The organism is Rhodococcus sp. WY5 (assembly GCF_018588185.1).
GTDB classification, from domain to species: Bacteria; Actinomycetota; Actinomycetes; order Mycobacteriales; family Mycobacteriaceae; genus Rhodococcus_F; species Rhodococcus_F qingshengii.
Genome location: NZ_JAAMPR010000001.1, coordinates 5,406,857 through 5,464,527 on the forward strand (window position 1 = coordinate 5,406,857; position 57,671 = coordinate 5,464,527).

Annotated in this window: 16 protein-coding genes (2 of these 16 running past the window's edge); 10 read left to right on the top strand and 6 right to left on the bottom strand. The window is 60.4% G+C overall.

Going from position 1 to position 57,671, the window contains the following annotated elements; translation table 11 throughout:
• Both rplC and rpsJ read right to left on the bottom strand, forming a co-directional pair.
• Positions 1-108 carry the 5' end (the start) of a 50S ribosomal protein L3 gene (rplC, locus tag G4D79_RS25040; RefSeq protein WP_003940826.1) on the bottom strand. It extends 549 nt beyond the left edge of the window, so 108 of the gene's 657 nt are visible here — the first part of the coding sequence; the start codon lies at positions 106-108; its stop codon lies off the left edge, out of view.
• Between the two features lie 17 nt (positions 109-125).
• A complete protein-coding gene (gene rpsJ / locus G4D79_RS25045) occupies positions 126-431 on the bottom strand; it encodes a 30S ribosomal protein S10 (RefSeq protein ID WP_003938093.1) in 306 nt (101 codons plus the stop codon).
• A 552-nt stretch (positions 432-983) separates the two neighbouring features.
• On the opposite strand from rpsJ, the gene G4D79_RS25050 reads away from it, so the two are divergent.
• The 5 genes from G4D79_RS25050 (at position 984) to G4D79_RS25070 (ending at position 6,022) form a co-directional block, all read left to right on the top strand.
• Positions 984-1,460 (top strand): hotdog fold domain-containing protein, encoded by a 477-nt coding sequence (locus G4D79_RS25050; protein WP_003940943.1) that lies wholly within the window; start codon positions 984-986, stop codon positions 1,458-1,460.
• A gap of 85 nt (positions 1,461-1,545) precedes the next feature.
• Entirely contained in the window at positions 1,546-2,070 is a 525-nt protein-coding gene (locus tag G4D79_RS25055) for a chorismate mutase family protein (protein WP_042922406.1), read from the top strand.
• Entirely contained in the window at positions 2,067-4,151 is a 2,085-nt protein-coding gene (pabB, locus tag G4D79_RS25060) for an aminodeoxychorismate synthase component I (RefSeq protein WP_214514504.1), read from the top strand. The genes G4D79_RS25055 and pabB overlap by 4 nt, the downstream gene beginning before the upstream one ends.
• Before the next feature lie 8 nt (positions 4,152-4,159).
• On the top strand, positions 4,160-5,038 hold the full coding sequence (locus G4D79_RS25065) for a prephenate dehydrogenase dimerization domain-containing protein (RefSeq protein ID WP_214514505.1): 879 nt from the start codon (positions 4,160-4,162) through the stop codon (positions 5,036-5,038).
• A gap of 6 nt (positions 5,039-5,044) precedes the next feature.
• Positions 5,045-6,022, top strand: a complete 978-nt coding sequence (locus G4D79_RS25070; RefSeq protein ID WP_209908057.1) for a diiron oxygenase — start codon at positions 5,045-5,047, stop codon at positions 6,020-6,022.
• 121 nt (positions 6,023-6,143) lie between these two features.
• Here the strand turns inward: G4D79_RS25070 and G4D79_RS25075 are convergent, their stop codons facing one another.
• Positions 6,144-7,001 carry a glycosyltransferase family 2 protein gene (locus G4D79_RS25075; protein WP_064073940.1) on the bottom strand — a complete coding sequence of 286 codons (858 nt, stop codon included), beginning with the start codon at positions 6,999-7,001 and terminating at the stop codon, positions 6,144-6,146.
• A 404-nt stretch (positions 7,002-7,405) separates the two neighbouring features.
• Between G4D79_RS25075 and G4D79_RS25080 the strand changes: the two genes are divergently transcribed.
• The 5 genes from G4D79_RS25080 (at position 7,406) to G4D79_RS25100 (ending at position 12,239) form a co-directional block, all read left to right on the top strand.
• Positions 7,406-8,377: a daunorubicin resistance protein DrrA family ABC transporter ATP-binding protein gene (locus tag G4D79_RS25080; RefSeq protein ID WP_020969036.1), complete on the top strand. Its 972-nt coding sequence runs from the start codon at positions 7,406-7,408 to the stop codon at positions 8,375-8,377.
• Positions 8,374-9,237, top strand: coding sequence for an ABC transporter permease (locus G4D79_RS25085; protein ID WP_054781949.1), 864 nt, complete (start codon positions 8,374-8,376; stop codon positions 9,235-9,237). The genes G4D79_RS25080 and G4D79_RS25085 overlap by 4 nt, the downstream gene beginning before the upstream one ends.
• The gene (locus G4D79_RS25090; RefSeq protein ID WP_058039006.1) at positions 9,234-10,094 is read left to right on the top strand and encodes an ABC transporter permease; all 861 of its coding nucleotides are present in this window, start codon (positions 9,234-9,236) and stop codon (positions 10,092-10,094) included. Before G4D79_RS25085 ends, G4D79_RS25090 begins: the two co-directional genes overlap by 4 nt.
• Before the next feature lie 118 nt (positions 10,095-10,212).
• The gene (locus tag G4D79_RS25095; RefSeq protein WP_058039005.1) at positions 10,213-11,250 is read left to right on the top strand and encodes an alpha/beta hydrolase family protein; all 1,038 of its coding nucleotides are present in this window, start codon (positions 10,213-10,215) and stop codon (positions 11,248-11,250) included.
• Positions 11,251-11,429: 179 nt separating this feature from the next.
• Positions 11,430-12,239 carry a triacylglycerol lipase gene (locus tag G4D79_RS25100; protein ID WP_256082506.1) on the top strand — a complete coding sequence of 270 codons (810 nt, stop codon included), beginning with the start codon at positions 11,430-11,432 and terminating at the stop codon, positions 12,237-12,239.
• 173 nt (positions 12,240-12,412) lie between these two features.
• On the opposite strand, the gene G4D79_RS25105 is transcribed toward G4D79_RS25100, so the two are convergent.
• The 3 genes from G4D79_RS25105 to G4D79_RS25115 form a co-directional block, all read right to left on the bottom strand.
• A complete protein-coding gene (locus tag G4D79_RS25105; RefSeq protein WP_214514506.1) occupies positions 12,413-27,808 on the bottom strand; it encodes a non-ribosomal peptide synthase/polyketide synthase in 15,396 nt (5,131 codons plus the stop codon).
• 273 nt (positions 27,809-28,081) lie between these two features.
• Entirely contained in the window at positions 28,082-41,932 is a 13,851-nt protein-coding gene (locus tag G4D79_RS25110) for a non-ribosomal peptide synthetase (RefSeq protein ID WP_214514507.1), read from the bottom strand.
• A 93-nt stretch (positions 41,933-42,025) separates the two neighbouring features.
• Positions 42,026-57,671, bottom strand: partial view of a non-ribosomal peptide synthase/polyketide synthase gene (locus G4D79_RS25115; RefSeq protein WP_214514508.1) — the 3' portion only. Its footprint extends 13,100 nt past the window's final position; the window shows 15,646 of its 28,746 coding nt (coding positions 13,101-28,746); its start codon lies off the right edge, out of view — the gene reads right to left on this strand; it ends in the stop codon at positions 42,026-42,028.

Here is a 57,671-nt window from a genome sequence, read left to right on the forward strand (position 1 = left end):
CGGCCCAGCCTTCACGACGGTGACCGGGACAACCCGGTTGTTCTCGTCGAAGACCTGGGTCATGCCGAGCTTGGTGCCCAGGATTCCCTTGATCTTGGTATCAGTCATTGTTTTTGTCTCCGCCGTCACTGAATGTTCACGTCGACACTGGCCGGAAGGTCGATGCGCATGAGCGCGTCAACCGTCTTCGGCGTCGGGTCGAGAATGTCGATCAGCCGCTTGTGAGTACGCATCTCGAAGTGCTCGCGCGAGTCCTTGTACTTGTGCGGCGAGCGGATGACGCAATATACGTTCTTCTCGGTCGGCAACGGCACAGGTCCAACGACGCGGGCACCCGTACGGGTTACCGTCTCGACGATCTTGCGCGCTGACGCGTCGATCGCCTCGTGGTCGTAGGCCTTGAGCCTGATGCGGATCTTTTGTCCCGCCACGCTTAGTGTCCTTTTCTTGCCGCGTTTCGTAGCCCGCCTGGTCAGGCTCGAGCTACCTCGTCTGCACAGTCCTTGCCTGGACGATGACACGACGAACACTGAAGCGATCGGGACCAAGTCCAAGTTCTCGGGAGTACCGAGATTCGGATCGAGATCAGGATCTGCTGCCGCTGTTCGTTTGTCATTGTTCTCCGGTACACGCGGTCGGGCGTGTCGCCTTCTCACTCATCCTGCGCCGGACAATCTTTCGATTATCTGGCGCGTGATGCGTACCGGACGTGTTCGATGTCGAACACAAAGTAGGTACTGCTTCCGTCCTGCATTACTTCTCGTCTTGCATGGTCACAGTCGTTGACCCGATTACCCTGACGGGATCTGCGATCGATCGTCTGTGACGTCTTACCCTTACCCGATCACGGCCGCAATCGACCGCGTCCCGGACAAGGCAACCCGACCAGTATGCCGTACCTGGCCCAAATCCTCAACTCCCCCGAACTGCCTTTTCCGAGTGAGCTGCGCGACAACAACCTTACTCAGAAGTAAGATACGCCTATGACTACCTCCAGCCCTACCTATCGCGGATGGCAGAAATTGCCGGACAACGCCCTCGGACATGCAGTTTTCTCGGCGGCGATGTCCATTCGCGTGCCCTATTTCGCCTCTGTTCTCCCCCGGGTGACCAAGTTGGAACCAGGGCTCTGCGAGGTCCGCTCCCCCAAATGGTGGGGCGTCCACAATCATCTCGGCACTTTCCACGCGATCGCTGCCTGCAACCTCGCGGAGGTCGCGATGGGCATGCTGAGCGAAGCGACGGTTCCGAACTCCCACCGCTGGATCCCCAAGTCGATGAAGGTCGACTACCTCGCCAAGGCCGAGACCGGCCTGCGGGCGGTCGCCCGACTCGAGACTTTGCCGGACTTCGCGGCGATCGAGAGTGGCACGGAACTTCTCGTTCCCATCTCGATCTTCGACCGGGGCGGCAAGGAAGTAGTCCACGCCGAAATCACCACCTGGGTCTCCCCCAAGTAGGCACTCACGAACCCGCCTGCATCGCAACCTGATTCGCCCGCCAAACAGGTTTCGCAGAATTAGGCACCACCGCAGGTTTCGGCGAATGACGATCGTGGAACACCTCCCCGAACGGCGATGGTCGGTCGGGGTGCCGGTGTCCGGAGGTGGGTTGCGTTCCGGGCACCACATTGTCGACCTCGCGTCACGCCGAGCACCGGGAGGCCTCGTGGAAGAGTTCTTGACCACAACGAGTTCCGAAGCAGGCACGCAGACCTCGTCGTATCCGGACGAGGCCGAGGGATTGGACAGCTTCCGGCGCGACCTCGACGCCATCGACGCTCTACTTCTCGAGACGGTGCGGCAGCGGCTGGAACTCTGCCTGCGCATCGGCGAGTGGAAGCGCTCCCGCGAGGTTCCGATGATGCAACCCGGCCGCGTGCGCGTCGTGCAGGAGCGGGCGCGTGAATTCGCTCGTAGACACGACCTCTCTCCTGACTTCTTCAACGCCCTGTACGAGCTGATGATTGCCGAGACCTGTCGACTCGAAGACCTGGTGATCAACGCACCTGTTGAGGAGGAGGACACTGTTCGGGAATCCGTCGGACCGAGATCAGGATCATCGACATGAGTTCCCGCACCCTTCTGGTGGACAATTACGACTCGTTCACCTACAACCTGTTCACCCTGTTGACCGAGGTCAACGGGGTTGTGCCGATCGTGGTCCGCAACGACGCGGATTGGGATTCCCTCGATCTCGCGTCGTACGACAACGTGGTCATCTCCCCAGGTCCCGGCCGGCCGGATCGCGACCGTGATTTCGGAATCAGCCGCCGTTTCATCGAAGAAGCGCCTCTCCCACTTCTCGGTGTCTGTCTCGGCCACCAGGGCCTGTGCGAGTTGTTCGGCGCGGACGTGGTGGTTGCGCCCGTACCGATGCACGGCCGAATTTCGCTGATCGATCACGACGGCTCGGGCATTTTTGCCGGACTTCCGTCGCCGTTCCGAGCTGTTCGCTACCACTCGTTGACCGTCGAGAATCTGCCGAACGCCTTCGTTCGTACCGCGTGGACGTCCGACGGTCTGCTCATGGGTGTCCGGCACCGGACCAAGCCGATGTGGGGAGTTCAGTTCCATCCGGAGTCCATCAGCACCGAGTTCGGCATAGATTTGCTCGCGAACTTCCGCGATCTGTCCGTCGGACGCACTCTGGATTCGGTGATCCGACCCGAACCTGTTCCGCAAACACCCGACCTGCGGCCGGCGATCAACTACGACGTCGACGACGTGATTCTCGATTTTGCAGTGGACCCGTCGGCGGCCTATGCAGCACTGTTCGCCGACGGCCCGAACGCGTTCTGGCTGGACCGCGCGGCAACCGCAGAGCCGAGTGCGCGCTTTTCGATTCTCGGCGATTCGTCGGGGCCGCTGGCCGAGTTCATCACGTACGACGTGCAAGCCGAGGTACTGACTGTCAGCCGAAAAGGCTTGTCCGACGAGCACATTCGAGTTCCGTTCTTCGATTACTTGGACGCACAACTCGCGACGCGCTTCGTGCCCTCACATCCGGAACTCGACTTCAACCTCGGCTACGTGGGCTACCTCGGCTACGAACTGAAAGCACAGACCGGAGGAAGGGCAGTCCATCCGGCACCCACTCCTGATGCCGCTCTGGTGTTTGCCGATCGCGCCGTCGTCATCGATCACACCGCGGGCCGCACTCACGTTTTGAGGTTGCGCGAGAAAGTCCGGGACGCCGGCTATGACGATTGGCTCGAATCGACCGTCGACACCCTGGCGCGGATCGGCGCGGACCTTCCGGAACGCACCCCGGTTCCGCTGATCAGCGACACCGTCTGGACGCAGGCTCGCCTTCGGCATGATCGCGATCAGTACCTGTCGTTGATCGGAACGGCCCTCTCGGAGATCCGGGCGGGTGAGTCCTACGAGGTGTGTCTGACCAACATGGCGAGCGTCGACGAGACGATCGATGCACAGCAGGCGTTCGAGTATCTGCGCTCGATCAATCCGACGCCGTACAGCGCACTTCTCGACTTCACCGGCATCTCGGTGGTCTCGGCCTCGCCTGAGCGGTTCCTTCGTGTCGACTCGGCCGGCAACGTCGAGTCCAAGCCGATCAAAGGGACCCGCCCGCGCGGCGTCACCCGAGCGCGTGATGCTGCCCTACGGCAGGACCTGCTCGACAGCGAGAAGGACCGCGCCGAGAACCTGATGATCGTGGACCTCACCCGCAACGACCTCACCAAGGTCTGCGTTCCGGGAAGTGTCCACGTTCCGAGGCTGTTCGCGATCGAGTCGTACTCGTCCGTTCACCAAATGGTGTCGACGGTGCGCGGACATCTGAGTCCGGGGTCGTCGGCGGTGGACTGTGTGCGTGCCGCGTTCCCCGGTGGATCGATGACCGGCGCCCCGAAGGTACGGACGATGGAGATCATCGACCGCCTCGAATCAGGCCCACGTGGGGTCTACTCGGGATCGATCGGGTACTTCGCGCTCGGTGGCGCCGCGGACCTCTCGATCGTGATCCGGTCGCTGGTCTGCACCGCGAGCGGCGTGACCTTCGGAATCGGCGGTGCCATCACAGCGTTGTCCGATCCGGAAGAAGAATTCGACGAGACCACGGTCAAGGCGTCCACGCTGCTCCGTGCGCTCGACGCGGTGTCCTCGCGGGTCCTCGAGTACGGCGGGTAGATCCAGCCATGACGGCGTCATCAGGCACAGCGACGGTTGTCGGCGGGCTGGGTGCCGTCGGATCCATGTTCGTCGAACTGCTTCGCGCCGGGGGGTCGACCGTCACCGTCGTCGACCCAGCAGGCAGCGATCCCGACGGAGATGTAGTCGTCGGAGACATCACGAAACCCAGTGAGCAAGTCCTCGCGCACGTGGAGTCCTCGCGCATCATCGTGCTCGCGGTTCCCGAACAGGTCGCTCTAGCCGCACTACCGAGCCTTCGGACATCCGGCGCTCTCGTTGTGGACACGCTGTCGGTCAAATCGCGGATGGACGCAGCAATCGCCGACGCCGGCCGAGAAGGGGAATTCCTCGGACTCAACCCCATGTTCCGTCCGTCGCTCGGGCCACGCGGTCGGGCCGTCATCGCAGTGCCGTACGTCGGCGGTCCGCAGTCCGACAGATTCCTCGACATCGTGCGCTCGTGGGGAGCGTCGGTCGCGGTGATGGACGCCGATCGTCACGACCGGTTGGCTGCGGCCACCCAGGTTCTGACACACGCGTCGGTGCTGGCTTTCGGCGTTGCCCTGGCCGAACTCGGAGTTTCCGCGGACGAACTCATCGCGGTCGCCCCTCCCCCGCATCGGACCTTGCTCGCGCTCCTGGCGCGGATAGCCGGCGGCGAACCGGAGGTGTACTGGGACGTACAAGCGGGCAATCCGCATGCAGGTGCGACACGAAAAGCACTGTTTGATGCCACCTCACAGGTGGACACGGCGGCCGAGACGCTCGGCGACTTCACGACGCTGATGAAAACCGCCGAGGCAGCGCTCGACGATCACTCCGGCGAATTGAACGCGGAGTGCCAGAGCTTGTTCGATCGCATTGCCGAAGGGCACAGAGAGTAGGGAACGATGAGACCCGGAGTGAGTCCGCCCAGCCTCCCGGAGTACGACGCCTCGGATCCGGTCGAGAGTGCAATCGTCCGCCGCCTTGCGAGCAACTGGGCGCGCCGGGCAACCGTGAAGAAGGCGGAGCCGGAACTGGACGATCTCTTCGATTCGTCGTTGTCCGACTACCCCGAAGCACTTCTCCCGTTCGCGGAGCATCCGACCTACCTGGCATTGAGCCCCGAGCAGAAGCAACGCCTGCAAGCCTGGGCATGGATCGCGTTCAACAAGAACGTCATGGACATCGAGAAGTACGTCGTCAATCCCGGCTTCGACGTTCTCGCCGAAGACCGACTCGGCGTCGGTCTCGGAGATTGGGCTGCAGTGGCCGTCAATCAGGCGATGGTCGACGAGCAATATCACACGCTCATGCACTTCAATGCCAGTTCAGCGACCCGTCGAGGCAGGGGCTGGGGGCTGCCGGCGAAGGCACTGCCAGACGTCCTGACGGTCCGCACGCGGGCGCAAGCTCTCGACGCAGCCGAGGGGCCTCGCAAGATCGCCCTGACACAGTTGGCGTTCATGACCGTCGCCGAGGTGTCGATCACCGCATACCTCGACCTCATCTCGGACGACCCGGGCGTTCAGTCGATCAACCGCGCGACAATCCGGTTGCACGCTCGCGACGAGTACTGCCATGCCTCGATTGCCGGGGAATTAGCCGTCCTGGTCTGGGATTCCCTGGGTGGTGGAGATCGCAGCTATCTACTCGAAGGTTTCGAGGACGCAATGCATGCGTTCAGCGGGACCGACTTCGGCGCGTGGCGAGCAATCATGGAAATTGAAGCCATACCTGGAGGACGGAAGATGCTCGACGATGTCGCATTGGAACCGCACAACGAACTGTTCGTGCAGGACTACAGTGGAATAACGTCCCTGTTCCAAAAGCTACAAGTTACACCAGAAGTAACAATCGCTGCAGATGAATATTCTGCCAGTTAATCCCGTGCAATAAAAGAAATAGTTCGCAACGAACGAGAACCAGCAATAGTCCGCAATTATCGGGCACTCCCGATTTTTCAGCTAGACACGAGCATTCTCGAATAAATACCGGACGGATTTATCAAGAAAAGACGGGAAGATCCCGCGCCCGCTGCCTCCGACCCAAGACCCGAGACGAGAGTTGTCCGGAATCCTTGTCATAAATTCGATAAAGAGGCCACAAGATTGCATGCAGAATACTGTCTGCTGCAATCAAGAATGTTAACTTCCAATTCGATACACCATGATGCTCGAGGGTTTTCTTCGATGCTCGATTATATCGTGCATACACTCGCGGCGAACTAACCCCACGTCTACCCGAAACCTTTGCGGCCATGCTCGAGATCTGCCCCACTGCGCAACGAACATGCGCCATGCAGAGGGATAGATCGATATCCTCATGAATGTCGGTTCGATCGCTGACCGCACCCCTAACGGCCAACCAAGCCGACCGACGCATCGCCATGTTACTGCCTGGAACTGCAACAACGGGCCGAACCGCCCCCTGAGCCCCGCGACCGAGTCGCCAATTCGTCCATCGGCGCTGAAGGCCGGCGATCGGAGATTCATAAAGGTAAGTCAGGCCAGTTACGCCCGAGAAATCGTCGCGACGCTCGAAGAATTCGTGAACCGCAACGGCCCAGTCTTCCCCCACGATCGTATCCGCGTCGATACGTCCGATAATTTCTCCACTCGCCGCGTCAAACCCTTTGTTTCTCGCATGCACCACCCCGGGGCGGGATTCTTTGAGAAGCCGAACCTTGGGACAACTACTTTGATACTTCTCGATCAACTCGGAAGTGTTGTCCGAGGAATTATTGTCAACGATGATGATTTCGTCGACATATTCACCTTGAGCAATGAGCGCTTCGATGCACGTTTCGATGTATTCAGATTCATTAAAAGCCGGAACAACCACCGACAACGTCGCGTTCGCCATTTCCCAACGGTATCGCGAATCTCTCCACAAGACATCGAGCAGCGGGCCCAGGGGACCAACCGGAAGGAATCGGGGGACTTTCGTCACCGGTCAAATCAAAGACCTCCGGTCCGCGCAACCGAATACCCACCTGCGCAGATGCGCTGAAAATCTATTTGGTCATTCGTTCAATTAGAAGAGATCTTTACGTTACAAAGAATATTTGTGATTCTTGCCACAAGGTGAAATCGAAGGTGAGAGTTGCTGGCAGGAGCCACATACTCCCTCTCACGCGTCCGATTGCCCGAGTGTCGGTTTGACCCTCCGGTAACATCTGAGCGGAGATCACGGATAGAAGACAGAAGGCATCTGTGCGCCCGTCGGGAGCGCGTGCCCGTTCCGACAATGCAGACAGCGGAGTGTTGATGCCCTTTTCCACGGACGCAGCGGTACTAGTGGAGGACGTACACAAGTCCTTCAAGAACGTGCACGCGCTGCGAGGGATCAACTTCACCGCCCCACGTGGGACAGTGCTCGGCATCTTAGGTCCCAACGGCGCAGGCAAGACGACGACGGTGAAGGTCCTCTCCACGCTCATTCGTCCCACCAGTGGACGCGCGATGGTGGCTGGCTACGACGTAGTGCGCAATGCTCCCGAGGTTCGACGCTCCATCATGATGACCGGGCAGTTCGCCGCCCTGGACGATTCACTCACCGGCCGGGAGAACATCGAACTGTTCGGCAGGTTGATGGGTCTCGACCGAATGTCGGCGAAGGTGCGCGCTGCCGACCTGCTCTCTCAATTCGACCTCGTCGAAGCAGGATCTCGAGTAGTGAGGAACTACTCCGGCGGTATGCGCCGACGAATCGATATCGCGTGTGGCCTGGTTGTTCGCCCCGAGGTCGTTTTCCTCGACGAGCCGACCACCGGCTTGGATCCGCGCAGTCGGCAGAGCGTCTGGTCGCTGGTCCAGTCACTGAAGGAGCAGGGAATCACCGTGCTCCTGACAACTCAGTACCTCGAAGAGGCAGATTTACTGAGCGACAACATCATCGTCATCGACAAAGGCGCAGTCATTGCTGAGGGGACTGCTGACCAACTGAAGGCGCGAACCGGCGCAAGCTTCTGCGAGATTGTGCCCGCAGATCTCAAACAGCTGCCTCATGCGGTCCATGCCCTGGGCAATCTGGTCCCCCGCGACTTCAGATTCGATCTGGCACAAGAAAGCGGTCGCATCGCTATCCCCGCACCTGTCGGCGCAGGAACCCTCTCCGAAGCGCTGCGTCGTCTGGACCACGCACGGATTCCGCTTGCAGACATCGCGCTCCGTCGCCCGTCACTCGATGACGTCTTTCTTTCACTCACAGGTGAACAGCACGTAAGCGAGACGCCGTGACGACAACTACAAAATTCGGGGTCGATCAAGTGACTGTCCGCGGGGAAAGTCGCAGCAAGATTGCAGTCCCCGAGGCTTTAAGCGTTGGAAAGCACCGCCGACCGCATCCATCAGCGATCAATCAGTGGTGGGTGCTGACTGCACGCACCGTCAAATCGATGGTCAAGCGCTATGAGCTGCTCGTTGCAGTCATCGCACCGCTGATCTTCACGATCGGGTTCTACCTTCCCTTGAAGTTCGTCATGCAACTTCAAGGGATCAACTACGCGCAGTTCTTGATGCCGATCATTGTCCTGCAGGCGATGGCATTCACATCGATCTCGGCTGCTCAAATGTCTTCGACCGAATCGATCACCGGCTTCAGCAACCGGATGAAAACCATGCCGGTCGTCGGCCCGATCCCGCTGCTGTCCCGTCAATCCAGTGGGTTCGTCAGATCAACAGTCTCGCTTGCTGCCGCATTGGCGTTCGGCCACTTGATCGGTTTTCGATTCTCAGCCGGAGTCGGGCAGGCCGTCTTGTTCTGCGCTGTCGCCCTGGCGTTCAGCACCTGCCTGTCCTTCGCTGGTGACGCCATCGGCTCATTGTCGAAGAGCCCGCAGGCCACCAGTCAAGCGCTGACATTGCCACAGTTGATTCTGGGGATGTTGTCCTGCGGTTTTGCGCCCGAGACCGGCTTTCCCGAGTGGATTCGGCCGTTTGTACGCAATCAACCGGTATCGCAGTTTTCATTCGCCATGCGTGATCTTGCACAAGGCGGAGTCACCTGGAGCGTCCTGTTTCCCGTCGTTGCGTGGACTATCGGGTTGATCGTCGTGTTCGCGCCACTCGCGTTCTGGGCAAGTATGAGGCGGTCATGAACGAACCGACAGATCGATTCATGGCTGTAGTCCGCCCGGTCGAGGGGTTCAACTTCCCTTACCCGGATAAAGCGCTCCCCGAGAACTCGTTCAAGGCGCTGGTCGTGCACAGTGGGATTCAGGCTAAACGCCTGCTGCTCACCTGGCTGCGAGATCCGTCGACGGCCATTCAAGCCCTCATATACCCAGCATTCATGTTGCTCATGTTCCGGGTCGTATTGGGCAATTCGATTACAGCAGCAACCGGCCAGTCGAGTATTTTCGGGACAGTTCCACTGATCATCCTCGTAGGCGCTATGTTCGGGTCGATTGCGAGCGCCGTCGGCCTCAAAGGTGAACGCGCGTCCGGACTGCTGAGTCGATTCTGGACGCTCCCCGCGCATCGCGCCTCGAGTCTCGTCGGACGCATGATCGCAGAAGCAGTCCGAGTTCTTCTCACGTCAATCGTGATTCTCGGCGTCGGCTATCTGCTGGGGTTCCGATTCAATCAAGGTCCGCTGGCGGCCTTCGCGATCTTGGCGTTGCCCGTCATTTTCGGCGTCGGTTTTGCCATGATGGTGACGGCCCTGGCCACTGTCTCCGACAACTTGCCGCTCGTCGAAATCGTATCCATCTCGTGCACACTATTGATGTTCTTCAATTCCGGATTCGTCCCTGTGATGGCCTACCCGAAGTGGCTTCAACCAGTGGTGGCAGAGCAACCGATGTCCGTCGCTATCGACACGATGAGAGGGCTGTCGTTGGGCGGTCCTGTGGCGGAACCCCTCGTCAAGACGCTGATCTGGTCCATCGGCATGATTCTGGTCTTCGTCTACCCAGCAATTCGGGGATACCGACGCGCCGCGGCGATGTCGTAACGAATACAGACCGCAAACCGACTTCACAGTTCGAGAAACAAGTGGCACCAGGGATGAGCATCGATGTACCCGTGCCACGCAACGAGAGGTATCTAACTTGACGCGTACAAGGCAGTCCATGTGGAGGCGCGCTACCGGTGTCGCCGCGGTGACGATGGTGTGCGCTCTGGTTCCGGCCGGTATCGCAACTGCGTCGCCTGTCACTCACCAGGGCGGCGGAGATTCGGTGGAGCCCGTCACGAGTGGTTCTTACGTCGTCTCAGTCGAGCAAGTGAACGATCGCCAAAAGATCGTGAATGTATACGCGGCGTCGATGGACCGCGTTGTTCCAATTCAGGTCATCACTCCTGCCGATGACTCCGCGCCCCGTCCCATCCTGTACTTGCTCAACGGAGCCGGTGGTGGACAAGATTCCGCTACTTGGGAGTACCAGACCGATGTCGTCGACTTCTTCCAGGACAAGAACGTCAACGTCGCGACGCCAGTTGGTGGACGCCTGTCGTACTACACCGACTGGCAGAAGGAAGACCCGAAACTTGGTAAGAACATGTGGAGCACTTTTCTGGGTAAGGAGCTCCCCCCGTTGCTGAACAAGCAACTTGGCAGCAATGGCGAACAGTCGATTGCAGCAATCTCGATGTCGGGTACTTCTGTGCTCAACCTGGCGATCGAGTACCCAGGTTTTTACAACTCCGTTGCCGCATTCAGCGGGTGTGCTCAGACCAGCGATCCGCTCGGCCAGCAGTTCGTCAAGACCACCACGGAGTGGATCGGCGGCGTTGACGACGTGCAGAACATGTGGGGTCCGTTCGACGGCCCCGGTTGGCGGGAACACGACCCCCTTGTGAACGCTGAGAAGCTGCGTGGCACACAGATTTACATGAGCACCGGCAGCGGGCTCCCCGGTTTCCCCAATGACACCCCTGCTAATCCGCGCATCCAGGACGGCCGCGCTGCGATGTTCGACCAGATCGTTGTCGGCAGTCCGATCGAGCTTGCAACCAACCTGTGTACCTCCAACATGGCGAAGCGGCTCTTCGAACTGAATATTCCGGCAGTAGTGGATTTCCGACCAACAGGTACCCATTCATGGGGCTACTGGCAAGACGATCTACACAAGTCCTGGCCATTCATCGCACAGTCTCTGGGCGTCTGATTCAAGTGCCTCGTGCTGGCTTCAACTCCAGCACGAGGCACCGATTAGCTTCATAGGAGGAATCAGCGGTGCGGTTCATTCGGATCATGCTGGTCGTACTGGGAACGTGTTTCCTGCTGTCTGGCACCTCAGTTAGTGCCCTGGCGGATGATCGAGAACCCAGCCCTGGTTTCGCGACTATGGGTCCATCGCCGGCGGGCTCCAACAACTGGAATTGCGTTCCGAGCGCCGATCATCCTCGTCCGGTAGTTCTCATCCATGGAACAACCGCGAACATGGTTGATACCTGGGCTGAACTTTCCCCGCAACTTGCTGATCTCGGCTACTGCGTATTTGCTCTCAATTATGGAGGGGCACGGGAAATCTTCAATCCCAACGCTCTCCAATGGGGTATCAGGGACATTGCGACTTCAGCGAAAGAGCTTGCAACCTTCGTTGATTCAGTTCGCCGTCATACGGGTGCAGGCCAGGTGGATCTCGTAGGCCACTCCCAAGGGGGAGTCGTCGCTCGCCAGTACCTGAAGTTCGACGGTGGTTCGACTCCGGAAGATCCGTCGAAAAACGCCGTCCATTCTCTGGTCACCCTCGGCGCTACCAACCACGGAACGACCTTCGGCGGCTTGCAAGCAAACGCCAAACAACTCTCAGATATGGGGCTTCCTGGAGACCTCTTGGTTCAGGCGATTTGGGGACCAGCCGGTGTTCAACAACTTCAAGGGACACCGCTGTTGACTGAGCTCAATGCGGGCTCGGAAACCCAACCGGGAGTTACGTATACCGTAATCGCGACCGCTCACGACCAGATTTCAACCCCTCCGGAAGCTTCGTTCCTTACCGCAGGCCCCAATTCCGTTGTAAACAACGTCTGGGTCCAGGATGGATGCCCAGGCAACACTGCCTCGCATGCGGGGCTGGTTCGTGACGCGCATTCGTTGGACCTCGTAAAATCCGCGCTCGATCCGGAATTCACGCCGATCCCCTGCGCATAGCTGCCCCAGACGTCGAGATGGTCAGCCGCAGCGGTCGAAATCGCACGCTCGACAAACTCCGATCGACAAGCGTGCGCTGTCACGGGTGAACATGACCTCCTACAAGGCCAATCACGAAGAGCGAAGCATACGAGCCTGGCCGTCGCCCGACCAGGCTCGTATACGCCGGTTGATCAATCAGCGGCGCCACCGCGCAACACACGCTCAATGATCAGCCCGATAGCGCGAACGCCTTCAGGAGACATCATCTCCAGGTGGTGAACGTCGACCAATTCATCCGTCAGTTCTCCTTGCGCGTACGGACCCCAAACCTTATCGGCTTGCTTTGCGTCCGAACGATCCAACGAACTCACGAAGGTGATCGGCCCCCCGAACGACTGCGGCCGATGGGCGTTGATCAGCTTCGCCGAAATCGCAATGCTTGTGAGCAACCGCTTGATCGCAGACGCATCGAGTCCGATTCTCTCTCCGTCGACAGCCGTCAAGATCTCTGCAGACCTTTCGACCGACAATTCATCGAGCTTTTCGTTCTCGCCGAAGACAATCCCCATTGCAGCCAACTCAGCGCGCACCTGGACAGCGTGCTCTGATTCGTCGCGTGTTTCCGGCGAACCGTCCAGCAAGATCAACGCCTCAACGATCTCGCCTCGCTCCTCCATCTTCGCCGCAACCGCTTGAGCAATGATCGCGCCGAGCGACCAACCGAGAATTCGGTACGGGCCTGACTGCTGAACCCGGGTGATCTCATCCACGTAGCGATCCGCGTAATCGTCAAGGGATCGTCCTTGGAATGCCTCATCAGTCAGAACAGGGCTCTGCAATCCATAAAGCGGAATCGAACGGTCCACAACAGCCGCCAACGGCGCAAAAGGCCACGCCAGTCCAACGAGTGGATGAACACAGAACAACGGCACATCGCTCCCTGTCGTTCTCAGCGGCAGAAGCGTTCGTAGTGCATCATCGGTTTTCGCATCGAAGCCCACCCGAATTCCGAGTGCAATTCGTTCTGCAAGTTCGCTGACCGTCGAAGTAGCGAAGATGAGTCGCAGTGGGACCTCCACGGAAACTGCTGCGCTCAGCCGAGCAGCAACCCTCGCTGCGACCAATGAGTTGCCACCCAACTCGAAGAAGCTGTCGTCCGCTCCGATGTGCTCGACACCGAGAATCTCCGAAAAGACGCTTGCGACAAGTAGTTCAGCTTCGGTAGTGGGAGCCCGGAACACCGCAACCTCGAACACCGGCTCCGGCAACAACTTCCGATCCAACTTCCCCGAAGCATTCAGCGGCAACGCATCCAACACCACAAACTGCGACGGCACCATATACGACGCCAACCGCTCCCCCACACCCACCTTCACCACATCAACATCAACCGAAGACCCCACCGCAGCAGTGACATACGCAACCAACTGATCACGCCACACCACCACCACCACAGAACCCACACCCACCTGATCCCGAACCGCAGCCTCGATCTCCCCCAACTCGATCCGCTGACCACGCAACTTCACCTGAAAATCACTACGACCGACATACTCGAGCTCACCCGACACACCGATCCACCGCACCACATCCCCCGTGCGATACATCCGCGAACCCACCCCACCGAACGGATTCGCCACAAACCGCTCCGCCGACAAATCCACCCGCCCGAAATACCCACGAGCGACCTGCACACCCGACAAATACAACTCACCCGCAACACCCACCGGCACCGGACGCAACCGCGAATCCAACACCAACACCGACGAATTCCACACCGGAGCACCCATCGGCACCACCACACCCACACCATCGAGCGGACCCGCCGCCGTCGCATGCACCGTGAACTCCGTCGGACCATACAAATTATGAACCTCAACCGACGGCAACACCGACAACACCCGACCCACCACCGACGCCGGCAACGCCTCACCCGCCGCGAAAACCACCCGCAACGAACCCAACCCACCACCACCGAGACGCGAAATCGTCGCCTCCGACGTGTCGACCAACTGATCGACGAACACCTCCAACATCGACGGCACAAACGAGACCATCGACACCGACTCCGCCGCCACCACCGACGCCAAATACCCCGGATCCCGATGACCGTCATGAGTAGCCACCACCAACCGAGCACCCACCGCCAACGGAACAAACAACTCCCACACCGACACATCGAACGTCACCGGAGTCTTGAACAACACCACATCAGAACCCGACACCGCATAACGCTCCGCCAACCACGACACCTGATTGACCACACTGCGATGACTGACCGCCACCCCCTTCGGCCGACCCGTCGACCCCGACGTGAAAATCACATACGCCGTATTCCCCGACCGCAACGGCGCAACCCGATCCACATCCGAGACAGGAGCATCCGAAAAACCAGACACATCAACAACATCAACCTCGACCACCGGCACCACACCAGCATCGAAACCAACATCAGAAGTACTGACCACACACACCGGCGACGCCGCCGCCAACACATACCCATTACGGTCCGCAGGCTGATCCGGATCCACCGGAACATACCCACCACCAGCCCTGAGCACACCGTAAACCGCAACCAACAAATCAACCGACCGACGAACCGCAACACCCACCAACGACTCCGGCCCCACACCCACCGAAACCAAATACCTGGCAAAACGATTCACCCGAGCATCGAACTCCGCATACGACAACGACACACCCTCGAACGAGAGCGCTACCGCATCCGGAGACGCCGCCACCTGCGCATCGAACCCGTCCAACACCGACACACCCGCAACCTCACGAGCCGTGTCATTCCACCCCTCGAGCACCAACGAACGCTCAACAGAATCCAAAATATCAACGTCACCAACAATGGTTGACCGATCAGCAACGACGGCAGCCAGGATGCGTTCGAATCGGGTTGCCATCGAGGCCACCGTCGACTCGTCGAACAGATCCGTCGCGTACGTGAACGTCGCCGCCATCCCGGCCGGGGCACCGGACTCGTCGAACTGCTCGACCATGGTCAACTGCAGATCGAACTTCGCCGCCACCGCGCCGGTATCGACGCCCGCAACCGTCAGATCGCCCAACTGCAACCCGGTCTGGCGTGCGCTCTGGAACGAGAGCATCACCTGGAACAACGGATTACGAGCCTGCGACCGCGCCGGATTGAGCACCTCCACCAACCGCTCGAACGGCACATCCGCATGCGCAAACGCACCCAGATCACCCTCACGCACCCGACCCAACAACCCCGAGAACGACTCCGAAGAATCCACCTCGGTCCGCAACACCAACGTATTGACGAACATCCCGATCAAATCATCGAGAACCTGCTCACCACGACCCGCCACCGGAGTACCGATCGCAATATCGGACGTCCCCGACAACCGCGACAACAACACCGCCAACGCCGCATGCACCACCATGAACAACGACGAATTCGACTCACGCGCAGCGTCACTCAACGACACATGCACATCACGATCAATCACGAACGAATACGCAGCGCCACGATTGGACGCCACCGCCGGCCGCGGACGATCAGCCGGCAAATCCAACTGATCCGGCAACCCCGCCAACGCCGACTCCCAGAACCCGATCTGACGCGAAATCAACGACGACGGATCATCTTCCGAACCGAGAGTCTCCCGCTGCCACAACGCGTAATCCGCATACTGCACCGCCAACGGCGTCCACCCCGGCACCTCACCCCGAGAACGAGCCTCGTACGCCACCATCACATCACGCGTCAACGGCCCCATCGACACACCATCACCACTGATGTGATGAACCACCATCGCCAACACGAACTCCGACTCCGACACCGCGAACAACCGCGCCCGAACCGGAACCTCCACCGCCACATCGAAACCAGCCGACAAGAACTCCGTCACCGCACCAACGACATCGGACTCCGACACCGCCACCGGCGACAAATCCAACCGCACCCGATCCGCAGACAACACCTCCTGGAACCCGACACCGTCGACCTCCGGATACACCGTCCGCAAAATCTCATGCCGCACAACAACATCCGACACCGCAGCGTCCAACGCCGCCACATCCAACAACCCCGACAACCGAATCGCCACCGGAATATTGTCAACATTGGATCCCGGATCGAATCGGTTCAAGAACCACATCCGCTGCTGCGCCAACGACAACGGCACCCGCTCCGGACGCACCCGAGCCGTCAACGCCGCCCGCGCACCCGAACCAACCTCCGACTCCACCCGAGCAGCCAACAACTCCACCGACGACGCCTCGAACAACACCCGCACCGGAACCTGCGCATCGAGCGCCTGCCCCAACCGCGCCGCCACCCGAGTAGCAATCAAAGAATTACCACCCAAAGCAAAGAAATCATCATCCAACCCGACACGCTCGACCCCGAGAACATCCCCGAACACCGACGCGACGATCTCCTCCACCGCCGTCACCGGAGCCCGGAACACCGCAACCTCGAACACCGGCTCCGGCAACAACTTCCGATCCAACTTGCCGTTCGCATTCAGCGGCATCCGTTCGAGAGTGATCAATTTGGTAGGGACCATGTAGCGCGGTAGCCGCAACGAAAGATCCTGCAGGATCAATTCGGCGGATATTGAGGCAGAGTCGTCGCCGACCCCATACGCGACGAGGTGCGAGCCCCGATCTGCATCATCATGAAGTACAACCACGGCCTGGCGAACCCCTGGAATTTCAAGTAAGGCACGCTCGATCTCACCAAGTTCAATCCGGAGCCCGTGCAACTTCACCTGGAAGTCGCTACGTCCGATGTACTCCAACTCTCCCGACTTAGTCCATCGGGCAAGGTCACCAGATCTGTACATCCTCATGCCCGGCTGACTGAACGGATTGGCAACAAAGCGTTCGGAAGTCAGTTCACCCCTCGTCTCATACCCGCGGGCAAGCTGACCTCCGGCAAGGTACATCTCGCCCACTACACCAGATGGAACGAGTTGTAACTTATTGTCGAGCACATAAATATCGACACCGCCGGCGGGCGAGCCTATTGGAATACTCTGGTATTGCTCAGCTCTGACCGAATGACTGGATACCGAGACAGCCGACTCCGTCGGCCCATACTCGTTAAACAACTCTGCAAGACTCAAGTTACGGAAGCGATCCGCCAAATGCGGCGTAAGTGTCTCGCCACCGCAGAATACTTGACGAAGACTAACCAAGTCGTCCGGGCACGCTTGCTCCAGAATTTCGCCAAGAACTGATGGCACGAAATGGGCCGATGTAACTCGGTTTTCGCGGATCGCGCGAACCAAATAACCAGGATCACGGTGCCCATCAGCAGACGCAATCACCAATCGGGCACCAGACAACAGTGGCCACCAAAACTCGCGAACGGAAGCGTCAAAAGTGAAAGGGGTCTTCTGCAGTACAACATCTTCCGCGGTCAACCCATAGCGTTCCTGACGCCAATCCAAGGATCGCACTACAGATTGGTGTGGAACCGCCACGCCTTTCGGCCTTCCGGTCGAACCCGAAGTGAAGATGACGTACGCCGTATCTTCCGGATGAAGACTCCGGCCTCTTTCTCCCTGACGAACTGGAACCGACGAGTACCTATCGAGTTCGATCGAGTCCAGAAGAATTCTCGCGCCCCCGAAAGACTCGTCTAGATGGGTACCAGATGTCGTTAGGATACAAATTGGTGAGGATGTTTCGATGATGAACTGATTTCGATCAATCGGTTGATCCGGGTCCAATGGCACATAGGCTGCACCGCTCTTTGAAATCGCATACATTCCAACCACAAGTTCGATCGATCGCCGAACTGAGAGCACTACACTTGTACCGGGACCCGCGCCAATCTCGATTAGGAATCTTGCCAACCGATTTATGCGGCTATCCAACTCGCGATAGGTCAACGCGTTATCGCCGTCAGCTATGGCAATTAGATCAGGAGTCTTCGCAACCTGCCTATCGAATCGATCCGGTAGAAGATCCGCCGTCAACGGAGTTCGAACCGGCGCTTGGGACCAAGCCAGTATCGACTGTCTTTCAGCAGCACCAATGATGTCTATGTCGCCCAAACATATTGAATGATCGGCGACGACAGTACCGAGAATCCGTCCGAACCGAACCGCAAACCCTGCCACCGTCGACTCGTCGAACAGATCCGTCGCGTACGTGAACGTCGCCGCCATCCCGGCCGGGGCACCGGACTCGTCGAACTGCTCGACCATGGTCAACTGCAGATCGAACTTCGCCGCCACCGCGCCGGTATCGACGCCCGCAACCGTCAGATCGCCCAACTGCAACGCGGTCTGCTCCATGTTCTGGAACGAGAGCATCACCTGGAACAACGGATTACGAGCCTGCGACCGCGCCGGATTGAGCACCTCCACCAACCGCTCGAACGGCACATCCGCATGCGCAAACGCACCCAGATCGCCCTCACGAACCCGACCCAACAACCCCGAGAACGACTCCGAAGAATCCACCTCGGTCCGCAACACCAACGTATTGACGAACATCCCGATCAAATCATCGAGAACCTGCTCACCACGACCCGCCACCGGAGTACCGATCGCAATATCGGACGTCCCCGACAACCGCGACAACAACACCGCCAACGCCGCATGCACCACCATGAACAACGACGAATTCGACTCACGCGCAGCGTCACTCAACGACACATGCACATCACGATCAATCACGAACGAATACGCAGCACCACGATTGGACGCCACCGCCGGCCGCGGACGATCAGCCGGCAAATCCAACTGATCCGGCAACCCCGCCAACGCCGACTCCCAGAACCCGATCTGACGCGAAATCAACGACGACGGATCATCTTCCGAACCGAGAGTCTCCCGCTGCCACAACGCGTAATCCGCATACTGCACCGCCAACGGCGTCCACCCCGGCACCTCACCCCGAGAACGAGCCTCGTACGCCACCATCACATCACGCGTCAACGGCCCCATCGACACACCATCACCACTGATGTGATGAACCACCATCGCCAACACGAACTCCGACTCCGACACCGCGAACAACCGCGCCCGAACCGGAACCTCCACCGCCACATCGAAACCAGCCGACAAGAACTCCGTCACCGCACCAACGACATCGGACTCCGACACCGCCACCGGCGACAAATCCAACCGCACCCGATCCGCAGACAACACCTCCTGGAACCCGACACCGTCGACCTCCGGATACACCGTCCGCAAAATCTCATGCCGCACAACAACATCCGACACCGCAGCCTGCAGAGCCTCCACATCCAACAACCCCGACAACCGAATCGCCACCGGAATATTGTTCGCCGACGACAACGTATCGAAACGGTTCAAGAACCACATCCGCTGCTGCGCCAACGACAACGGCACCCGCTCCGGACGCACCCGAGCCGTCAACGCCGCCCGCGCACCCGAACCAACCTCCGACTCCACCCGCGCAGCCAACAACTCCACCGACGACGCCTCGAACAACACCCGCACCGGAACCTGCGCATCGAGCGCCTGCCCCAACCGAGCCGCCACCCGAGTAGCAATCAAAGAATTACCACCCAAAGCAAAGAAATCATCATCCAACCCGACACGCTCGACCCCGAGAACATCCCCGAACACCGACGCGACGATCTCCTCCACCGCCGTCACCGGAGCCCGGAACACCGCAACCTCGAACACCGGCTCCGGCAACAACTTCCGATCCAACTTCCCAGACGCATTCAGCGGCAACGCATCCAACACCATGATCAACGACGGAACCATGTACGACGGCAACACCGCACGCAGCGAATCCGTAAGCGCTACAACATCAACCACCGCACCCGACGCCGGCACCACATACCCAACCAAGCTGTCACCCGACTTGGAGTCAGAGTGCATCACGACGACGGCGTCGTTGACGTTCTCATGCGTGAGCAGGGCTGATTCGATCTCACCCAGTTCGATCCGCTGACCACGCAACTTCACCTGGAAATCGCTACGGCCGATGTACTCCAGCTCCCCCGATTTGGTCCATCGAACCAAATCTCCGGTGCGGTACAACCTGGCGCCGGCTGATCCGAATGGATCGGCGACAAATCGCAGCGCCGTCATAGCAGGCTCACCGTGATATGCACGAGCCACCTGCGGTCCACCCAAATACAGTTCACCGGCCACACCCACCGGCACTGGCGCCAACCGGCCGTCAAGCACAACAGTGGACGCGTTAGCGACGGGCGTACCGATCGGGACGACCACCGCCTCAGGAGTCGCCTCCCAAGCTGTTACCACCTCGACCTCGGCAGGCCCGTACCAGTTGTGCAGGCTCGCCGAGGCGTACCCGCTGAATCGGCGTACGGTGTCGGCGCTCAACGCCTCTCCTGCGACAAAGACTCGACGCACCGATTCCGGCAGCGGCGCGGGCACCGCGGACATGAATGCGCTCAACATCGACGGAACGAAATGCACCGTCGTGACCCGCTCTTGAGCGATGGTTTTCGCAAGATAATCTGCGTCCCGGTGTCCATCGGGAACCGCGATGACCAGTTTCGCGCCAGTTTGGAGAGTCCAGAACAATTCCCAGACCGAAATGTCGAAGGTGATCGGCGTTTTGTGCAGTACCACATCCGAGCAATCAAGCCTGTAGGTCGCCTGAGCCCACACCAACTGGTTCACCGTTGCGCTGTGTGTAATGGCAACGCCCTTGGGTCGACCTGTCGAACCTGAAGTGAAGATCAGATACGCCGTGTTTTGCGATCGCAAAGGCGAATTGCGTTCAGAGTCGGCAATCCGGCGAGATGGGAACCCGTCCAAGTTCAGAGCCTCGACAGTCACCATCCGTCGACCCGTCGACGCGAACTGATCGCGAGCGGTAGTCAGAATCAGTACCGGATCCGCCGCCTCTACGACGTACTCGGTGCGTTCTGCTGGATGATCTGGATCGATAGGAACGTAGGCGCCCCCAGCCTTCAGAACGGCGTAGATCGCAACCACGAGGTCAATGCTCCGACGCATCGCCACACCGACCAACTGCTCAGGTCCGACTCCTTCGGAAATGAGGTGACGCGCGAGTTGATTGACCTTGGCATCGAACTCCGCATACGTAAGTTCAATTGCGTCCATGGCCAACGCGACAGAGTTAGGCGTCCGCGCAACCTGCTCGTCGAACAACGAGACCAGCGTCGCATTGTCCGAGCACAAAGATCCGGCCGAAACAGCTTGTGCCAGTACCTGTTCACTCTCGCTCTGCGAGAGTACGGGAATATCACCAACCAGTACGTCCGGAGTTGCGGACACTGTGCTCAGAATTCGCAACAGACGATCGACGAATTCCAGCACCGTTGATTCGTCGAACAGGTCGGTTGCGTAGTTGAACGACCCGTGTATCCCTGAGGGTTCTCCAGACTCGCTGATGACCTCGGACAGAGTGATCTGAAGGTCGTATTTCGCCGTTCCCGAGTCCGCTTCGATCCCGGAAATCGTGAGTTCTGGCAACACGAACTGCGTTTGCGCAAAGTTCTGGAACACCAACAAAACCTGGAACAGCGGTGAGTGCGCAGTAGAACGCACGGGGTCGATCTCATCCACCAACCACTCGAACGGCACATCCGCATTGGCAAACGCCGATAGATCGATTTCACGCACCTGCTCCAGGAACGAACCGAATCCCTCCGACGCTTCGACGTTCGTGCGTAAGACCAGCGTGTTGACGAACATACCAATCAGATCGTCGAGTTCGGCCTCCCCGCGTCCTGCGACAGGAGTACCAAGCACCACGTCCGTGGAACTGCTCAGTCTGGACATCAAAACAGCCACAGCCGCGTGAATGACCATAAAGACAGTGACGTTGTGACCCTCTGCAAGCCTCGACAAGTCTGAATGAAGGCGTGCATCGATCGTGAAATTGACTGTCGCTCCGCGTAACGACTGAATCGCGGGCCTTGCACGATCCAAGGGGAGATTCAAAACGGGGGGGACGTCAGCCAACTGAGTTCGCCAATACGCAATTTGCTTCGACGCGATCGAGTCCGGGTCACCATCTGAGCCCAACATCTCGCGTTGCCACAACGCATAGTCCGCGTACTGCACTCCGAGAGGTGCCCACCCCGGAACCACCCCCCGAGATCGGGCCTCATACGCGACCATGACATCGCGCCCGAGTGGCCCGACTGAGGAACCGTCTCCGGCAACGTGGTGGATCACGACAACCAACACGTAGTCGCCAGAGCCAAGGCTGAACAGTTTCGCTCGAACGGGGACCTCAGCACCGACGTCGAATCCCTGTCCGACAACCTCTGCTACGCGCAGCATTACAGACTCGGCGTCGACCTCGACTGGACTCAAGTCCAGCACGACCTCTTCGGGTGGAACAATTACCTGCATTGGTCCATCTGGATCGCTTGGGTACAACGTTCTGAGCGACTCGTGTCGTGCCAGGACATCGGAAACAGCAGCTTTCAGCCCCGCCACGTCCAGCTTCCCTGAAAGCCGGATCGCGAGAGGAACATTGTAGACCGGCGACTCTGGGTCGAGTTGGTTCAGAAACCACATCCGTTGCTGTGCAAGGGACAACGGCACCCGCTCCGGACGCACCCGAGCAGTCAACGCCGCCCGAGCACCCGAACCGATCTTGGTCTGAACCCGGGCAGCCACGCGCTCGACCGAGGACACCTCGAACAGCACCCGTACCGGAACCTGCGTATCGAGCGCCTGCCCAAGGCGGGCAACCATCCGAGTCGCAATCAGCGAATTGCCACCCAAAGCAAAGAAATCATCATCAAGCCCGACCCGATCCACACCCAACACCTCGGCGAAAACCGAGGCAACCGACTCCTCCACCGGAGTCACCGGAGCCCGGAACGCCGCAGCCTCGAACACCGGCTTCGGCAACAGCTTCCGATCCAACTTCCCCGAAGCATTCAGCGGGAACGCATCCAACACCATGATCTGCGACGGCACCATATACGACGGCAACACCGACCCCAACGAATCCACAAGCGCCGCAACATCAACCACCGCTCCCGACGTCGGCACCACATACCCCACCAACTGATCACCGGTCTTGGTCGACACCACCGCCACCGACGACACCGACACCGACACATCGGCCACCAGGGCCGACTCGATCTCCCCCAACTCGATCCGCTGACCCCGGAACTTCACCTGGAAATCAGTGCGCCCGATGTACTCGAGCTCCCCCGACCAGCCCCACCGCACCAAGTCCCCCGTGCGGTACATCCGATCGCCGACACTGCCATGAGTGAACGGATTCGCGACGAAGCGATCCGCCGACAAATCCGGACGAGAAACATACCCACGAGCCAACTGATCACCCGCAAGATACAACTCTCCCGCAACACCCGCCGGCACCGGACGCAATCGCGAATCCAAGACGAAAACCTGCGAATTCCACTGCGGCACACCAATAGAAGCCACACCACCGTGGACAGCATCCGTCACATCCGCGAACGTGATCGACACCGCGGCCTCGGTCGGACCATACAAGTTGTGAACCCGCGCGCTTGAAACAACACCGAAATCGCGCACCGTCTGCGCCGGCAACGCCTCACCGATGACGAACACATCACGTAGCGAATCCAACTGGCTGGCAGAGACTTCCCCCGTGAACACCGACAGCATCGTCGGCACGAAGTCCGTCACCGTCACGCGCTGATCAGCGATCACCGACGCCAAATACCCCGGATCCCGATGACCGTCATGAGTGGCCACCACCAACCGAGCACCCACCGCCAACGGCAGGAAGAACCCCCACAAAGACACGTCGAACGTCGTCGCAGTCTTCTGCAGATACACATCCGACCCGGTCAGAACATACTGCCCCTGCATCCACGCCATCTGATTGACGATCGCCGCATGCGAAACCGCCACACCCTTCGGCTTCCCCGTCGACCCCGACGTGAAAATCACATACGCAGCATTCGAAACACGCAACGGCGCAACACGATCCACATCAGAAACAGGCGCATCCGAGAATCCGGACACGTCCAGCTCGTCTATCAACACCACATCGAATTTACTCGGCAACACCACACCGTCACCAGCAGTGGACAACACACAGACCGGTGCCGCGGTCTCGAGAATATGACCATTGCGCTCGACCGGATGATCCGGATCCAACGGCACATACGCCCCACCCGCAGCAACCACTGCATACATACCAACCACAAGGTCAACCGACCGGCGCATCGCCAACGCCACCAACGACTCCGGCCCCACGCCCACCGAAATCAGATACCGTGCAAGACGGTTCACCCGAGACCCGAACTCCGCATAAGTCAGAGACTGCCCCTCGAACACCACCGCCACCGCATCCGGCGTCGCCGCCACCTGCGCAACAAACCCGTCGAGCAACAAAGCACCAACAGTCAACTCGTGAACAGTGTCATTGACCGCCACCAGCACCTGCGAACGCTCGCCCTCACCGAGCAACTCCACATCCCCGACAACCGAATCAGGCTCCGCCACCATTGCTTCCAGAACACGCACCAACCGCTCCGCAAACGAAACAACTGTCGACGCGTCGAACAGATCCGTCGCATACGTCAACGACATCGGCATCCCCACACCGACGCCGTCCTCCTCCAACGGCGTCACCGTCAACTGCAGATCGAACTTCGCGATCTCGACACCGGCGTCGAAACCGGCAATCGACAGTCCCGGCAACTCCACGACATCCTGCGCCATGTTCTGAAAGAACAACGCAACCTGGAACAACGGATGATGGGCCTGCGACCGCGCCGGATCAAGCACTTCCACCAAACGCTCGAACGGCACGTCCTCGTTGCCGAACGCCCCGAGATCGACCTCACGAACCCGACCCAATAACGCCGAGAAAGACTCCGAAGAATCCACCTCGGTCCGCAACACCAACGTATTGACGAACATACCAATCAGATCGTCCAGCTCCGGCTCACCCCGCCCTGCGATCGGAGAGCCCACCACAACGTCGTCACTACCGCTCAGCCGCGCCAACAACACCGCCAACGCCGCATGCACCACCATGAACAACGACACATTACGATCAAGCGCCAACTGCTCGAGCGCTCGATGTAACCGCGCGTCTATCGAAAACTGGTAACTCGCACCCTGATTGGATGCCACCAACGGCCGCGGGCGATCCGCCGGCAGCTCGATCCGCTCCGGCAACCCCGCCAACACCGACGTCCAATACCCCAACTGCTCAGACATCAACGACGACGGATCACCCTCGGACCCCAACACCTCACGCTGCCACAACGCGTAATCCGCATACTGCACCGCCAACGGCGCCCACCCCGGAACCTGTCCACCCGCACGCGCCACATACGCCATCGACACATCACGCACCAACGGACCCATCGACACACCGTCAGCAGCGATATGGTGAATCACCAACGCCAACACAAACTCCGACGAACCCGTCTGGAACAAACGAACCCGTAATGGCACCTCGACCGTGACATCGAACCCCTCTGCCACCACTGGCGTCAGCACACCGAGCAAGTCGGCCGCGTCGACAGTTTCGGGCAATACAGTTTCCACGAATTCGTCCACCGGAAGTACTTGTTGGAACCCGATGCCCTCGAATTCCGGATAGACGGTCCGCAACACCTCGTGCCGCGCAACAACATCCGACAGCGCTGCGGACAGTGCCGAAACATCGACGGCACCGGACAACCGCAACACGATCGGAATGTTGTTCACACCAGACACAGAGTCGAATCTCGACAAGAACCACATCCGCGACTGTGCAAGGGAAAGAGGTATCCGGTCCGGACGAGAGCGAGGGGCCAAGGCAATTCGCACACGCCCCGCTGAATCTGACAAAACAGATGCAAGACCGGAGACTGTCGAGTACTCGAAGAGCGTTTTGACCTGAACCCGCACATCGAAAGCCGCACTGAGACGCCCGGCCAATTTCGCAGCAATCAACGAGTTGCCGCCGAGTTCGAAGAAGTCGTCGTCAGCGCCGACTCGGTCCACCCCCAAGAGTTCTTCGAATATGCGCGCGACCACGACCTCACCATCGGAGGATGGCGCTACAAACTCTCGGGCCTCGAATACGGGATCAGGAAGTGCTGCTGAATCCAACTTTCCTACTGGCGTCAAGGGAATCTCGTCGATGACAACGACAGCCGCCGGAATCATGTGACGGGGAAGATCCGTCTTGACCACTGCCAGGACGTCATCCCCGGACAGCACGGCTCCAACTGCAGGAAGCACATAAGAGATGAGAGCCGTTTCACCGCTGGGCAACACTCGCCCGAGCGTTGTCACGAACTCGACCCGTTCGTCGAGTGCGATGACCGCGTCGATTTCAGTCAACTCGATGCGGAAGCCACGGATCTTGACCTGGGAATCGGACCGTCCGACGTATTCGACGCTACGATCGCCGGCAGCACTTTCCGTCCACCGCACCACGTCCCCCGTGCGGTACATTCGTTCACCCTGTGCCCCAAAGGGATTCGCGATGAATCGATCGGCCGTCATACCTGCCAAATTGTGGTATCCGCGCGCAACCTGCGGCCCTGCAAGATAGAGCTCACCCGTAGTCCCCGTCGGTACAGGCTGCAAGCGGGCATCCAATACCAAAGACGCTGCACCACGAATCGGACCACCGATCGTGACGGGATCACCCGCGCCGAGTTCCGTCATGTTCGTGACGATCGTCATCTCGGTCGGGCCGTACGCGTTGACAAAGTGGCGTCCGGGCGCCCACTTCGCGACCAACTCTGGCGGACACGCTTCACCCGCGACCACGACGACAGCAACATCGTCGAGTCCAGATGGATCCACCGATGCGAGCACCGAAGGAGTAGCGCCGACATGCGTCACTCGCTCTGTCTTGATCAGCTCGGCTAGCTCGGGCCCACCGTAGATGCTCGATGGGGCAATCACCATGACGGCGCCCGCCCCGATCGTCTCGAGTAGTTCGAAGATCGATACGTCGAAGCTTGGAGTCGTGAAGTGCAAAACCCGCGAATTGCCGTCGAGCGACAGCATGCGAATTTGCTCTCGCTGCAGGACGGCTAGCCCCGAATGCGAAACAACAACACCCTTGGGTCGCCCTGTGGAGCCGGATGTGTAGATGACGTACGCGGCGTGCTGCTCACGCAGTGTCCTTACCCGCTCGTCATACGTCACTGGCGCGCCGGAGACAGCGGCCAACGACTCGACAGTGTCCGAAGCATCGATCGAGATCCACCCGACCGAGTCGGTTAACCCGGCGCGTGCACCCTCAGTGGTCAACCCGACCGAAACTCCAGAATCGCTGATCATGTAGGCCACGCGATCGGCTGGATAGTTCGGATCCACCGGGACGAAGGCGGCGCCGGACTTCGCGACTGCCCACAGTGCCAGAACGGACTCGATGGACCGCGGTATCGAAATTGCAACCCGATCCTCTGGCCCCATGCCGCCGGCGATCAACAATCTCGCCAAACGAGACGATTGCTCGTCCAACTCTGCGTATGACAGCGAACGTCCTTCGAACCGCAACGCCTCCCGCTCGGGCCCCAGCTCGACGGCCGCCGCCAGCAGTTGCGGAAGCAACGAGGTGCTGGCACGACGGCCGCGTGCCGGACGCTCTCGACGTGCCTTGCGAGCTACCGAAGTCCCTGGCGTCACACCATCGGAGCTCATGCGGTCACGACCTGCACTCGAACGGCATGCTGGAGGAACACGTGCTGCGTCAAGACAATTTCACCTTCGCTTTGGTACTGCAGTTCGATCAGTATTCGCAGGAATCCGATCACTTCCGAGGTTCTACCCTTGACCTGGGCAAATCGCGTTCGACGTCCCGGTAAAGCCCCAATAGTTGATCGGACACACCGAACCATTGTTACAGCTGTCGCGGAGTGGACATCATCGGACTGTTCGGGATATGGGAGTCCATCAACTTCGTGAACGGCGGCGTCAGCTCAGAGTCCACGTCGCGGGATCACACGCCAGGCGTAGATCTGGCAAAGCTCCTTCGACAACACCTGTGAAGACGTCTGTCGGACCAACCGCGTGCGAAACCCACTCCTCTGCAAGTAGCTCCTGTACCTCTGCGTCCTTCGCCGCTTCCGAGTACAGCAGTACGACGCCACCGACCGCTCCGCCAAGCAGAATAGTCAGAATCGATGTTTCGTCTTCCTCGGGACCGAAGTACATCAAACGCGATTCATAGTCGACATCGTGCTTCTGCGACATCGCGTCCAACTTCGCTGCGAGCTCTCCATGGGTGATCTGGCCAGGGTGCGAACCGGCAACCACGACCGCGATGTCGTCCGCGCTCAGCGGACGAAGCCGGTCCGTGTAGTTCACGGAACGACTCGAGTACGACGCCACCAACTCGATAACATCTGGCTGGTCCAAGTCGAGGCTCGTGTCCAGCGGTACGTCAGATTCGGCCTCACCCGAAATCAACGCCAAGGCCACACTCGGAGCCGTTTCTGTCCCACGTGCTGCTCCTGTAGCTCCTACCAGAGCTGCCGCGCCGGCTTTGGACAGCGCCCAGGCCGCCACCACCAGTTCGATGCCACGCAATCCTGTGATCCCCACCGTGTCGCCCGGACCGATCCCAAGATTGATCAGGTGGCGAGCGAGGCGAGATGATCGTGCATCGACCTCGTGGTAAGTCATTTCCTCCTCATCGCACACGACTGCGACAGCATCAGGATCAGCCTCTACGGAATTTGCCAATCGCTGTGGCACGAGTCGGCCCGTCGGAGCGCCAACGGCCGGGGGCGGCGTTGTGTCCACGGAGCCGAGGACTTCTGCTCGTTCGGAGTCGGTGAGCAGTTCGATGTCACCAATCGGACGTGAAGGATCCGAGGAGACCCGATCTAGAACGCGGACGAAGCGCTCGACATGTGCGTCGGCGGTTGCTTGGTCGAAAAGGTCCGCAGCGAAAACCAAATGGCCGAGCAACCCTCCCGTTACCGGATCTGAACTGAGATTGAGTTGGAGGTCGAACTTCGCAGTCGCCTCCACACCCTCGACAGCCGTGATCTTCAAATCCGGCAGACTGAACGAGGCTCCTGCCATCGGTTCGACCGACAGTGCAACCTGGAAGAGCTCGCTCGCTGACGCCGACAAGGCGCCGGTTACTTCCTCGAACGGGATGTCTCCGTTCGCAAATGCCTCGAGATCGACGTTTCGGACGAGCGAGACCAAGTCGCCGAATCCCGCTCCGAGATCCGGAGCGGTCCTGAGTGCAAGCGTGTTGACGAACATTCCGACTATGTCGTCCAGTTGCTGCTCACCTCGCCCGGCCACTACCGTTCCGATCGCGAAATCTCGGCTTCCACTCAACCGTGCGATGAGTACTGCAAGCGCAGCGTGCACAACCATGAACAATGTGGCGTTGTGTTCGCGCGCAATCTCGTTGAGCCGCGCCGCCGTCTCCGCGTTGACGGAGAACTCCGAGACACCGGCACGTGCAGACATCTGCGCGGGTCGCTGACGGTCGGAAGGCAATCCGGGCGTCGACGACACACCGTCCAACGTCCGGCGCCAGAAGTCGAGTTGCCGTGCAGCCTGTGAGCCGACCTCGCCAGCGCTACCGAGCACTTCGCGCTGCCAGATCGCGAAGTCCGCGTACTGAACAGTCAACGGCGTCCACGACGGCGCGGTGCCGCGCACGCGAGCCTCGTAGGCGACCATCATGTCTCGGGCAAGAGGTCCCATCGATTCACCGTCAGCGGCGATGTGATGAGCGACCAAGACGAATATGAAGTCTGCCGGGCCCAACTCGAGCAACCCAGTGCGTACAGGTACCTCCTGAGCTACGTCGAATCCGGTCGTCACCAACTCCACGACGCGATTGAACGCCGCGGCCTCGTCGTCCACCTGAATCGTTTCGAGAGGCGAAAGGAGTTCGTCGATCGCGACGATTTTCTGAACCGGCCCTTCGATGTCACTCGGGTAGCTGGTCCGGAGCGACTCATGTCGAACCAAAACGTCGTGAAGAGCCTGGCGCAAAGCCGCGACATCCAAGTTCCCTGTCAATCGCAGAGCCAACGGAATGTTGTATGCCGCAGAACCGGGATCCATCTGGTTTACCAACCACATTCGCTGCTGGGCCAAGGACAGAGGAAGACGTTCTGGACGTTCCCGCGCCTCCAACTCCATCCTCGCACCGGAACCTGCGGTCTTTTGGACTACTACAGCCAAACCTTCCACTGTCGAGTTCTCGAACAGCACGCGCACCGGGACCTGCGCATCGAGTGCCTGCCCCAATCTTGCTGCCAACCTGGTAGCGATCAACGAATTACCACCCAGCGCAAAGAAATCGTCATCCAGACCGACCCGCTCCGCGCCCAACACATCTCCGAACACCGACGCAACAATTTCCTGCACCGCTGTGACCGGCGCCCGAAACTCTGCTGCCTCGAATACCGGTGACGGGAGAGCCTTTCGATCCAATTTGCCCGACGCATTGAGTGGAAGCTCGTCGAGGACAAGAACCTTCGAGGGCACCATGTACGTCGGAAGCACGGCCCGGGCAGACTCCAGAACTTCCGACGCATCTACTGCAGTTCCCACGACATACCCGACCAGGCTGTCGCCGAACGTCGCATCGCTGTGCAGGACGACCACCGCATCTGAAACCGCCTCGTGCGAGATCAGAGCAGATTCGATCTCGCCGAGTTCGATACGCTGCCCCCGCAGTTTGACCTGGAAATCCGATCGGCCGATGTACTCGAGCTCGCCCCGACCGTTCCACCTGACGAGGTCGCCGGTTCGATACAACCTGCTGCCGCCATCTGAGGCGCCCCTTTCCCCGCCCGCAAAGGGGTTGGCGACGAAACGCTCCGCCGTCAACGCCGCTCGGTTTCCGTATCCGCGACCGACACCGACACCACCGACATACAACTCGCCGATCACGCCCGGCGGCACCATACCCAACGACCGATCCAGAACGAACAGATCCATGTTCGGCACCGGTGCACCGATCGGAACGCTGACGGTGTCATGCGCAGTCACCGCGTGGAACGAGACCACGTCCGACGCTTCCGTCGGGCCGTAACTGTTCACCACGCGTACTCCGCCTGACAACAAACTGCCAAGACGATTAAGCCGGATCGACTCGCCTCCAAGGAACACAACATCGAGAACGCTCAAAGCAGACTCCTCGTCGGAATCCACCACGGCTTCGAACGCGCTCGGCGACATGTTCGCCACTGCAACGTCACCGTGCCCGACGCGAGCAACGATCGCATCCGGATCGAAACCGTCCGAGGCAAGCACTACGCTCCGACCGCTGCTCAACGCTGCCCAGACGTTCTTCTGCGTCAAGTCGAAACTCGGTGACGACGCGATCAATAGACCACCAGTTTCGGGCAACTCGCTGCGGTACCAGGCCACCGTGTTCTCGATGCCGGCCATCGGCACCAACGTCGGCTTCGGACGACCCGTCGAACCGGATGTCGAAATGACATACCCCAAGCGGTCCCCCGCACCGAGTTCACGCCATCGATCCGTCGGCCTCTCCACCATCGGCGAATCGCGCATGATGCTGTCGAGGACGATCACGTCCACCGCCAGATCGAGAGTCGTCGTACTCACCGCGCATCGGGCACCGGTGTCGGCGATTATCGCTTCGATCCGATCCTGTGGGTACGACGGATCGATCGGCCCGTACGCAGCACCCGCCTTCCACGCCGCCAACATACCTACGACCCACTCGACCGACCTCGGCACGATCAACGCGACGACGTCGTCCGGACCGACGCCGGCCGCCGTCAATCGCTCGGCCACCACGTTTGCGTAGGCGTCGAGCTGCCCATAGGTCAGCGCCTCGCCATCGCACTCGACGGCAAGAGAATCAGGCGTCCGCCCAACCTGTTCTTCGAACATCGCAGTCAAGGACGCGCCTGCCAACGCTGTGCGCCCACCAGCGGACCAGCTGAGAAGGTTGCTGCGCTCAGCAGCGGTAAGTACGTCGATATCACCCAACCGAACTGACGGATCAACAGTGATCTCAGCAAGGATGCGCCCGAACCTGCCGGCAAAGCCTGCCACCGTCGACTCGTCGAACAGATCCGTCGCGTACGTGAACTGCGCCGCCATCCCGGCCGGGGCACCGGACTCGTCGAACTGCTCGACCATGGTCAGCTGCAGATCGAACTTGGCCGCCACCGTGTTGGCGTCGATTCCCGCAACTGTCAGATCGCCAAGTCGAAGCACCGACTGCTCCATGTTCTGGAACGACAGCATCACCTGGAACAACGGATTACGCGCCTGCGACCGCGCCGGATTGAGCACCTCCACCAACCGCTCGAACGGCAGATCTACGTGCGCAAACGCACCCAGATCGCCCTCACGAACCCGACCCAACAACCCCGAGAACGACTCCGAAGAATCCACCTCGGTCCGCAACACCAACGTATTGACGAACATCCCGATCAAATCATCGAGAACCTGCTCACCACGACCCGCCACCGGAGTACCGATCGCAATATCGGACGTCCCCGACAACCGCGACAACAACACCGCCAACGCCGCATGCACCACCATGAACAAGGACGAATTCGACTCACGGGCAATTTTTTTCAAAGAATGATGCTCTGGCGCGTCGATAACGAAAGCGTGTTTGGCGCCACGATTGGACGCCACCGCCGGCCGCGGACGATCAGCCGGCAAATCCAACTGATCCGGCAACCCCGCCAACGCCGACTCCCAGAACCCGATCTGACGCGAAATCAACGACGACGGATCATCTTCCGAACCGAGAGTCTCCCGCTGCCACAACGCGTAATCCGCATACTGCACCGCCAACGGCGTCCACCCCGGCACCTCACCCCGAGAACGAGCCTCGTACGCCACCATCACATCACGCGTCAACGGCCCCATCGACACACCATCACCACTGATGTGATGAACCACCATCGCCAACACGAACTCCGACTCCGACACCGCGAACAACCGCGCCCGAACCGGAACCTCCACCGCCACATCGAAACCAGCCGACAAGAACTCCGTCACCGCACCAACGACATCGGACTCCGACACCGCCACCGGCGACAAATCCAACCGCACCCGATCCGCAGACAACACCTCCTGGAACCCGACACCGTCGACCTCCGGATACACCGTCCGCAAAATCTCATGCCGCACAACAACATCCGACACCGCAGCGTCCAACGCCGCCACATCCAACAACCCCGACAACCGAATCGCCACCGGAATATTGTTCGCCGACGACAACGTATCGAAACGGTTCAAGAACCACATCCGCTGCTGCGCCAACGACAACGGCACCCGCTCCGGACGCACCCGAGCCGTCAACGCCGCCCGCGCACCCGAACCAATCTCCGACTCCATCCGCGCAGCCAACAACTCCACCGACGACGCCTCGAACAACACCCGCACCGGAACCTGTGCATCGAGCGCCTGCCCCAACCGAGCGGCCATTCGAGTAGCAATCAAAGAGTTTCCGCCGAGTGCGAAGAAGTCGTCATCCAGACCCACTCGCTCGACCCCGAGTACCGCCGAGAAAACAGAAGCGACAATTTGTTCTACCGGCGTGACCGGGGCCCGGAACACCGCAACCTCGAACACCGGCTCCGGCAACAACTTCCGATCCAACTTCCCAGACGAGTTCAGAGGCAACTCGTCCAAGACCATGATCGCGTTCGGAATCATGTAGACAGGTAGCGATTCAGGAAGCGCATTCCTCAAGACTTCTACGTCGATCACAGAATCCGGGACCGCGATCACATATGCGACCAGCTGATCGCCCGTATCGGTGGATGCCACAGTGACCACACACTGAGCTACCGTCGAATGCGCCAGCAGAGCTGACTCGATCTCACCCAGTTCGATCCTCTGACCACGGAATTTGACCTGAAAATCGGTACGCCCGACATACTCGAGTTCGCCTGCGGTGTTCCACCACACCAGGTCCCCGGTGCGATACATCCGACTGCCACCGGGATTGATTTCACCGTTCGTGTCGCTCGCCTCCACAAATGGGTTCGCGACAAAACGATCACTGGTGAGATCGGGTCGCGCGACGTAACCGCGCGCCAGTTGATCACCGGCCAGATACAGCTCACCCGCAACGCCTACCGGCACCGGCTGCAACCGACTGTCCAACACGTAGACCTGCGAGTTCCACTCGGGCACCCCGATCGGAATCCCTGTTGATTCCGATCCATCGACCTCGTAGTAGGTGATCGAGACCGCAGCCTCGGTTGGGCCGTACACATTGTGCAGGCCTGCAGACGACACCTGAGCGAATGCACGCACCGTCTCGACCGGCAATGCCTCACCGATCACGAATACGTCCCTCAGTGACACCAATGCGTGTTCCGGAACCGAAGTCGCGAAGACGGTCAACATCGATGGAACGAAGTCCGTCAGCGTCACCCGATGATCTTCGATCAGACGAGCCAGATACGCGGGATCTCGATGGCCGTCGTGAGATGCCAGCACCACTCTCGTACCGGACAAAAGCGCAGTGAAGTATCCCCACAACGAGACGTCGAATGTCGTAGCAGTCTTCTGCAAATAGACGTCTTCTGGGCCGATGGCGTACTGATCCTGCATCCACAGGACCTGGTTCACGATGGCGTGATGCGACACCGCAACGCCTTTGGGCTTGCCCGTGGAACCCGAGGTGAAGATCACGTAGGCGGCATTCACATCATGCAGACGACCGCGACGATCAGCATCGGAAATGACTGAAGCCGAGTAGCTCGAAAGATCGACATTGTCGATCAACAGCACGTCGGCGCCGTTCGGCGCTACGAAAGCGTCCCTCGTCGTCGACAGCACACAGACTGGATCGGCCGTCGTGAGGATGTGCCCGATTCGCTCGGCGGGGTGATCGGGATCCAAGGGCACGTAGGCTCCGCCCGCGGCGATCACCGCGTACATACCTACTACCAGATCGAGCGATCGACGCATCGCCAAGGCCACCAACGATTCGGGCCCGACACCATCTTCGATCAGCTTGCGTGCCAATTTGTTCACACGTTCCGACAACTCGCCATAGGTCAGCGACTGGCCGTCGAACACCACGGCAACAGCATCGGGTGCCAACGCAACGCGAGTGTCGAACAGCGAAGCCAATGTCTCACTGTTCCCGACGTCATGTGCGGTGGAGTTGCGCGCAGTCAACAGCGACTCGCGCTCGGCCTCGTCCAACAGCTCGATGTCACCCACGGTGATCGACGGATCCACGACCACCTGTTCGAGGATCCTGGTGAACCGATCGGCGAATCCACGAATCGTCGACTCGTCGAACAGATCTGTGGCGTATGCGAACTCGGCGAACATGCCGTCTTCGAGCGCATCTTCGACGCGGGGAGCGAGAGTAAGTTGAAGATCGAATTTCGCGATACCGGCATCGAACTCGACGCCTGAGACTTCCAATCCCGAAAGCTCCAAAGCATCCTGCGACATGTTCTGGAAGAACAACGCGACCTGGAACAGCGGGTGATGTGCCTGCGATCGGGTGGGATCGAGCACCTCGACCAGCCGCTCGAACGGAACATCGCCGTTGCCGAGCGCCTGAAGGTCTGTCCTCCGCGTTGCCGAGACGAGCGCACTGAACGAACTGGCGAGGTCAACAGGAGTCCGCAGGACCAGTGTATTCACGAACATACCGATCACATCGTCGAGCGCCTTTTCGCCTCGCCCTGCAACCGGAGTACCGATCACGATGTCACTGGTACCGGACAACCTTGCGAGAAGCACGGCGAGGGCCGAATGCACCACCATGAACAGCGATGCGTTCCGCTCGCGTGCGAGTGAGTCCAAGCTCGACCGAATCTCTTCGCTGACGGAGAAGCGATACGTAGCGCCACGATTCGAGGCGACGACCGGGCGGGATCGGTCAGCCGGTAACGCAAGCACTTCCGGAGAATCACGGAGGACGGAGCGCCAGTGGTCCAGCTGAGCCGAGATCAACGAATCCGGGTCGTCCTCGTCGCCGAGGACCTCCCGCTGCCAGAGTGCATAATCGGCGTACTGCACCTCGAGCGGAGTCCAATTCGGAACGCCGTTCGAAACCCGAGCGGTGTAGGCAACCATGACATCCCGAGTCAACGGGCGCATCGAGAAGCCGTCCGCTGCGATGTGGTGCACAACGAAGGCCAGAACGTACGAATCCTCTGCAAGTTCGAACAACCCGACTCGAACCGGAACGGTTGACGTCACGTCGAAACCCTGGAGCGCGAAACTCAGAAGTTCGTTGTGAATATGCGAGGCGTCGATGACCTTCGGTGTCAGTTCAACCGGCACCTCGGACGACGGGAGGACTACCTGGTGTCCTTGTCCACCTTGCTCCGGATAGACGGTCCGGAGCGACTCGTGGCGTTCGATTACATCAGAAATCGCATGCCTCAGCGCCGAAACATTCAGGACGCCTTTGATATTCAATGCGATTGGAATGTTGTTGACGGCAGAATCAGGATCGAAGCGGCTGAGGAACCACATTCGCTGCTGAGCTAGTGAGAGTGGGATCAACGCCGGCCGTGGGCGGGCCACGAGCGCGGTCCTCCCTCCTGCCCCTGCGATCAACTCAACCTGCGCTGCCAAACCTTCGACAGTCGAAGCATCGAACAACACCCTCACCGGAACCTGAGTGTCGAGCGCTTGACCTACGCGAGCCACCAACTGCGTTGCGACCAAAGAGTTTCCGCCGAGCTCGAAGAAGTCGTCATCCAGACCGACCTGTTCCAACCGGAGAACATCTCCGAAGACGCCGGCCACAGCGATTTCGGCGACACTCGACGGTGCCCGAAACTCGCGCGCCACGAACACCGGATCCGGAAGAAGCTTCCGATCCAACTTCCCCGACACACCCAACGGCAACTCTTCCAGCACCATCACCACCGCCGGCACCATGTAACCCGGCAGACGACCCGCAACAACTCTCTTCAACTCGTCAACGTCCACCACACCACCAGCGGCCGTAACGTACGCAACCAACACATCCTCACGCACAACCACAACTACCGACGACACCGACTCGTGCTCACGAATCACCGACTCGATCTCACCGAGCTCGATCCGCAAACCGTGCAACTTCACCTGAAAGTCACTACGCCCGATGTACTCCAACTCGCCCGACGCAGTCCACCGCACCACATCACCGGAGCGATACATCCGCCCACCATCACCCGAGAACGGATTCGCCACAAATCGATCCGACGACAAATCCGGCCGACCCACATACCCACGAGCCAGCTGAACACCCGCCAGATACAGCTCACCCGCAACACCTACCGGCACCGGACTCAATCGAGAGTCCAGAACAAACACCTGCGTATTCCATACCGGAGCACCGATCGGCACCCCCAGAACATCCGCCGGCACCACCTCGTGGAACGTCACATCCACCGCCGCCTCGGTCGGACCATACAAATTGTGCACCCCGACACCCGGCAACACAGCCCACACATCGGCAACAACACTCGCCGGCAACGCCTCACCTGACGCGAACACCCGAGTCAGCGAAACACACGCAGCCACAGACGAATCCGTCACGAAAACCTCGAGCATCGACGGCACGAAATGCACCGTCGTCACACCCTCCCCCACAATGACCGACGTCAAATACCGCGGGTCACGATGCCCATCCGGCACAGCCACCACCAACCGAGCACCAACCTGCAACGGCCAGAAAAGCTCCCACACCGACACATCGAACGTGAACGGCGTCTTCTGCAACACCACATCCGACGAATCCAACCCGTACTCGTCCTGCATCCACGCCAACCGATTCACAATCGCCGCATGCGAAACCGACACACCCTTCGGACGCCCCGTCGACCCCGACGTGAAAATCACATACGCCGCATTGCCCGACCGCAAAGGCGAGACCCGATCGATATCCGAAACAGAGTTATCCGAAAAACCAGACACATCAACAACATCAACCTCGACCACCGGTACCACACCGGCATCGAATCCAACGTCAGAGGTACTGATCACGCATACCGGCGACGCCGACTCCAACACGTACGCATTGCGCTCCGCAGGCTGATCCGGATCCACCGGAACATACCCACCGCCAGCCTTGAGCACGCCGTAAACCGCAACCAACAAATCAACCGACCGACGTACCGCCACACCCACCAACGACTCCGGTCCCACACCCACCGAAACCAGGTACCGGGCAAGACGATTCACCCGCGAATCGAACTCCGCATATGACAGCGAAAAACCCTCGAACGACACAGCTACCGAATCCGGCGACGCCGCAACCTGAGCATCGAACACGTCCACCAACGACACATCCGCAACCTCATGCGCAGTGCCATTCCACGACTCGAGCACCAAAGATCGCTCACCCGAATCGAACATATCCACATCACCAACCCGAACCGAGGGATCGGCAACCACTGCTTCGAGAACTGAAATCAACCGCTTTCCGATTGATTTGGCAGACGACTCGTCGAACAGGTCGGTCGCATAGACCAGTGCGACGGTCAAACCACCGACCTTGTCCGCGGTATCAGATTCCCACACAGTGAATTGGAGGTCGAACTTCGCGGCCGACGACTCTACGTCCAGTCCGGAAATGCGCAGTCCCGGAACCTCCAGACTTTGCTGCATGCTCTGTCCCAAGTTCTGCAGCGAGAGCATCACCTGGAACAACGGGTTCCGTGCCTGAGACCGGGCGGGGTTGAGTACCTCCACCAGTCGTTCGAATGGCACATCGGCGTGCCCGAAGCCGCTGAGGTCGGATTCGCGCGCCCGCGAAATCATGTCCCGTGCCGAAGCTTCGAGATCAACCTCCGTGCGGAGGACGAGTGTGTTGACGAACATTCCGATCAGGTCGTCGAGAGCTTGATCGCCTCGACCGGCGACCGGAGTGCCGATCACGATGTCCGAAGTCCCCGACAACCGCGCCAGCAGAATCGCCACGGCACTGTGCAACACCATGAACAGAGATGCGTTGTTGTCGAGCGCAATTCGATTGAGAGCCTGGTGGAGATCCGGCTCGATCGTGAATGTGTGCCCGGCTCCCCGGTTCGACGCGACGCGCGGGCGCGGGCGGTCCGACGGAAGATCGAGCTGATCGGGGATACCGGCCAACGCGTGGCGCCAGTAGTCGACCTGGCGAGTGATCAGAGAATCCGGGTCGTCTTCACTGCCGAGAACCTCGCGCTGCCACAGTGCAAAGTCGGCGAACTGTACGGGCAGCGGAGCAAGATCGTGCGAAATTCCCTGTGTCCGAGACACATAAGACGAAACGATGTCCTTGGTCAACGGTCCCATGGAGAACCCGTCACCGCTGATGTGATGGACGACGAACACGAGGACGAATTCGTCGGCGGCGAATTGGAAGAGTGCCGCCCGAATCGGAACCTCGGTGGTCACGTCGAATCCCGGAGTCACGAAGTCGGTCACGCGCTCGACGATCGCCGACTCGTCCACCCGTATGGGAGTCAGGTTCGGTACCACGGCTGCAATGTCGACCAGGCGCTGATATCCGACGCCGTCGACCTCCGGGTACACAGTCCGAAGGATCTCGTGCCGCTCGATCAAATCCTCGAGTGCGCCTTGCAACGCATCGACATCGAGCGCTCCGCTGAGCCGCAGCGCGACCGGAATATGGTCGACTGCCGATTCTGGTTCGAATCGATTGAGGAACCACATGCGCTGCTGTGCCAAAGACAGCGGAACCAACTCGGGGCGCTCGCGAGGGATCAGGGGAACGTGAGCCTTGCGGTCTTCTGAGATTTTCGCTTCGTCGATGAAGACGGCAAGTTCTGCGGCGGTGGGTGCGTCGAAGAAGTTGCGCATGTCGATGGCGATGCCGTGTTCGGCATTGATCCGCGCAACCACGCGAGTGGCGAGCAATGAGTTGCCGCCCAGTTCGAAGAAGCCGTCATCTGCCCCTACCCGATCCTGCCCAAGTAGATCGGCAAAGATCGCGACCACACCGGCTTCGGTGGGTGTCGCGGGCTCGCGATACTCAACCGTCTTCGACGCGAATTCGGGTGTGGGCAAAGCCTTTCGATCCAGTTTGCCGCTGGCGTTGAGCGGAAACTCGTCCAGTTCGACGAACATGGCAGGGATCATGTAGTCGGGTAGCCGTTCGCCAAGCGACGACGTCAGATTCTCAGAATCGATACCCTCGGCGACGATGTAGGCCACCAAGTTGTCACCGATCGTTTCGTCCGAATGGACGATCACCACGGCTTGGGAAACACCTTCGCAATCGAGCAGTGCCGCCTCGATCTCACCGAGCTCGATGCGCAGACCGCGGAGCTTGACCTGAAAGTCGGTGCGACCGATGTATTCGAGCTGACGGTTCGCTCCGGCACCGCGCCAGCGCACCAGGTCTCCGGTTCGGTACATCCGGGATCCGTCAGTAGCGCCGGGCCGCGCCACGAAGCGGTCTGCCGTGAGATCGGGACGCGACACGTATCCCCTGGCCAGCTGAATCCCGGCAAGATAGAGCTCTCCTGCTACACCCGACGGCGAGGGCCGCAGCGCATCGTCGAGCACCAGGAGCTCGGTGTCCGCAACTGCTGCACCGATCGGCACCGACACCTGATCCTGCTCGCCGGTTTCGTAATAAGTCACGTCGACGGCGGCTTCGGTCGGGCCGTACAGGTTGTGGAGTCCAGCGCTGCTGACCTCGCGCAGACGTGCCGCCGTTCGAGCCGGCAACGCCTCACCGGAAGCGAACACGTAGCGAAGGGTTTTGACCTGCGCAACAAGGGGTTCGGCGACGAACACGGCGAGCATCGACGGCACGAAGTGCACCGCCGTCACTCCGCGCTCGATCATCGTGCGAGCCACGTACACCGGATCACGATGTCCGTCGGGTTCCGCGATCACCAGCGATGCACCGACCTGCAGCGGCCAGAAGAACTCCCACACGGACACATCGAAAGTGAAGGGTGTCTTCTGCAAGATCACGTCGTCGGCAGTGAATCCGTACTCGGTCTGACGCCATTGCAGGTTCGCGACGATGGCACGGTGAGAGACTGCAACGCCTTTGGGGCGTCCGGTCGATCCGGACGTGAAGATGACATACGCAGTGTTGTCCGCGCGCAGCGGCGCCAACCGGTCGGCGTCGGTGACAGTTGTCTCGGCACGACCCGACAAGTCGAGGGTGTCGACGTCGAGCGTGGGCGTACCGTGCGGCAGCACCACGGCATCGGACGTACGTGTGAGCACAGCCGTGGGCTTCGCGATCTCGAGTACGTAAGCGAGACGGTCGGCAGGATGATCCGGGTCGAGTGGAACGTACGCGCCGCCGGCCTTGACGATCGCGTACATCGAGACGAGGAGATCGATCGATCGACGCATCGCGAGACCGACGAGGCTGTCCGGTCCGACACCTGCCGCGACGAGTTCACGGGCCAGGCGGTTCGCCCGCGCGTCGAACTGCGCGTAAGTGAGCTGCGTTCCGGCGTAATCCAGCGCGAGCGCATCCGGCGTCCGCTCGACCTGCTCGTCGAAGAGTCCTGCGAGGGTCACGTGTGCATCGGACTCCGACGCGACCTCCACGATCGAAGTGCCGTCGGTGATGAGACGGTCGACCACCGCGCCGAGACCGTCGGCCTCGCTGCCGATCAGCTCTGGCAGCACCGTGGAAACGACAACAGGAACCAGGGCATCCGCCCCCAATGCCCCACCCATCGCGGTGTCGAGAGTGACCAACTCGTCATTGAGTCGTCCGTAGCTGATTTCGGTTCCACCGTGGCTCAGAGCCACACGATCAGGATCTACCGCCGCAACTGCAGCCACCAACTTCGGCAGATCTTCGATCGTCAGCGACTGCGGTCCCGGAATACCGACGGACATCTACACTTCCTCCAACTGACTTTCGTGAAGTGCGCCCCGGTCGAGCACAGCGTTCTGCTCGGCCGGAGGCGTTCACTGGGCAAATACTGAATGTTACCCGGCCGTACCCCCACGGCCCGCTGACACCGACTGTGCGTCAGCTATCACCGAGCTCACAAGTGTGGCGAGACCGTCGACGCCAAGTGCCGGCAGGATGCCCGGAACAAGTCCGGCGAGCGACACAGAAACCAGAGCATCGGGGGCGAGAGCAGCCCCCATGGCGGTACGCATGGCAACGAGCTTGGTCGACAACTCACCGAAGGTGACAGCCTGATCACCGTGGGTGAACGCAATTGCCTCAGGATCGGCGGCCGCCGCTGCGGCTGCCAGTTCGGGTAGGTCCGCCGCGGACTTCGGCTCGGCAGCGCTCGCTTCCTCACGTTCCTGCTCGGTCACGATGTCGATCGTGCGAATCACGACCCCGGGATCGGTCACCAGTTCTTCGAGCACCCGCCCGAATCGCGCCGCAAAAAGCGCGATGGTCGATTCGTCGAACAGGTCGGTCGCATAGGTGAAACGCATCCTCAGCCCGGACAGCACCCCGGCATCGTCGAATTGCTCGATACCGGTGAGCTGCAGATCGAACATCGCCTGGTCGAAACCGTTGTCGACCGCAGAGAGCTCGAGGCCCGGGAGCTGGAACGTACCGAGAGCCATGTTCTGGAAGGTGAGCATGACCTGGAAGAGCGGCGAGTATGCGTGAGAGCGCTCTCGCCCCAGTTCGTCGACCAACCGCTCGAACGGTACGTCGGCATTGGCGAATGCCGACAAGTCCTTGTCCTTCACGTGTGCCAGAACGTCGACGAACGTCGAAGCAGGCGCGATCTCCGTTCGCAAGACCAACGTGTTGACGAACATCCCGACAAGATCGTCGAGCGCCCGCTCACCTCGACCCGCGATCGGCGTACCGATTGCGATGTCGTTCGATCCACTCATCTTCGCCAACAGCACGGCCAGGGCAGTGTGAACCACCATGAAGACTGTCGAGTTCTGCTCCCGTGCGATCGTCGCGAGCCGGTCCGTGGTCTCGGAATCGACGGCAAACTCGAATTCCGCACCGCGCATGCTGGCCCGCGCCGGCCGCGGCCGGTCGGTCGGCAGTTCCAGAAGCTCCGGAGTGCCCTTGAGCTCGTTCACCCAGTACGCGAGTTGACGGCCCAGCTGACTGTCCGCGTCCTCCGGCGATCCGAGGACATCACGCTGCCACAGCGTGTAGTCGGCGTACTGCACCTCGAGCGGAGCCCACTCCGGGGTCTCCCCGCCGATACGTGCGGTGTACGCAACCATGGTGTCTCTGATCAACGGAGCCATCGAGAAGCCGTCACCGCTGATGTGGTGAATGACAACGACGAGGACCCGCTCGGATTCGTCGACCTCGAAGAGACGGATTCGCAACGGAACGGCTGTCGTGACATCGAAGCCCTCGCGAACTGTGTCAGCCACCTGCTCGGCGACCGACGCTTCGTCGGTTGCGATCACTTCCAGTCCCACCGCCGCTGCGGAGCGAGGCAGGATCATCTGAACCGGTCCGTTGCCCCGGTCCGGGTATACCGTCCGGAGCACTTCGTGACGCTCGATCAGATCCGACACCGCTGAGTGAAGTGCGTCGACATCGAGTGCGCCGGACAGCCGGATCGCGACGGGGATGTTGTACGCACCCGAGGTCTTGTCGAACTGATTGAGCACCCACATACGTTGCTGCGCCAACGACAGCGGAATCTCGTGCGGACGCACCTGAGCCACCAACGGTGGGCGGCCACCAGATCCCGCGTGTTCGAGAACCCTCGACGCCAATGCCCCGACAGTCGACGCCTCGAAGATCACGCGGACCGGAATCTGCGCGTCCAACGCCTCACCCAGCCTCGACACGACCTGCGTCGCGACGAGAGAGTTTCCGCCGAGCTCGAAGAAGTCGTCGTCGAGTCCGACCCTCGCCACACCGAGTACGTCAGCGAACACACCCGCCACGATCTCTTCGACGGGGTTGGTCGGCGCACGGAATTCGGTCGCCTCGAATTCGGGGTCGGGCAGGGCTTTGCGATCGACCTTGCCGTTGATGCTGAGCGGTAGTTCGTCCAAGACCATCAATGCCGCCGGCACCATGTAACTCGGCAACTCAGCCACAAGAGTCCGCTTCAAGGTTTCGACATCGATGCTTTCCCCGCTTTGAGGAACGACGTAGCCGACAAGTCGATCACCGGTACGCGCATCCGACTTGGCCACCACCACCGCGGAGTCCACGCTGGCCTGCTTGCGAAGAAGCGCTTCGATCTCACCGAGTTCGATGCGGTAGCCACGGATCTTGACCTGGAAGTCGGCGCGCTCCACGTAGTCGAGTTCGCCGTTCTCCGTCCACCGGACGAGGTCGCCCGTGCGGTACAACCGCGAACCCGCGTCACCGAAGACGTTGGCCACAAATCGTTCCGACGTCAGATCCGCGCGCCCGTGATAGCCGCGAGCAAGCTGGGCACCGGCGAGGTAAAGCTCCCCGGTGACTCCGACGGGGACCGGATGCAAACGTGTGTCGAGCACGAACACCTGCGTGTTCCATTCGGGGGCACCGATCGGCACCGAGGTCGTATCGTCCGAGCCGACGACGTGCGCTGTCACCGAGACTGCGGCCTCGGTCGGACCGTACAGATTCACCAACTGGGCGTCGCTGAGTTCTGCGAACTCGGTCGCGGTCGCGGCCGGCAACGCTTCACCGATCGCAAGCACCTGACGAAGTGATTCCGGAAGGCCATTTTCCGATGCCGACTGCAACATCGCGAGCATCGACGGCACCACGTGGAGCGTCGTGATCTTCTCCCGGGTCATCAGGTCGAGCAGGTAGCTCGGGTCCTTGTGACCTTCGGGTTCGGCAATCACCAGTCGTGCACCGGAAGTCAGTGCCGACCAGAACTCCCAGACCGAGAGGTCGAACGTTGCCGCGGTCTTGAGCACCATCGCATCGGATCGGTCCAGGCTGTACTGATCGCGCTTCCAGAGAATCTGGTTGACCACCGCCTGATGCGAGATCGCGACGCCCTTCGGTCGCCCCGTCGATCCCGACGTGAAGATCACGTAGGCGGTGTTGCCCACTCGCAGTGGAGCAATCCGATCCGCATCGGTAACCGTCGCTTCCGCGTAGGACGCGAGATCGATCGTGTCCACCTCGATCACGGAATCACCGAACGCCGGATTCTTCGCAGTGGTCGAGGCAGTGAGGACGCAGACCGGATCTGCCATGGTCAACACGTACTCGATGCGGTCCGCCGGGTGGTTCGGATCGATCGGTACGTATCCACCACCTGCCTTCACCACCGCGTACATGGCGACCAGCAGTTCGACCGATCGCTCGATTGCCAACGCGACCAACGACTCCGGACCGACACCGGTTGCAATCAGATGGCGTGCGAGACGGTTCACACGTGCATCGAACTCGGCGTAGGTCAGCGACGTGTTCCCGGCGATCACTGCCACCGCACCCGGGTTCGAACCGACCTGCTCGTCGAACAGTTCGACCAGAGTGACTCCCGGGACGGAGTGATCGGTCTCGTTCCAGCGGTTCAGGATCCGGTCGCTCTCGGACGAATCCAGCAGCGCGAAGTCGCCGACGGTCAACGACGGATCGGACGCGATCTCCGCGAGCAATCGCACGAATCGATCGGCGAAGTCCTGCACGGTCGACTCGTCGAACAGATCATGCGCGTAGCTGAACATCGACGTGATGCCGGCTGCAGATCCGTTCGCGTCGTACCGATCACTGACGATCAACTGAAGATCGAACTGCGCGACCCCGTTGTCGATATCGACGCCCTTGACGGTGAGCCCCGGAAGCTCGAGCCCTCCGGTTTCCATGTTCTGGAAGAGGAAGCCGACCTGATAGAGCGGATGACGAGCGGTCGAACGCGGTGGGTTGAGCACCTCCACGAGTCGCTCGAAAGGAACGTCCGAATGTGCAAATGCTTGAAGGTCGGTCTCCCTGACACGTCCGAGCAGGTCGAGGAACGGCGCGCCGCTGTCGATCTGCGTACGGAACACCAAGGTGTTCACGAACATGCCGATGAGATCGTCGAGTGCCCGCTCACCACGTCCTGCAATGGGTGTACCCACCGCGATGTCCTCGGTTCCGGACAGTCGAGCCAACAACATCGCGAACGCAGTGTGCGTGAGCATGAACAGCGTCGAGTTGTTTGCCCTGGCAAGACCGCTCAACCGAGCATGCAACTCTGCATCGATATCGAAGTGCAGGTAACCGCCGCGGAAGGACTGCGTCGCGGGGCGCGGCCGGTCGGCGGGAAGTGCAAGCTGATCAGGCAGCCCGGCAAGAGCATTGCTCCAGTACGCAATCTGCTGCGAAGCAATAGATCCCGCGTCTTCCTCACTGCCCAGCACCTCTCGCTGCCACAGGCTGTAGTCGGCGTACTGAACGTCGAGAGGAGCCCAGGACGGTGTGTACCCGGCAACCCGCGAGGCGTATGCGGTCACGACATCCCGAGCGAACGGTGCCATCGAGGAACCGTCGGCGGAAATATGATGAATCGCGACACCGAGTACGTATTCGTCGGAAGCCAACTGGAACAACCGGATACGAATCGGAATCTCGCGTGTGACGTCGAAGCGCGTCGACGCCAGCGCGACCAACTCACCTTCGAGTTCGTCCACGCCAGTCGGTTCTGCGACGATTTCGTCCGACCAACTCGACACGGGCTTGACGACCTGCACCGGACCGTCTCCGATTTCCGGGTAGACGGTTCGAAGTGATTCGTGCCGCCCGATCACATCAGAAATCGCCGCGCTCAGCGCGGAGACGTCAAGATCGCCCTGAAGGCGCAGCGCCATCGGGATGTTGTATGCCGCTGCACTCCCGTCGAATCGGTTGAGGAACCACATACGCTGCTGCGCCAACGAAAGCGGAATCCGCTCTGGCCGCTCGACCGCGGTCAGCGCGACTCGCCCACCCGACCCGGTCCGGCTTTCGGCGTGTGCTGCGAGATCCTGCACCGTGGATGCTTCGAACAGAACTCGAACCGAAAGTTCGGTGTCGAGAGCGTCGGCGATTCGTTTGATCGTGCGAGTGGCGTTGAGAGAGTTGCCGCCGAGCTCGAAGAAATCGTCATCGAGACCCACACGATCAACACCCAACACCTCGGCAAACACCGACGCAACGATCTCCTCCACCGCCGTCACCGGAGCCCGGAACACCGCAACCTCGAACACCGGCTCCGGCAACAACTTCCGATCCAACTTCCCCGAAGCATTGAGCGGCAACGCATCCAACACCACAAACTGCGACGGCACCATATACGACGCCAACCGCTCCCCCACACCCACCTTCACCACATCAACATCAACCGAAGACCCCACCGCAGCAGTGACATACGCAACCAACTGATCACGCCACACCACCACCACAACAGAACCCACACCCACCTGATCCCGAACCGCAGCCTCGATCTCCCCCAACTCGATCCGCTGACCACGCAACTTCACCTGAAAATCACTACGACCGACATACTCGAGCTCACCCGACACACCGATCCACCGCACCACATCCCCCGTGCGATACATCCGCGAACCCACCCCACCGAACGGATTCGCCACAAACCGCTCCGCCGACAAATCCACCCGCCCGAAATACCCACGAGCGACCTGCACACCCGACAAATACAACTCACCCGCAACACCCACCGGCACCGGACGCAACCGCGAATCCAACACCAACACCGACGAATTCCACACCGGAGCACCCATCGGCACCACCACACCCACACCATCGAGCGGACCCGCCGCCGTCGCATGCACCGTGAACTCCGTCGGACCATACAAATTATGAACCTCAACCGACGGCAACACCGACAACACCCGACCCACCACCGACGCCGGCAACGCCTCACCCGCCGCGAAAATCACCCGCAACGAACCCAACCCACCACCACCGAGACGCGAAATCGTCGCCTCCGACGTGTCGACCAACTGATCGACGAACACCTCCAACATCGACGGCACAAACGAGACCATCGACACCGACTCCGCCGCCACCACCGACGCCAAATACCCCGGATCCCGATGACCGTCATGAGTAGCCACCACCAACCGAGCACCCACCGCCAACGGAACAAACAACTCCCACACCGACACATCGAACGTCACCGGAGTCTTGAACAACACCACATCAGAACCCGACACCGCATAACGCTCCGCCAACCACGACACCTGATTGACCACACTGCGATGACTGACCGCCACCCCCTTCGGCCGACCCGTCGACCCCGACGTGAAAATCACATACGCCGTATTCCCCGACCGCAACGGCGCAACCCGATCCACATCCGAGACAGGAGCATCCGAAAAACCAGACACATCAACAACATCAACCTCGACCACCGGCACCACACCAGCATCGAAACCAACATCAGAAGTACTGACCACACACACCGGCGACGCCGCCGCCAACACATACCCATTACGGTCCGCAGGCTGATCCGGATCCACCGGAACATACCCACCACCAGCCCTGAGCACACCGTAAACCGCAACCAACAAATCAACCGACCGACGAACCGCAACACCCACCAACGACTCCGGCCCCACACCCACCGAAACCAAATACCTGGCAAAACGATTCACCCGAGCATCGAACTCCGCATACGACAACGACACACCCTCGAACGAGAGCGCTACCGCATCCGGAGACGCCGCCACCTGCGCATCGAACCCGTCCAACACCGACACACCCGCAACCTCACGAGCCGTGTCATTCCACCCCTCGAGCACCAACGAACGCTCAACAGAATCCAAAATATCAACGTCACCAACACGCACCGAAGGATCGGTGGCTACGGAGGAGAGCAGTCGAAGAACTCTGTCCAGCAACGCAGTTGCGTAGTCGGCATCGAAGAAGTCCGGTAGGTACCGCAGCGTCAAGTGCAACTGCTCGTCGAGTGCGATCAGCAGGGTCAACGGGTAGTTCGTGGAATCGTCCGAGGCGATGTCGTCGATCATCATTCCGTCGAGAACATCCGCCTGTGCGGCGAGGCCCTCACGGTCGACCGGGTACGACTCGAATACAACCAACGTGTCGAACAGTGTTCCGACGTCCGCTGCTTTCTGGACATCGGTCAAACCGAGATAGTGATGATCAAGCATTCTCGCCTGCTCGATCTGGACCCTGGCAACCAATTCTTCGACGGACTCCGCGGCGTCGAGGCGCACCCGCACGGGGAGGGTGTTGATGAACAACCCGACCATCGATTCGACGCCGGTGAGCGCCGGTGGCCGGCCGGACACTGTTGCACCGAAGACAACGTCGTCGGTTCCGGTCAACGCACCGAGCAGGACCGCCCACGCGCTCTGCACGATCGTGTTGGCGGTGACCCCGAGTCGTGCGGCCAGAGCGGTGAGCGCCGCGGTTGTCTCCGACGACATCGACACGTTCAGCTTCTGGGACAGCGCGGTGAATTCCTGTCCGCCTGTGACCTGAGCAAGCAGCGTCGGCTCTTCGACGCCGGAAAGCACATCCGCCCAGGCTGTGAGTGATCGATCACGATCCTGATCGACAAGCCACGCCAGGTAATTGCGATAGCTACGCACACGCGGAAGAACCGAGTCGTCACCACGCGTCGCGTACAGCGCCAACAGGTTCTGCAAGAGCAGTGGCACCGACCAACCGTCGAGAATAATGTGGTGATTCGCCACCACCAAGCGATAGTCCCCCTCCGCCATGGTGACGAAGGTGAACCGAATCAACGGCGGTGACGCCATGTCGAAGTGTGTCGCCTGGTCAGCCGTCAAAACTTCGTTCAGAGCTGCCTCACGGTCGACGGCCGCAATATCGCTGAGATCGATGTTCCGCCACGGGACTGGAACGTCTTCGAGGACTATCTGGACCGGCGTTCCGTCGTCGTCGGCCGTGAATGCCGTTCGCAGGTTCGCATAACGGTCGATGATTCCCTGTGCTGCAGTGCGCAAGCGGTCGGCATCCACCTTCCCGGACAGAGTGAGAATCATCTGCACCGAGTAGAGGTCGACGCTGGATTCTGCCAACATCGCGTGGAAGAGCAAACCGGACTGCAGCGGTGCCAGGGGCCAGATGTCGGTCACCGTACCGAATCGATTCTCGAAGCCGTCGATATCTCGTTGGCTCACGGAGACAAGCGGCACGTCGGACGGTGTGAGTCCACCGGCTCCGACGGAGCGAGAATGCTCCGCCAGGGCAGTCAGTGCTTCGACCCAAATCTGTGCAAATGTCTCGACACTCTCGCCGTCGATGGCACCGACGGGGTATGCGAAAGAGGCCTCCAGAACAGCACCGTCTGCGCCGTCGTTGACGATCGCATTGATGTCGACGACCTTGTTTGCGGGCATGTCGACGTCTTCGGGTGCCGACACGTTGGCGAAATCGCCGGCCGGCAGCCACCCGAGTCCCTCGACGCCTGCCGGAAGATCCTCGGCGACAACTCGTCCCAGGTAGTTGAAGCTGACCTGTCCCCCGGCGAAGCGAGAAAGCACTGCGCGCGTGTCTTCGTTCAGGTAGCGCAGCAGTCCGTACCCGACGCCCTTGTCCGGGATCGCCAGAAGCTGTTCCTTCACTGCTTTGATCGCGCGTCCCGCCGAATCACCTCCGGCGAAAGCGTCACCCAGATCTACCTCGGAAAGATCGAGACTGATCGGGAAGGCAGCGGTGAACCAGCCAACGGTCCTTGACAGATCCGCGCCAGGAATCACGGCTTCTTCGCGACCGTGGCCCTCGAGTTGCAGCAAGGCAGACGTCGAGTCGATTCCGGCTCGGCGACGCCACTCGATCAGCGCGAGTGCCAGTCCAGCGAGCAGGCCGTCGTTGGCGCCGCCGTTGAAAACCTCCGGCAGCGTGGTCAACAGAGTCTCCGTCACCTGAGTGGGGACCGTCACGCTTATCCGCTGAACCGTTGCCGCAACGTCGACGGCAGAGTCGTACGCCCTCTTACCCAGCACCGGGTCCGGTGTCTGCAACACCTTCCGCCACGTATCCAGCTCGGCCACACGCGAATCCCGATGGGCCTCTTCGGACAAAGCATGAGCCCAGCGTCGCATCGACGTACCGGTCGGCTCGAGAGCAACATCCCCCGTCGCTCCGCTCGCCCCGGCCATCTGAGCCGCAGCCGACACCAGATCCGGAACGATGATTCGCCAGGAAACCCCGTCGACGATCAGGTGATGTGCAGCAATGATCAAGCGCCCGGTGCGAGTGGGACCGAAGTCGACCCACACGAACTGAACCATTACGCCGTCCGCCGGATTCAACCGGCCGAGAGCCTCGTCGAGGCCCTTGGAAGCCGTGAGAACAATTGTCGACTCGTCCGCAGCCGCGTCGACATCGACGCGGCTGACCAGATCCTCGACGTCCACGGTTCCGGGCTCGGAGACCGACATCCCCCATCCGCGACCGTCGGAGATCAGCCGCGAGCGGAACATGTCGTGGTGGTCGACGACTGCAGCGAGTGTTCGCACGATGTCGGCTCGCTGCACTCCGAGTGGAAGCTCGAGAGTCATCGTCTGTGTGAATCGGTTGTAGCTGCCACCGCGCTCGACCATGAATCGTTCGATCGGCGTCAACGGCATCCAGCCGACTCCACCGCCCGGCAACTCCTCGAGCACCACCGCGGCCTCGACGTCGGCGGCATACTTCGCCACTTCGGCCAATGCCGCGACAGTCTTGCTCTCGAAGACGTCACTGGGTGCGAATACGACCCCACGTGCCTTCGCACGAGAGACGAGTTGGATGGACATGATCGAGTCGCCGCCCTGAGCGAAGAACGAGTCGTCGGTGCCGATGCGATCCAGGCCGAGAACGTCCGCGAAGATCTCGCTCAGGATTTGTTCCATCTCGGTGACCGGGGCGCGGAATTCCTTGGTCTCGAAAACCGGTGCTGGGAGCGCTTTTCGGTCCAGCTTGCCTGCCGGACTGAGCGGCATGTCCGAGGAGACCATGACCGAAGCCGGAACCATATGGGCCGGAAGGGTTCTGGAGACGAATTCGATCAATTCCGCCGAAGTGACCGAAGCGTGCTTTCCGGTGAACACGTACGACACCAGCGCCGGGGCACCCGACGGCAGGGTCGTACCCATCGTCGCAGCGAACTCGACCTCGGGGTGTGCCGTCAGCGATGCATCGATTTCGCCCAGTTCGATACGGAAACCGCGAATCTTGACCTGGAAATCGTTGCGGCCCACGTATTCCACGGCGTAGGTGGAGGGTGCCGTTCCAGCGACCCAGCGCACCACGTCACCGGTTCGGTACATTCGCTCGCCCGGATTACCGTGCGGGTTTGCCACGAATCGATCGGCACTCAAGCCTGGACGACGATGATAGCCGCGGGTCACCTGAGGACCGGACAGATACAGCTCGCCCGAGACTCCCAGTGGAACTGGATTGAGTCGTGTGTCCAGGACGAATGCGGCCATGTCACCGATCGTGGCGCCGATGTCCATTCGGTCACCGGGCAGAAGCGGAACGCTGACGTTCGTCACGATCGTCGTCTCGGTCGGGCCGTAGACATTCAGGAATGTCCTGGGAGCCGAAGCCGACGCGGCCGATCCGTCCCCTGTCGTCCACTTGCTGATCAGTTCCGGCGAATACGCTTCGCCACCCACGCCTACCACCGTCAGGTCGTCCAGGCCGCTCGGGTCCATCGACGCCAGGGCAGCGGGTGTGATGAACGCATGCGTGACTCGTTCGCTACGGAACACCTCAGCCAGTTCGTCGCCGCCGTACACGCCAGGCGGGACGATGACCATCGTCGCGCCGGTGGCCACCGCGAGGAACAACTCGAGCATCGACGCGTCGAAACTCGGTGACGCGAAGTGCAATGTCCGCGAGGTGGGCTTCACGAGGTAGTGCGCGGCCTGCGTGACACTGAAGCTCGCCAGTCCCGCGTTGGTCGCGACAACGCCCTTCGGCAGTCCTGTCGTGCCGGAGGTGTAGATGACCCAAGCCGGATGAGCAGTCGTCAGTGGACGGACACGTTCCTCGGCATCTATCGGCGCTCCGGACACTCCGGCGATCATCTGTTCGCCGAGCGGTCCGTCCACGACCAACCACTCGACGTCGTCGGCGAGATTCGGACGTTCGACGTCGAGGGTCAGGCCAACCTTCGCACCCGAGTCGCTGAGCATGTGCGCGATACGGTCTGCCGGATAGTGCGGATCGATCGGAACGACCGCTGCCCCGGTCTTCGACACTGCCCAGACCGCGAGTACCGATTCGACGGATCTCGGAATCGACACCGCCACAAGATCTTCAGCCCCGAGACCACGGTTGATCAAAACGCGGGCCAGCTTCGACGACCACTCGTCGACCTCTCGATACGTCATGGACCTACCGGCCGCGGCCTGCGCCGTGCCGGGGTAGCGCAAAGCGACGTTGTCCGGGTAGCGCGCAGCAGCGTCGGCAAGAATCTCGGCCAACGGCGCCTGCGCTACTCCTGACGAAGCCCTTTGACTCGTCAGAACCTCACGCTCGGACGCGTCGAGGATTTCGATGTCACCCACTGAAGTTGCGGGGTCCGTCGCAATTCCGTTCAGAATGCGCATCAATCGTGCGGCGAATCCGCGGACGGTCGATTCGTCGAACAGATCCGTCGCGTACGTGAACGTCGCCGACAGCCCTTCTGATACCTCACTGATCGTGAGCTGCAGGTCGAACTTGGCCACGGTCTCGTCGATTTCGAACTCGGCCGCCGTCAGACCGGGCAGAGCCAACGAGTTCTGCCCCAGGTTCTGAAATGCCAATGCCACCTGGAACAGCGGGTGATGTGCCCTCGACCGAACGGGATCCAGCACTTCCACGAGCCGCTCGAACGGAAGGTCCGAGTGCGCGAACGCCTGAAGGTCGGTTTCCCGAGCCGAGGCCAGAAGTGTTGTGAACGCCGCCGACGGATCAACCTCGGTACGCAAAACCAGGGTGTTGACGAACATTCCGATCAAATCGTCGAGTTCGGATTCACCTCGCCCGGCCATCGGTGCACCGATGTTGATGTCCGTTGTTCCCGACAGACGAGCGAGAAGCGACGCCAGAGCCGCATGGACCACCATGAACATCGACGCATTGTGTTCCCGGCCCACGCTGATCAGCCGCTCATGCAATTCCTGACCGATCGAGAATTCGAATGTCGCTCCCTGACCGGAGAATACCGCCGGCCGAGCCCGATCCCCCGGAAGATTCAACTGTTCGGGCACGCCGTCCAGTGCTTGCGCCCAGTAAGTGATCTGTTGCGCGATGACGGACTGCGGATCGTCCTCGGACCCGAGAACCTCACGCTGCCACAACGAGTAATCGGCATACTGCACCGGCAACGGCGTCCAGGTCGGAGCCTGGCCGTTGGTTCGGGCGTAGTAGGCGGTCATGACGTCGCGGGTCAGCGGGCCCATCGAGAAACCGTCGGTCGAGATGTGATGCACCACGAATACCAGAACGTGCTCGTCGGCCTTGATCTGGAAAAGCTTGGCGCGCAACGGCACCTCGGCCGTCACGTCGAAGCCTGCCGCTACGAAGTTCGTTACCTCGGAAACGATCTCCGAATCCGAGACCGAGGTTGCCGCGAGGTTCACGTCGACATCAGCCGGTGCAACGATCTTCTGGTAGCCGACGCCGTCGACCTCGGGGTAGACCGTGCGCAGAACCTCGTGACGGCCGATAACGTCGGCGACCGCTTGCTCCAGCCCCAAGACGTCCAGTTCTCCGGTGAGAGTTATCGCAACCGGGACGTTGTTCCCTGCCGAGCTCGTATCCAACTGGTTGAGGAACCACATGCGCTGCTGCGCCAACGACAACGGAACCCGAACCGGACGCACCTGCGCAGTCAACGCCGCACGTGAACCGCCACCGACATGAGAACCCAAACGAGCAGCCAACGCCTCCACCGTCGACGCCTCGAACAACTCCCGCACCGACACCGAAGCATCCAACGCCTGACCCAACCGAGACGTCACCTGCGTCGCAATCAGCGAATTACCACCGAGCGCGAAGAAATCATCATCCAAACCAACACGCTCGACGCCCAGAACATCCGCAAACGTCTGCGCAACAACCTCTTCCACCACCGACGTCGGAGCACGGAACACCGCAACCTGCAACGACGGAACCGGCAACGCCCGACGATCCAACTTCCCGTTCACCGTCAACGGAATCGCATCCAACACCACAAACGCCGACGGCACCATGTACTCCGGCAACAACGAACCCACACTGGTGCGGACATCGTCGACCGAAACGCTCACACCCGCAGCCGGAACCACATACGCCACCAACCGCTGATCACCCGGAGAATCCTCACGAACAACCACCGCCGTCTGCGCCACCGACACATCCGCCAACACCGCAGACTCGATCTCACCGATCTCGATCCGGAATCCACGGATCTTCACCTGATCATCCGCGCGACCCAGATACTCCAAATCACCAGCACTGTTCCACGACGCGACGTCACCCGTGCGGTACAACACCTCGCCGGCATTGAACGGATTCGCCACAAACCGCGTCGACGTCAACCCCGCCTGACCCAGATAACCCCGAGCCAACTGAACACCAGAGACATACATCTCACCCGCGACACCAACAGGCACCGGAGCCAAACGCGTATCGAGCACGAACACCTGCAGACCCGAAATAGCCTGACCCACAACACTCGCCGACGCATCCGCCGCCAACGCAGCATCCAACACACGATGGCTCACATGCACCGTCGTCTCCGTGATGCCGTACATGTTCACCAACGTCGGCGCGAAGTCACCGCGGCGGCCGTACCAATCCGACAAGCGACGCAGCTCGAGCGCCTCGCCGCCGAAAACAACCCACCGCAACGACAACTCAGCAGCCCGACCGGATTCCGACGCCAACCGATCAGCCTCGGCCAACTGATAGAACGCCGACGGCGTCTGATTGAGCACCGTCACCCGCTCAGCAGCAAGCAACTCCAAGAACTGCTCCGGCGACCGCGACGTCACATAATCCACAACCACCAACGTGCCGCCGTACAACAGCGGACCCCACAACTCCCACACCGAGAAGTCGAACGCATAACTGTGGAACATCGTCCACACATCGGATTCGTCGAACCCGTACACACTCTCAGTATTCGCAAACAACTTCGCCACCGTCGTGTGCGGAACCTGCACACCCTTCGGGCGACCCGTCGAACCCGACGTGTAAATCACATACGCAACATTCGACGACCGCAACGGCGCAACACGATCCGCATCCGAAACCACCGAACCATCGAACTCCGACAAATCCACCGCGTCGATATCAACCACAGGCAAACCAGCGGGCAATACCAACTCACGCCCGGACCACGAAATCGCAGCCACCGGAGCAGCATCAGCCAACATGAACTCGACACGATCAGCCGGATACGACGGATCCACCGGCAAATACCCCGCACCGGACTTCACCACCGCCAACAACGCCACCACAAGATCCGCCGACCGCGGCAACGCCACCGCCACCAACGACTCCGGACCACAACCCTGAGCAATCAACCTGCGCGCCAAACGATTAGCCCGCACCGACAACTCACCATACGACAACGACTCGCCACCGAACCGCACCGCAACCCGATCACCAAACCGCGCAGCAGCATCATCGAACCACGCCGACAACGTCGAATCCACACCACTGTCGACACCCGTGTCGCTCCATGACAGAACGCGATCCAACTCACCGGCGGTCATAACATCCACGTCGCCAACGGCAGCGGCCGGATTCGCGACAACGCCACGGAGGACGGACACGAACCGATCAGCGAACTCGGCCGCTGTCGACGCGTCGAACAGATCCGTCGCGTAGGTCAGGGTGCCGGACATACCGGCGTCAGCGGCTTCTTCAAGTGTGAATTGCAGATCGAACTTGGCCAGTGCTGCGTCGAATTCCACAGCAGCGGCGGTGAGTCCGGGCAGTTCGAGAGCACTCTGTCCAAGGTTCTGGAACGTCAACGCCACCTGGAACAACGGATGACGAGCCTGCGAACGAACCGGATCGAGAACCTCCACCACACGCTCGAACGGAACATCCGCATGCGCGAACGCCTGCAAATCCACCTGACGCGCCGACGCCAACAACTCGGCAAACGACATCGACGGATCAACCTCGGTACGCAGCACCAAGGTATTGACGAACATACCGATCACGTCATCGAGCTCGGCTTCACCACGACCCGCGATCGGGGCACCGATCGCAATGTCGGTCGTCGCGGACAGTCGTGCCAACAGCACCGCCAGAGCCGAGTGAACAACCATGAACGGAGTTGCGTTCGTTGCCTTGGCCAGTTCGTCCAGCTCAGACCACAGCTGCGGTTCGATGGTGAAACTGTGATTGGCGCCGCGCCCTGAAGCAATCTCGGGACGCGGACGATCACCAGGCAGATCCAACTGCTCCGGAAGATCAGCCAACGCATCCGACCAGAACGCAATCTGCTTCGCGATCATGGACTGCGGATCGTCCTCGGACCCGAGAACCTCACGCTGCCACAACGAGTAATCGGCATACTGCACCGGCAACGGCGTCCAGGTCGGAGCCTGGCCGTTGGTTCGGGCGTAGTAGGCGGTCATGACGTCGCGGGTCAGCGGGCCCATCGAGAAACCGTCGGTCGAGATGTGATGCATCACGAACGACAACACGAAGTCGTCATCGGCGACCTGAAAAAGCTTGGCGCGCAACGGAACCTCGACAGTGACATCGAAA

Coding starts and splice junctions, on each gene's coding strand:
- G4D79_RS25050 (WP_003940943.1), top strand. CDS start 984: ATGACTACCTCCAGCCCTACCTATCGCGGATGGCAGAAATTGCCGGAC.
- G4D79_RS25055 (WP_042922406.1), top strand. CDS start 1,546: ATGACGATCGTGGAACACCTCCCCGAACGGCGATGGTCGGTCGGGGTG.
- pabB (WP_214514504.1), top strand. CDS start 2,067: ATGAGTTCCCGCACCCTTCTGGTGGACAATTACGACTCGTTCACCTAC.
- G4D79_RS25065 (WP_214514505.1), top strand. CDS start 4,160: ATGACGGCGTCATCAGGCACAGCGACGGTTGTCGGCGGGCTGGGTGCC.
- G4D79_RS25070 (WP_209908057.1), top strand. CDS start 5,045: ATGAGACCCGGAGTGAGTCCGCCCAGCCTCCCGGAGTACGACGCCTCG.
- G4D79_RS25075 (WP_064073940.1), bottom strand. CDS start 7,001: ATGGCGAACGCGACGTTGTCGGTGGTTGTTCCGGCTTTTAATGAATCT.
- G4D79_RS25080 (WP_020969036.1), top strand. CDS start 7,406: ATGCCCTTTTCCACGGACGCAGCGGTACTAGTGGAGGACGTACACAAG.
- G4D79_RS25090 (WP_058039006.1), top strand. CDS start 9,234: ATGAACGAACCGACAGATCGATTCATGGCTGTAGTCCGCCCGGTCGAG.
- G4D79_RS25095 (WP_058039005.1), top strand. CDS start 10,213: ATGTGGAGGCGCGCTACCGGTGTCGCCGCGGTGACGATGGTGTGCGCT.
- G4D79_RS25100 (WP_256082506.1), top strand. CDS start 11,430: ATGGGTCCATCGCCGGCGGGCTCCAACAACTGGAATTGCGTTCCGAGC.
- G4D79_RS25105 (WP_214514506.1), bottom strand. CDS start 27,808: ATGAGCTCCGATGGTGTGACGCCAGGGACTTCGGTAGCTCGCAAGGCA.
- G4D79_RS25110 (WP_214514507.1), bottom strand. CDS start 41,932: ATGTCCGTCGGTATTCCGGGACCGCAGTCGCTGACGATCGAAGATCTG.